General features: G+C 61.9%; 62 protein-coding genes (2 of these 62 only partly in view). 23 read left to right on the top strand and 39 right to left on the bottom strand.

What is annotated here, in order from left to right; translation table 11 throughout:
* Positions 1 to 1173, top strand: the 3' portion of a protein-coding gene (locus tag AC0L7I_RS04055) for an N-acyl-D-amino-acid deacylase family protein (protein WP_473398261.1). It extends 567 nt beyond the left edge of the window; only the last 1173 of its 1740 coding nucleotides appear in the window; its start codon lies off the left edge, out of view; the stop codon is at positions 1171 to 1173.
* 3 nt (positions 1174 to 1176) lie between these two features.
* Here AC0L7I_RS04055 and ftsY read toward each other — a convergent pair whose 3' ends face one another.
* The 8 genes from ftsY to AC0L7I_RS04015 form a co-directional block, all read right to left on the bottom strand.
* The gene (ftsY, locus tag AC0L7I_RS04050) at positions 1177 to 2565 is read right to left on the bottom strand and encodes a signal recognition particle-docking protein FtsY (RefSeq protein ID WP_473398260.1); all 1389 of its coding nucleotides are present in this window, start codon (positions 2563 to 2565) and stop codon (positions 1177 to 1179) included.
* Positions 2562 to 3836 (bottom strand): tRNA (N(6)-L-threonylcarbamoyladenosine(37)-C(2))-methylthiotransferase MtaB, encoded by a 1275-nt coding sequence (gene mtaB / locus AC0L7I_RS04045; RefSeq protein ID WP_473398259.1) that lies wholly within the window; start codon positions 3834 to 3836, stop codon positions 2562 to 2564. The genes ftsY and mtaB overlap by 4 nt, the downstream gene beginning before the upstream one ends.
* A 66-nt stretch (positions 3837 to 3902) precedes the next feature.
* On the bottom strand, positions 3903 to 4712 hold the full coding sequence (gene dapF / locus AC0L7I_RS04040) for a diaminopimelate epimerase (protein ID WP_473398258.1): 810 nt from the start codon (positions 4710 to 4712) through the stop codon (positions 3903 to 3905).
* 52 nt (positions 4713 to 4764) lie between these two features.
* Positions 4765 to 5181: a hypothetical protein gene (locus AC0L7I_RS04035; protein ID WP_473398257.1), complete on the bottom strand. Its 417-nt coding sequence runs from the start codon at positions 5179 to 5181 to the stop codon at positions 4765 to 4767.
* Between the two features lie 46 nt (positions 5182 to 5227).
* Positions 5228 to 6277, bottom strand: a complete 1050-nt coding sequence (locus tag AC0L7I_RS04030; RefSeq protein ID WP_473398256.1) for a MaoC family dehydratase — start codon at positions 6275 to 6277, stop codon at positions 5228 to 5230.
* Positions 6278 to 6321: 44 nt separating this feature from the next.
* Positions 6322 to 6603 (bottom strand): hypothetical protein, encoded by a 282-nt coding sequence (locus AC0L7I_RS04025; protein ID WP_473398255.1) that lies wholly within the window; start codon positions 6601 to 6603, stop codon positions 6322 to 6324.
* 82 nt (positions 6604 to 6685) lie between these two features.
* The gene (locus AC0L7I_RS04020) at positions 6686 to 7033 is read right to left on the bottom strand and encodes an ArsC/Spx/MgsR family protein (RefSeq protein WP_473398254.1); all 348 of its coding nucleotides are present in this window, start codon (positions 7031 to 7033) and stop codon (positions 6686 to 6688) included.
* Positions 7034 to 7046: 13 nt separating this feature from the next.
* The gene (locus tag AC0L7I_RS04015) at positions 7047 to 7934 is read right to left on the bottom strand and encodes an HpcH/HpaI aldolase/citrate lyase family protein (protein WP_473398253.1); all 888 of its coding nucleotides are present in this window, start codon (positions 7932 to 7934) and stop codon (positions 7047 to 7049) included.
* Between the two features lie 66 nt (positions 7935 to 8000).
* Here AC0L7I_RS04015 and AC0L7I_RS04010 point away from each other — a divergent pair, with 66 nt between their 5' ends.
* Both AC0L7I_RS04010 and AC0L7I_RS04005 read left to right on the top strand, forming a co-directional pair.
* Positions 8001 to 9143: a serine hydrolase domain-containing protein gene (locus AC0L7I_RS04010; RefSeq protein WP_473398252.1), complete on the top strand. Its 1143-nt coding sequence runs from the start codon at positions 8001 to 8003 to the stop codon at positions 9141 to 9143.
* A gap of 1 nt (position 9144) precedes the next feature.
* On the top strand, positions 9145 to 9765 hold the full coding sequence (locus AC0L7I_RS04005) for a LysE family translocator (RefSeq protein WP_473398251.1): 621 nt from the start codon (positions 9145 to 9147) through the stop codon (positions 9763 to 9765).
* Between the two features lie 104 nt (positions 9766 to 9869).
* On the opposite strand, the gene rarD is transcribed toward AC0L7I_RS04005, so the two are convergent.
* Both rarD and AC0L7I_RS03995 read right to left on the bottom strand, forming a co-directional pair.
* A complete protein-coding gene (gene rarD / locus AC0L7I_RS04000) occupies positions 9870 to 10784 on the bottom strand; it encodes an EamA family transporter RarD (protein WP_473398250.1) in 915 nt (304 codons plus the stop codon).
* Between the two features lie 102 nt (positions 10785 to 10886).
* Positions 10887 to 11930 (bottom strand): aspartate-semialdehyde dehydrogenase, encoded by a 1044-nt coding sequence (locus tag AC0L7I_RS03995; protein WP_473398249.1) that lies wholly within the window; start codon positions 11928 to 11930, stop codon positions 10887 to 10889.
* Positions 11931 to 12059: 129 nt separating this feature from the next.
* Between AC0L7I_RS03995 and AC0L7I_RS03990 the strand changes: the two genes are divergently transcribed.
* Positions 12060 to 12431, top strand: a complete 372-nt coding sequence (locus AC0L7I_RS03990; protein ID WP_473398248.1) for a nuclear transport factor 2 family protein — start codon at positions 12060 to 12062, stop codon at positions 12429 to 12431.
* Here AC0L7I_RS03990 and AC0L7I_RS03985 read toward each other — a convergent pair.
* The 11 genes from AC0L7I_RS03985 to trmD all read right to left on the bottom strand — a co-directional run bounded on the left by AC0L7I_RS03985 (position 12428) and on the right by trmD (position 21013).
* Positions 12428 to 13618: an amidohydrolase family protein gene (locus AC0L7I_RS03985; RefSeq protein ID WP_473398247.1), complete on the bottom strand. Its 1191-nt coding sequence runs from the start codon at positions 13616 to 13618 to the stop codon at positions 12428 to 12430. The genes AC0L7I_RS03990 and AC0L7I_RS03985 overlap by 4 nt on opposite strands.
* Positions 13619 to 13690: 72 nt before the next feature.
* Positions 13691 to 14749 (bottom strand): 3-isopropylmalate dehydrogenase, encoded by a 1059-nt coding sequence (gene leuB, locus AC0L7I_RS03980; RefSeq protein WP_473398246.1) that lies wholly within the window; start codon positions 14747 to 14749, stop codon positions 13691 to 13693.
* Positions 14750 to 14885: 136 nt separating this feature from the next.
* Positions 14886 to 15239: a hypothetical protein gene (locus tag AC0L7I_RS03975; protein WP_473398245.1), complete on the bottom strand. Its 354-nt coding sequence runs from the start codon at positions 15237 to 15239 to the stop codon at positions 14886 to 14888.
* Between the two features lie 98 nt (positions 15240 to 15337).
* Positions 15338 to 15634, bottom strand: coding sequence for a putative quinol monooxygenase (locus AC0L7I_RS03970; protein ID WP_473398244.1), 297 nt, complete (start codon positions 15632 to 15634; stop codon positions 15338 to 15340).
* Complete coding sequence (locus AC0L7I_RS03965) at positions 15631 to 15810, bottom strand: hypothetical protein (RefSeq protein ID WP_473398243.1); 180 nt, start codon at positions 15808 to 15810, stop codon at positions 15631 to 15633. The genes AC0L7I_RS03970 and AC0L7I_RS03965 overlap by 4 nt, the downstream gene beginning before the upstream one ends.
* Before the next feature lie 28 nt (positions 15811 to 15838).
* Entirely contained in the window at positions 15839 to 16468 is a 630-nt protein-coding gene (gene leuD, locus AC0L7I_RS03960) for a 3-isopropylmalate dehydratase small subunit (RefSeq protein WP_473398242.1), read from the bottom strand.
* Positions 16469 to 16477: 9 nt separating this feature from the next.
* A complete protein-coding gene (locus AC0L7I_RS03955) occupies positions 16478 to 17326 on the bottom strand; it encodes a VOC family protein (protein ID WP_473398241.1) in 849 nt (282 codons plus the stop codon).
* Positions 17323 to 17958, bottom strand: coding sequence for a glutathione S-transferase family protein (locus AC0L7I_RS03950; RefSeq protein ID WP_473398240.1), 636 nt, complete (start codon positions 17956 to 17958; stop codon positions 17323 to 17325). Before AC0L7I_RS03950 ends, AC0L7I_RS03955 begins: the two co-directional genes overlap by 4 nt.
* Before the next feature lie 147 nt (positions 17959 to 18105).
* The gene (gene leuC, locus AC0L7I_RS03945; RefSeq protein WP_473398239.1) at positions 18106 to 19503 is read right to left on the bottom strand and encodes a 3-isopropylmalate dehydratase large subunit; all 1398 of its coding nucleotides are present in this window, start codon (positions 19501 to 19503) and stop codon (positions 18106 to 18108) included.
* 210 nt (positions 19504 to 19713) lie between these two features.
* Positions 19714 to 20301 carry a 50S ribosomal protein L19 gene (gene rplS / locus AC0L7I_RS03940; RefSeq protein ID WP_473398238.1) on the bottom strand — a complete coding sequence of 196 codons (588 nt, stop codon included), beginning with the start codon at positions 20299 to 20301 and terminating at the stop codon, positions 19714 to 19716.
* Positions 20288 to 21013: a tRNA (guanosine(37)-N1)-methyltransferase TrmD gene (gene trmD, locus AC0L7I_RS03935; protein WP_473398237.1), complete on the bottom strand. Its 726-nt coding sequence runs from the start codon at positions 21011 to 21013 to the stop codon at positions 20288 to 20290. The genes rplS and trmD overlap by 14 nt, the downstream gene beginning before the upstream one ends.
* Before the next feature lie 96 nt (positions 21014 to 21109).
* On the opposite strand from trmD, the gene AC0L7I_RS03930 reads away from it, so the two are divergent.
* The gene (locus AC0L7I_RS03930) at positions 21110 to 21604 is read left to right on the top strand and encodes a hypothetical protein (RefSeq protein WP_473398236.1); all 495 of its coding nucleotides are present in this window, start codon (positions 21110 to 21112) and stop codon (positions 21602 to 21604) included.
* On the opposite strand, the gene AC0L7I_RS03925 is transcribed toward AC0L7I_RS03930, so the two are convergent.
* Positions 21601 to 22359, bottom strand: a complete 759-nt coding sequence (locus tag AC0L7I_RS03925) for a GGDEF domain-containing protein (RefSeq protein WP_473398235.1) — start codon at positions 22357 to 22359, stop codon at positions 21601 to 21603. The two genes, AC0L7I_RS03930 and AC0L7I_RS03925, sit on opposite strands and share 4 nt — an antisense overlap.
* A 241-nt stretch (positions 22360 to 22600) precedes the next feature.
* On the opposite strand from AC0L7I_RS03925, the gene AC0L7I_RS03920 reads away from it, so the two are divergent.
* On the top strand, positions 22601 to 24370 hold the full coding sequence (locus AC0L7I_RS03920; RefSeq protein WP_473398234.1) for an N-acyl-D-amino-acid deacylase family protein: 1770 nt from the start codon (positions 22601 to 22603) through the stop codon (positions 24368 to 24370).
* Here AC0L7I_RS03920 and AC0L7I_RS03915 read toward each other — a convergent pair.
* Together AC0L7I_RS03915 and AC0L7I_RS03910 are read right to left on the bottom strand one after the other, a co-directional pair.
* Positions 24294 to 25118: a hypothetical protein gene (locus AC0L7I_RS03915; protein WP_473398233.1), complete on the bottom strand. Its 825-nt coding sequence runs from the start codon at positions 25116 to 25118 to the stop codon at positions 24294 to 24296. The genes AC0L7I_RS03920 and AC0L7I_RS03915 overlap by 77 nt on opposite strands.
* A 72-nt stretch (positions 25119 to 25190) precedes the next feature.
* The gene (locus tag AC0L7I_RS03910; RefSeq protein WP_473398232.1) at positions 25191 to 25805 is read right to left on the bottom strand and encodes a hypothetical protein; all 615 of its coding nucleotides are present in this window, start codon (positions 25803 to 25805) and stop codon (positions 25191 to 25193) included.
* Between the two features lie 214 nt (positions 25806 to 26019).
* Here AC0L7I_RS03910 and AC0L7I_RS03905 point away from each other — a divergent pair, with 214 nt between their 5' ends.
* Entirely contained in the window at positions 26020 to 26781 is a 762-nt protein-coding gene (locus tag AC0L7I_RS03905) for a glycosyltransferase family 2 protein (RefSeq protein ID WP_473398231.1), read from the top strand.
* 10 nt (positions 26782 to 26791) lie between these two features.
* On the opposite strand, the gene AC0L7I_RS03900 is transcribed toward AC0L7I_RS03905, so the two are convergent.
* The 7 genes from AC0L7I_RS03900 to AC0L7I_RS03870 form a co-directional block, all read right to left on the bottom strand.
* A complete protein-coding gene (locus AC0L7I_RS03900) occupies positions 26792 to 28363 on the bottom strand; it encodes a beta/gamma crystallin-related protein (RefSeq protein WP_473398230.1) in 1572 nt (523 codons plus the stop codon).
* A 77-nt stretch (positions 28364 to 28440) separates the two neighbouring features.
* Positions 28441 to 28980, bottom strand: coding sequence for a ribosome maturation factor RimM (gene rimM / locus AC0L7I_RS03895; protein WP_473398229.1), 540 nt, complete (start codon positions 28978 to 28980; stop codon positions 28441 to 28443).
* Between the two features lie 84 nt (positions 28981 to 29064).
* Complete coding sequence (gene rpsP, locus AC0L7I_RS03890) at positions 29065 to 29511, bottom strand: 30S ribosomal protein S16 (RefSeq protein WP_473398228.1); 447 nt, start codon at positions 29509 to 29511, stop codon at positions 29065 to 29067.
* Positions 29512 to 29544: 33 nt separating this feature from the next.
* On the bottom strand, positions 29545 to 29859 hold the full coding sequence (locus AC0L7I_RS03885; RefSeq protein WP_473398227.1) for a chorismate mutase: 315 nt from the start codon (positions 29857 to 29859) through the stop codon (positions 29545 to 29547).
* On the bottom strand, positions 29860 to 31335 hold the full coding sequence (gene ffh, locus AC0L7I_RS03880; RefSeq protein ID WP_473398226.1) for a signal recognition particle protein: 1476 nt from the start codon (positions 31333 to 31335) through the stop codon (positions 29860 to 29862).
* 188 nt (positions 31336 to 31523) lie between these two features.
* Positions 31524 to 32114, bottom strand: coding sequence for a GNAT family N-acetyltransferase (locus AC0L7I_RS03875; RefSeq protein ID WP_473398225.1), 591 nt, complete (start codon positions 32112 to 32114; stop codon positions 31524 to 31526).
* Between the two features lie 103 nt (positions 32115 to 32217).
* Positions 32218 to 34314, bottom strand: a complete 2097-nt coding sequence (locus AC0L7I_RS03870; protein WP_473398224.1) for a prolyl oligopeptidase family serine peptidase — start codon at positions 34312 to 34314, stop codon at positions 32218 to 32220.
* Between the two features lie 181 nt (positions 34315 to 34495).
* Between AC0L7I_RS03870 and AC0L7I_RS03865 the strand changes: the two genes are divergently transcribed.
* Positions 34496 to 36238 (top strand): amidase, encoded by a 1743-nt coding sequence (locus AC0L7I_RS03865; protein ID WP_473398223.1) that lies wholly within the window; start codon positions 34496 to 34498, stop codon positions 36236 to 36238.
* Here the strand turns inward: AC0L7I_RS03865 and AC0L7I_RS03860 are convergent.
* On the bottom strand, positions 36235 to 36840 hold the full coding sequence (locus tag AC0L7I_RS03860; RefSeq protein ID WP_473398222.1) for a hypothetical protein: 606 nt from the start codon (positions 36838 to 36840) through the stop codon (positions 36235 to 36237). The two genes, AC0L7I_RS03865 and AC0L7I_RS03860, sit on opposite strands and share 4 nt — an antisense overlap.
* Positions 36841 to 36971: 131 nt before the next feature.
* On the opposite strand from AC0L7I_RS03860, the gene AC0L7I_RS03855 reads away from it, so the two are divergent.
* The 3 genes from AC0L7I_RS03855 (at position 36972) to AC0L7I_RS03845 (ending at position 39350) form a co-directional block, all read left to right on the top strand.
* Positions 36972 to 38114 (top strand): AGE family epimerase/isomerase, encoded by a 1143-nt coding sequence (locus AC0L7I_RS03855; protein ID WP_473398221.1) that lies wholly within the window; start codon positions 36972 to 36974, stop codon positions 38112 to 38114.
* A 70-nt stretch (positions 38115 to 38184) separates the two neighbouring features.
* Entirely contained in the window at positions 38185 to 38898 is a 714-nt protein-coding gene (gpmA, locus tag AC0L7I_RS03850; protein WP_473398220.1) for a 2,3-diphosphoglycerate-dependent phosphoglycerate mutase, read from the top strand.
* A complete protein-coding gene (locus tag AC0L7I_RS03845) occupies positions 38895 to 39350 on the top strand; it encodes a bifunctional diaminohydroxyphosphoribosylaminopyrimidine deaminase/5-amino-6-(5-phosphoribosylamino)uracil reductase RibD (protein ID WP_473398219.1) in 456 nt (151 codons plus the stop codon). The genes gpmA and AC0L7I_RS03845 overlap by 4 nt, the downstream gene beginning before the upstream one ends.
* A 6-nt stretch (positions 39351 to 39356) precedes the next feature.
* On the opposite strand, the gene AC0L7I_RS03840 is transcribed toward AC0L7I_RS03845, so the two are convergent.
* The gene (locus tag AC0L7I_RS03840) at positions 39357 to 40406 is read right to left on the bottom strand and encodes a glycosyltransferase (protein ID WP_473398218.1); all 1050 of its coding nucleotides are present in this window, start codon (positions 40404 to 40406) and stop codon (positions 39357 to 39359) included.
* Positions 40407 to 40547: 141 nt separating this feature from the next.
* Between AC0L7I_RS03840 and AC0L7I_RS03835 the strand changes: the two genes are divergently transcribed.
* Genes AC0L7I_RS03835 through AC0L7I_RS03825 form a run of 3 tightly spaced genes read left to right on the top strand, consistent with a single transcriptional unit; the run spans position 40548 to position 43333 of the window.
* On the top strand, positions 40548 to 41543 hold the full coding sequence (locus AC0L7I_RS03835; protein ID WP_473398217.1) for a glutathione S-transferase family protein: 996 nt from the start codon (positions 40548 to 40550) through the stop codon (positions 41541 to 41543).
* 24 nt (positions 41544 to 41567) lie between these two features.
* Entirely contained in the window at positions 41568 to 42860 is a 1293-nt protein-coding gene (locus AC0L7I_RS03830; RefSeq protein WP_473398216.1) for an SDR family oxidoreductase, read from the top strand.
* Positions 42860 to 43333, top strand: coding sequence for a DUF2269 family protein (locus AC0L7I_RS03825; protein ID WP_473398215.1), 474 nt, complete (start codon positions 42860 to 42862; stop codon positions 43331 to 43333). The genes AC0L7I_RS03830 and AC0L7I_RS03825 overlap by 1 nt, the downstream gene beginning before the upstream one ends.
* Positions 43334 to 43404: 71 nt before the next feature.
* Here AC0L7I_RS03825 and AC0L7I_RS03820 read toward each other — a convergent pair whose 3' ends face one another.
* Positions 43405 to 43887, bottom strand: coding sequence for an Hsp20 family protein (locus AC0L7I_RS03820; RefSeq protein ID WP_473398214.1), 483 nt, complete (start codon positions 43885 to 43887; stop codon positions 43405 to 43407).
* Positions 43888 to 44084: 197 nt separating this feature from the next.
* On the opposite strand from AC0L7I_RS03820, the gene AC0L7I_RS03815 reads away from it, so the two are divergent.
* The 5 genes from AC0L7I_RS03815 (at position 44085) to AC0L7I_RS03795 (ending at position 47321) form a co-directional block, all read left to right on the top strand.
* Positions 44085 to 44975 carry a class I SAM-dependent methyltransferase gene (locus AC0L7I_RS03815; protein WP_473398213.1) on the top strand — a complete coding sequence of 297 codons (891 nt, stop codon included), beginning with the start codon at positions 44085 to 44087 and terminating at the stop codon, positions 44973 to 44975.
* Positions 44976 to 45070: 95 nt separating this feature from the next.
* The gene (locus AC0L7I_RS03810) at positions 45071 to 45685 is read left to right on the top strand and encodes a TIGR02466 family protein (protein ID WP_473398212.1); all 615 of its coding nucleotides are present in this window, start codon (positions 45071 to 45073) and stop codon (positions 45683 to 45685) included.
* A 29-nt stretch (positions 45686 to 45714) separates the two neighbouring features.
* Positions 45715 to 46020 (top strand): putative quinol monooxygenase, encoded by a 306-nt coding sequence (locus AC0L7I_RS03805; protein ID WP_473398211.1) that lies wholly within the window; start codon positions 45715 to 45717, stop codon positions 46018 to 46020.
* Between the two features lie 124 nt (positions 46021 to 46144).
* Entirely contained in the window at positions 46145 to 46675 is a 531-nt protein-coding gene (gene ppa, locus AC0L7I_RS03800; protein WP_340692154.1) for an inorganic diphosphatase, read from the top strand.
* 22 nt (positions 46676 to 46697) lie between these two features.
* Complete coding sequence (locus AC0L7I_RS03795; RefSeq protein ID WP_473398210.1) at positions 46698 to 47321, top strand: LysE family translocator; 624 nt, start codon at positions 46698 to 46700, stop codon at positions 47319 to 47321.
* Here AC0L7I_RS03795 and AC0L7I_RS03790 read toward each other — a convergent pair.
* Entirely contained in the window at positions 47314 to 47940 is a 627-nt protein-coding gene (locus tag AC0L7I_RS03790; RefSeq protein ID WP_473398209.1) for a carbonic anhydrase, read from the bottom strand. The two genes, AC0L7I_RS03795 and AC0L7I_RS03790, sit on opposite strands and share 8 nt — an antisense overlap.
* 149 nt (positions 47941 to 48089) lie before the next feature.
* On the opposite strand from AC0L7I_RS03790, the gene AC0L7I_RS03785 reads away from it, so the two are divergent.
* Both AC0L7I_RS03785 and AC0L7I_RS03780 read left to right on the top strand, forming a co-directional pair.
* Positions 48090 to 48689 carry a TetR/AcrR family transcriptional regulator gene (locus AC0L7I_RS03785; RefSeq protein ID WP_473398208.1) on the top strand — a complete coding sequence of 200 codons (600 nt, stop codon included), beginning with the start codon at positions 48090 to 48092 and terminating at the stop codon, positions 48687 to 48689.
* A 64-nt stretch (positions 48690 to 48753) separates the two neighbouring features.
* Positions 48754 to 49812: an acyltransferase family protein gene (locus AC0L7I_RS03780; RefSeq protein ID WP_473398207.1), complete on the top strand. Its 1059-nt coding sequence runs from the start codon at positions 48754 to 48756 to the stop codon at positions 49810 to 49812.
* A 6-nt stretch (positions 49813 to 49818) separates the two neighbouring features.
* Here AC0L7I_RS03780 and AC0L7I_RS03775 read toward each other — a convergent pair whose 3' ends face one another.
* Both AC0L7I_RS03775 and AC0L7I_RS03770 read right to left on the bottom strand, forming a co-directional pair.
* On the bottom strand, positions 49819 to 50367 hold the full coding sequence (locus AC0L7I_RS03775; protein ID WP_473398206.1) for a DUF1465 family protein: 549 nt from the start codon (positions 50365 to 50367) through the stop codon (positions 49819 to 49821).
* A 63-nt stretch (positions 50368 to 50430) separates the two neighbouring features.
* Positions 50431 to 50616 carry a DUF1192 domain-containing protein gene (locus tag AC0L7I_RS03770; RefSeq protein ID WP_473398205.1) on the bottom strand — a complete coding sequence of 62 codons (186 nt, stop codon included), beginning with the start codon at positions 50614 to 50616 and terminating at the stop codon, positions 50431 to 50433.
* 94 nt (positions 50617 to 50710) lie between these two features.
* Between AC0L7I_RS03770 and AC0L7I_RS03765 the strand changes: the two genes are divergently transcribed.
* The gene (locus AC0L7I_RS03765; RefSeq protein ID WP_473398203.1) at positions 50711 to 51685 is read left to right on the top strand and encodes an NAD(P)H-quinone oxidoreductase; all 975 of its coding nucleotides are present in this window, start codon (positions 50711 to 50713) and stop codon (positions 51683 to 51685) included.
* A 136-nt stretch (positions 51686 to 51821) separates the two neighbouring features.
* The gene (locus AC0L7I_RS03760; RefSeq protein ID WP_473398202.1) at positions 51822 to 52496 is read left to right on the top strand and encodes a DUF1013 domain-containing protein; all 675 of its coding nucleotides are present in this window, start codon (positions 51822 to 51824) and stop codon (positions 52494 to 52496) included.
* A 12-nt stretch (positions 52497 to 52508) separates the two neighbouring features.
* Here AC0L7I_RS03760 and AC0L7I_RS03755 read toward each other — a convergent pair whose 3' ends face one another.
* Entirely contained in the window at positions 52509 to 53045 is a 537-nt protein-coding gene (locus AC0L7I_RS03755; protein WP_473398201.1) for a Smr/MutS family protein, read from the bottom strand.
* A 9-nt stretch (positions 53046 to 53054) separates the two neighbouring features.
* Positions 53055 to 53080, bottom strand: partial view of a murein transglycosylase A gene (gene mltA / locus AC0L7I_RS03750; RefSeq protein WP_473398200.1) — the final stretch only. The gene runs 1198 nt beyond the window's last position; only the last 26 of its 1224 coding nucleotides appear in the window; the start codon falls outside the window, past its right edge; the stop codon is at positions 53055 to 53057.

Here is a 53080-nt window from a genome sequence, read left to right as displayed (position 1 = left end):
GCTGGCGCGATCGGGTTTTCGACGTCACGCACGCTCAATCATCGCACGTCTGATGGCCAGCCCACTCCGACGCTGACCGCAAGTGAAGCCGAACTGACCGGAATCGCCATGGGCCTTGCAGAGGCCGGACGAGGCGTTCTGCAATTCGTGTCGGATTTCAACGACCCTCAAAAGGAAGCCGCTATGCTGCGCCGGATTGTCGAGGCTTCCGGTCGACCGCTGTCTGTTTCGCTGGCACAGGCAGATGTGGCGCCGGAAGGCTGGCGCATGTTGCTCGGCGCGATCGAGCAGGCCGTGGATGACGGACTGCCGATGGCGGCGCAGGTCGCCCCGCGTCCGGTGGGCGTATTACTGGGTCTTGAACTCACACTCAATATTTTCAGTGCGCATCCTGTATTCAGGCAGATCGCAGACCTGCCGTTTGAAGAAAAGGTGCGCCGCCTGAACGATGCCGATTTCCGGGCCCGGCTGCTGGCCGATGAACCGGTGACCGACAACCCGTTCCTGAAAGTCATGCTGCGCAGCTTCGGCAAGATGTTCCAGCTCACCGACCCTGTCGACTACGAACCCGGCCCCGAGCGCACAATCGAAGCGATCGCGGCCCAGCGCGGCGTCTGCAATGAGGAGGCCGCCCTTGACCTGATGCTGGAGCGTGGCGGCCGCGGCATGCTCTACCTGCCCTTCCTCAACTATTCCCAAGGCAGCCTTGAGCCGATCCGCGCGATGATGGAAAGCCCGGCTTCGCTGCCGGGCCTGTCGGACGGCGGGGCCCATGTCGGCATGATCTGCGATGGCAGTTTCACCACCACCATGCTGACCCATTGGGGCCGCGACCGCTCGCGCGGGCCAAAGCTGCCGCTGGAATACCTGATTCACCGCCAGACGCAGAAAACGGCGCGCTGGATGGGACTTGAGGACCGCGGCCTGATCGCACCGGGCTACCGGGCCGACCTCAATGTCATCGACCTGACCAACCTGAAACTGCACCTGCCTGAAGTGCAGTACGACCTGCCGGCCGGTGGGCGCCGCCTGATGCAGCGCGCCAGCGGCTATACGGCGACGATCCTGGCGGGTCAGGTCACCTTCCGAGATGGCAGCCCGACGGGGGCAAAACCCGGGCGACTACTGCGCGGCGCGCAGGGCGCACCGGTCCGGGCGATGGCCGCGGAATAGGCGCTAGTCGATCGCCCCGACCAGCGCCTGCGAAAAGGCGTGGGCGCTGAACGGGCGCAGGTCGTCGGCGCCTTCGCCGACACCGATGAAATGAATCGGCAGGTCGTGCGCTTCGGCGATGGTGACGAGAACGCCGCCCTTGGCCGTGCCGTCGAGCTTGGTCATCACGATGCCGGTCACGCCTGCCGTATGGCGGAACGCCTCGACCTGGCTCAACGCATTCTGGCCGACTGTGGCATCGAGCACGAGGATCACGTCGTGCGGCGCTTCGGGGTCCAGTTTGCGGGTGACGCGGACCACTTTTTCCAGTTCAGCCATCAATTCAGCCTTGTTCTGGAGGCGCCCGGCCGTGTCGACGAGGACGAGATCCAGGTCTTCGGCTTTCGCGCGCTCGATGGCTTCATAGACGAGACCGGCGGCATCGGCGCCCGTGGGTTTGGACATGACCGGAATGCCGGCCCGGTCTCCCCACACTGTGAGCTGTTCGATCGCCGCGGCGCGGAACGTATCTCCGGCGACCAACAAGGCTTTCGCGCCCTGATCCTTCAGCTTCGAGGCAATCTTGCCGATTGTGGTCGTCTTGCCCGAGCCGTTCACGCCGACGAACAGGACGACGCGGGGGCGGGGGCCGTCTGAAAAGTCGACGATCTGCTCATGCGGCGCCAGAACGGCCTCAATTTCGGTCGCGAGGGCCTGTTTCACCTCATTTTCGGTGATTTCCTTGTCGAAACGCTCTTTCGACAGGTTTTTCGTCACGCGCCGGGCCACAGAGGCGCCGAGATCAGACGTGATCAACAGGTCTTCAAGGTCTTCGAGCGTTTCGTCATCCAGCTTGCGCTTGTTGAAGGCGGCCAGGCCGGAGCCAAGGCGCGACGACGAACGCGCAAGACCCGAGCCAAGCTTCGCAACGAATCCGGGGTCATTCGCCTCAGCTTCGAGCGCCGCACGGGCGGCGGCCTCGCGTTCCTCGCGCAGGCGGGCGGCTTCGCGGCGGTCTTCCAGCAGTTTCAGTTCGGCAGCAGCCTTGGCGCGCGCCGCCTCGCGCTCTTCGCCGGCGATGCGCGCAGCTTCCGCTTCGGCCTCGAGACGTTTTGCTTCGGCTTCGTCAGCCCGGGCAAGGGCGTCGGCGCGCGCGGCTTCAGCCTTTCGCGCCTCGTCTTCGAGGCGAGCGGCTTCGGTCTCGGCTTCGGCGGCTTCACGCGCCTGGCGTTCTTCCCAGGCCCTGTTAGCTTCGGCGACTACACGCTCAATTTCGGCTTTTTCAGCTTCTTTGGCGGCGATTTCGGCGTCGCGAGCGGACATCTCGTCCGCCGACAGTTCGGGTTCGGCCATTGCCGCACCGGCTGCCTTTGCCTCGTCCTGTTTCTGTTTTTTCCCGAACCACAGGATCATGCCAAAGTCCCAATCAGATGCGTACCGTTGTGCCCGGTTATATGGGTACGCGCGAGGCGTCCAGCAGGCGGCAAAGTGCCTTCCAGCTGTATTGGCGTGAAGTCAGGCAACCGGGCGGAGGCATCGCGTTCCACGAGGGCATCGGCTTCATGGCCGACATGGCGGGCCAGATGGGCCACGAGCGCGGTGTCACCGGCTGCGCGCAAGCGGGCAGCGCGGGCCTTGATCGTGGCCTTGTCCAGCTGCGGCATGCGGGCCGCCGGGGTGCCCGGACGCGGGCTGTAGGGGAAAGCGTGAAGGAAACTGATGCCGCACTCTTCGACGAGCCGCAGGGAATTCTCGAAATGCGCTTCAGTTTCGGTCGGGAAACCGGCGATCAGGTCTGCGCCAAAGGCCATGTCCGGGCGGGCATCACGCAGGCGCCGTGTCAGGGCAATCGCCTGATCGCGCGAATGGCGGCGCTTCATGCGTTTGAGGATCAGGTCGTCACCATGTTGCAGTGAGAGGTGCATGTAGGGGGCAAGGCGGGTGTCCGAGAGCGCCTCGACCAGCGCATCATCGATCTCGATGGCGTCGATGGATGAAATGCGCAGCTGGGCGAGCTCCGGCACGAGTTTCAGGATGCGCTGCACCAGATTGCCCAGCTGTGGCGCGCCGGGCAGGTCAGCGCCCCAGCTGGTCAGGTCCACGCCGGTGAGCACGACTTCATGATGCCCGGTTTCGACGAGGCGGCGCACCTGCGACACGACTTCGCCAGCCGGCACGGAGCGGGAATTGCCGCGGCCATAAGGGATGATGCAGAACGTGCAGCGATGGTCGCAACCGTTCTGGACCTGCACATAGGCGCGTGCCCGGCCCTCCATGCCGTCGATCAGGTGGGCGGCGGTTTCCCGCACGGCCATGATGTCGTTAACGCGCACCTTCTCATGGCCGGTGAGCAACGTGCCCGGTTGCCATGTCTCGGCCTGCATCTTCTCATGATTGCCGATGACGCGGGTGACTTCCGGCATGGCGGCGAACATGGACGGGTCGATCTGGGCGGCGCAGCCGGTCACGAGGATCGGAGCACCCGGATTGTCTTTCGCTGCGCGGCGGATCGCCTGACGGGCTGAGCGGACGGCCTCGGACGTCACCGCGCACGTATTGATGATGACAGCGTCGCTCAGGCCCGCCTCGGACGCATGACTGCGCATCACCTCCGATTCATAGGTGTTCAGGCGGCATCCGAGCGTGATCAGCGTCGGGCTGGAAGGGGTTGGCGTGTCAGTCATCGCGGGTTTCACCGGACACATCGCGCTGTCTGGGCCGGGAATCAAGTCGCCGGGGCCAGTCGGGAGTCAGATCACGGTCTCGAATTCCAGCTCGACAGGGCCGGTCATGTAGACATGGTCGTCGCTCTCGCGCCAGTCGATGATCAGTTCCCCGCCATCCAGAATCAGCTTCGCCGTGCGTTCCGTCAGCCCGGCACGGGCGGCGCAAACCAAGGCGGCGCACGCGCCTGTGCCACAGGCCTTGGTCAGCCCGGCGCCGCGTTCCCAGACTCGCAGCCGGATATTGTCGCGGTCGAGGACCTGCGCGAAACCGACATTCGTACCTTCGGGAAATAGCGGGTGCCATTCGACCAGCGGGCCGAGTTTTGGAATGTTGTAGGCGTCGACATCCTTCACAAAGAAGACGGCATGGGGATTGCCCATCGAGACGACCGCCGGGCGCGACAGGATCGGATTGTCAATCGGACCGATTTTCAGGTCGACGCCGCGGACATCCATCTTCTCGGCCAGCGGAATGTCTTCCCAGCCCATCAGGGGCGAGCCCATGTCGACCCTAACAAGACCCCCGATGGCCTTGTATCCTTTCAGCATGTCGGCTTCGGTCTGGATCGTGACCATCGGCTTGCCGGTTTCTTCCAGTATCAGGTAGGCCACCGCACGGGCGCCATTCCCGCAAGCCGCCACTTCGCCGCCATCGGAATTCCAGATGCGCATGAACACGTCCTTGGTGGCATCGCGCTCGAGCGCAATCACCTGGTCGGCCTGCAGGTCAGCCGCGATCTGGCGCACCTGATCGGCGGTCGGCGCGAAGGGCGTCGAGCGGGCATCAAACACGGCAAACGCGTTGCCGGCACCATTCATCTTCCAGACTCTCATCGCGGTTGTGTATTCCGTTTTTTGCCGGCGTCAAACCGGGCGATTCAAATCGCTATTTCGGGAGCCGGCTGGCGACCACCCAGCCGCCGACCTGGACACACAGGACAAACAGCAATGCGCCATACACAAGCGGGTGGGAAACAATCAGCGACAGGATCGCGGTCGCTATGCAGGCATAGTCGACGAGATCGCTCGACATCAGCCAGCCCTGTGGCTGGCGGGCCCGGCGCACGTCATGCAGGGTGACGCTGCGCCAGACCCGGCCCATGTCCGGCGGGCCGAACTCCGCCATCAGGTGTTTCGGGTCGAGAATGCCGGTCATTTCGGCCAGGTCCTCGGCCCGGGCTTCCCCGATCGAGATCGTGCGCCTGCGCGCCGATGTGCCGATCAGGCTGACCAGTGCAGACAGGATTACCGCCAGCGCCATGGCCGCAATCGTGAAACCGTCAAAGGGGCCATATCCGCTCATGCCGGACTATATAGGCATGCCGCGTCTGGACGGAAGCGCAGAGCGGTCAACGCTTTGGGATAGCCGCCCAATAATCGAAGTCGAGCAGGACGCCGCTGGCATATTTTCCGGCAGCGTCCTTGTAGGCGAAGGCGCCGGGATCCTGGTCCTTCACGGCGACAAGGCGAAGGCGAAGCGCGCCGCACGTGTCCGTGAGCTCGGCCTTGTCCAGCACTTCGCTCCAGGCATAGATCGTGTCACCGGCAAACAGCGGGCTGACATGGCTGCCGGCATTGATGGCCAGCATCTGGCCTGCATTGGCGAGGCCGTTGAAGGCGAGCGCGCGGGCGATCGAGATGACCACACCGCCATAGATAAGGCGCTTGCCGAAGCGGCTGTCCTTCTGGCCATGGGCATCGAAATGCACTTTTGCCGTATTCTGGTAGAGGCGGGTGGCGATCTGGTGTTCGGCTTCTTCCACGGTCATGCCGTCGACATGGTTGATCTTTTCGCCCACCGCATAATCATTGAACGTATGGGGGCTGCCTGCCAGATTCATGTCCCAGGTTTTCATGTCGGGATAGCCTGACAATTCGCTGGCGGGCACAGCTGCAGGCAAGTCTGGCAGGACAGGCTCTGGAGAAGGATTGTCCATCTCGAACTTGTTGACCATCACCCAGCGCACGAAGGACATGACTGTCTCGCCGCGCTGGTTGAACCCGGTCGTGCGCACCCAGACAACGCCGGTCTTGCCGTTGGAATTCTCCTTGATGCCGATCACCTTGGATACGGTGTTCAGCGTATCACCCGGCATGACCGGCAGGAAAAAACGCCCGTCGGCATAGCCTAGATTGGCCACGGCATTCAGTGAAATATCCGGCACGGACTTGCCGAACACGACATGGAAGGCGTGCAGCGGATCGATGGAGAGGCCCGGCAGGCCCGCAGCCTTGGCAAACTCGGCCGAGGAATATTGGGCGAAACGATTGCCGGTCATGGCGCGATAGAGGGCGATATCGCCTTCAGTCAGCGTCTGGGGCGTCGCATGGACGATGTCCATGCCGACACGGAAATCCTCGAAATAGTTCCCGGGTTTCGATTTCTGTACGTTCGCCATGTGCCGCCTCGCAAGTAAGAGGCCTCAACAGACGCGTCCAGGTATCAGCCGCGCCCGATGAAGCCGGTCAGGGTTTCGGCGAACACCTGCACGTGGCTGCCGTTCGAAATCAAGCCGGAACCGGAAAAAGGCAGCAGAACGAGCGAAATCGCCGCAGCCACGAGGCAGGCGGCCATGACCTGCTGGTCGGTGCGTTCGATGAACTGGTCGACGGCCCGCGGCCCCATCAGCATGTAAGGCAGGCCAAACATGCAGAAGCCGGAAAAGGCGATCAGAAGGGCGGCGAGGGCGAACAGGATCAGCATCATGTTCGCACTATCGCGCACCAAGGCTGATTTTAAGTCGCCGGAATCGATGAAATTTGATCGAATCGGGCCTGTTGGGAACGTTTTCGCAGCGATTTTCGTATCAGGTCAGGTCGAGCAAGCGTTCGATCGGCCGCCCCAGGACGGCTTTCTTGCCCTTGATGCCTATCGGGCGCTGGATCAGTTTCGGGTTCTCGGCCATGGCCGCGAAGACTTCAGCGTCGCTTGCCGTCTCCGGCAGCCCCGCATCGGCGGCATTCTTCTGGCGCAGGAAGTCGCGGGGCGAGACGCCCCCGAGTTTCGCGGCAAGGTCGACGAGTTCTTCGAGGCTGAGCTGCTCGGACACGGTCATGTATTTGCGCACCCGTGGCTGGATGCCGCTCTCATGCAACAATTCCAGCCCCTTGCGCGAGGTGCTGCATCCAGGATTGTGAAGAAGCGTATAGGTCATGGCGGTCTCCGTTTCAGGCGGCTTCGAACGCTTTGATCGCTTTGTCCATGGCGACGGTGCGGCGAGCTTCATCAAGGTGAAGCAGCTCGGTCATCTTGCCATTGACCTTGAGGACACCCTTGCCGGCATTTTCTGGATCGGCGAACGCCTCGATCACGGCTTTCGCCTGCTCCACATCGTGCGGGCTCGGTGCGAAGATCCGGTTGGCCGAATCGAGCTGGGACGGGTGGATCAGCGTCTTGCCGTCAAAGCCGAGCGTGCGGCCTTGTTCGCATTCGTCCATCAGGCCGTCTTCATCCTTGATATCGTTGAACACGCCGTCGATGGCGACGAGGCCATAGGCCCGGGCCGCCGCCATGCTGAGGCCGAGCGCCGTCTGGAACGCGATCCTGTCCGGCGTTGGACGGGCGCGGTATTCCTTGGCAAGATCATTCGTGCCCATCACGAAGGCTTCGAGGCGGGTGCGATGGGCCGCCTCGGCTATGTCCTGGATATTGAGGATGGCAAGCGGCATCTCGATCATGACCCACAAGCCAAAATCGGCCGGAGCACCCGCAGCCGAGAGCGCGGCATCGAGGCGGTCAATGTCAGCACCCGAGACGACCTTCGGCGCGAGAATGGCGTCTGCGCCGGCTTTGACCGCCATTTTCAGATCTTCAGCGCCCCATTCCGTGTCCAGGCCGTTGATGCGCACGACGATTTCACGCGGATCGTAGCCGCCGACCGCAACGGCGCTCTGGATGGCTGCTCGCGCTTCCGCCTTGGCGTCGGGGGCAACGGCATCTTCGAGATCGAAAATCAGCGTGTCGGCCGACAGGCCTTTTGCCTTTTCGAGCGCCCGGGCATTGGCACCCGGCATGTAGAGGCAGGAGCGGCGCGGGCGATGGGCTTGGGCTGACATGGGGCGGTCCTTGACGGTTGACTTGCGATTGGGGAAGGGGTGGCCTCATTGTTCAAAAAGATCAAGATGACCAAAGGGAACGCCATGCCAGACTTTCCGGTTTCAGGGTCCGTCGCGAAAGGTTTCGAGCCCGTCCGCGATGCGTTCGCGGAGAATTTCGCCGACGATGGCGAACTCGGCGCCGGCTTCGCCGTGTTGCAGGACGGGGAACTCATCGTCGACCTGAAGGGCGGCTGGGCCGACCGGCAGAAGACCAGGGCATGGGATGCGCAGACGCTGGTGCCGGTCTATTCGACAACCAAGGGCATTTCCGCGCTCGTCCTCGCCGCGCTCGTGGCCGACCTCGACGCGGGATACGAAACACGGGTCGCCGAGATCTGGCCGGAATTCGCCGCCAATGGCAAAGAAGCCGTCACCATCGGCGAACTGGTCAGCCATCAGGCCGGCCTGCCCGGATTCGTCAACCAGATTGATCCCGACCTCTGGCTCGATCCGCCAGCCTGCGCGGCAGCCATTGCCGAGCTCTCCCCACTCTGGCCGCCCGGCAGCGCCCATGGCTACCATCCGCTTACATGGGGCTATTTCGTTGGTGAACTCGCCCGCCGCCTCGGCGGCAAGACACTAGGCACATGGTTGCGCGAAACGGTCTGCGGCCCGAACGGAATCGACTTCCATATCGGCCTGCCTGCCAGCGAACATGCACGCTGCGCCGACATTCGCCGGCCTACCGCCTTGCCCGAACTTGGCGAAATGACTGAACCGAAGCGCGCCGCGTTCGGCACCAAATGGTCGTCGCCCAATCGTGGCGGCGCGATATGGCGGGAAATCGAGATTCCTTCGGCCAATGGCCATGGCACGGCGGCGAGTATCGCCACTCTCTACGATGGGTATGCCCATGGCGGTGCCGTCTCCGGCAAGGCGCTGATGCCCGCAGGCACGTTTGAAGACCTCGTACGGCCCCGGGTTGATGGCCCGGACCTCGTGCTCAACATGTCGACCAGTTTCGGCGCCGGTATCATGCGCAACACGCATGGCCTGTTCGGGCCCAACCCCGCCACAGTCGGCCATTGCGGCTGGGGCGGGTCGATGGCGATTGCCGATCCGGACCGGCGCCTGACATGCGCCTATGTCATGAACAAGCAGTCCAATGTGCTGGTGGGCGATCCGCGCGCTGTCCATTTGGTGAGCGCCGTCTACGGGTGCCTCTGAGATGCTAGGTCATGTCGATTGGCTGGCATTCCTCATCGCCATGGCGGCAGTCGAGCTGACCCCCGGCCCCAATATGGGCTGGCTTGCCGCCCTGTCGGCCAAATCTGGGCGGCGGGCGGGCATGATGGCGGTCGCGGGCGTGACGCTCGGCCTGCTGGTCCAGCTGGTTGCGGCGGCAACGGGCCTGTCGGCCTTGCTGTCTGAATCCCCCGTTCTCTATGAATCGCTGCGCTGGGCAGGCGTCGCCTTCATGCTCTACCTCGCCTGGGAGGCATTTGCCGACACAGGCTCAGCCTCAGCCTTGCGAGGTGACGGGCACGAAGGCTTCCGCCGGGGCCTGGTGGCAAACCTCCTGAACCCGAAAGCGCTCGTATTCTATCTCGTCATTGTGGGACAGTTTGCCGATCCTGCGTCCGGCGCACTCTGGGTCCAGATTGTCATTCTGGGCCTCATTCACCTCGCCGTGGCCATTCTGGTGCATGTATCCATCGTGCTCATGGGCGCTCATCTTGGTGCTGTTTTTGAACGCTGGCGCACATCCCTGCCGGCCAGAATAGTATTCGCGCTTGTACTGGTCGCTATCGCGGTCTGGATCGGCATGTCGACGGGCCGGTCTGGCTGACCGGTTTCTGGCACGGGCATTGCACCAGCCAGTTCGGACCCATTGGTCCCTCAACATGCAATCCTGCCCTGTCGCGCCCCCTGGCCGGCAGGGCTTTTTTGCCTTCAGGCCGGACGGGCCGTCCGAGCGAGGCGCCGCGCCTTGGCTTCACCCAGCACACTATCCGTCGTGTAGATAGCCAGCGCGGCCCAGATGCAGCCGAACGCAATCGCGTGCGTCCAGCCGAAGGCTTCGTGAAAAACCAGTGTCGCAATCAGGAACTGCAGGGTCGGCCCGATATATTGCATCATGCCGACGGTGGAGAGTTTCAGGCGCTTGGCCGCCAGCCCGAACAGGATGAGCGGCGTGGCGGTGATCGGACCGGCGATCATGAGCAGGGGAATGTCCCAGCCGCCGGTTCCCATCAGGCGGCCGTCCGGCTGCTGCAGGAACCAGTTGAACCAGGCCAGCGCCAACGGGGTCAACACCACCACTTCGACCAGGAATCCGGCCCGGCTATCGATGGCGACTTTCTTGCGGATCACCGAATAGAACGCGAACGAAAAGCACAATCCAAGCGCCACCCAAGGCACGTGCCCGAACGCGACTGTCATCACCCCGACACCGATTGCCGCAACTGCCACGGCCACCCATTGGGCCGGGCGCAAGCGTTCGGAAAAGATCAGCATGCCGAACAGGACATTGACCAGAGGATTGATGTAGTAGCCGAGCGAGGCCTCCATCGTACGCCCCTGGTTCACCGCCCAGATATAGATCAGCCAGTTACCCCCGATGAGCAGGCCCGACAGGGCCAGCCATTTCAGGTTATGCCACCTGAACGCGGAACGGATATCGCGCCAGTTCGCAGCCAGCGCGATCAGCAGGATCGCCGTCGGCACCGACCACAGGATACGGTGTGCGAGAAACTCGACCGCACCGATATGCTTCATCGCCCGGATGTAGAGCGGCAGCGAGCCCCAGATGACATAGGCGCCAAGGGCGGCGGGAAATCCGAGGCGAAGGGCGGACGGGGCGTTCATATGCCGCGATGTAAGCGCAGCCGAACGTTCCCGCCACCCATATCTTGCTCAAGCATGGGTTAGGTTTCCTGCAGACGGGCCGCGCGGTGACGCGGCACCGCCTCAGCCTGTCGTGACGGCCTGCTTTTCCGGCTTGATCACGCCGCGGTTCAGCAGCTCCTCGGCGATCTGAACGGCATTGAGGGCCGCGCCCTTGCGCAAATTGTCCGAGACGCACCAGAAGGCGAGGCCGTTCTCGACGGTCGGGTCCTTGCGCACGCGGCTGATGAAGGTCGCCCAGTCGCCGACACATTCCTTCGGCGTGATGTAGAGCTCTTCCTTCGGATCGTCGACCAGCATGATGCCGGGGCTCTCACGCAGGAGCTTCTTGGCTTCCGCAGCGCTCATCGGGCCAGCCATTTCAATATGGACGGCTTCGGAATGGCCGACAAAAACCGGCACGCGCACGCAGGTAGCGACCAGTTCAATTGCGGGATCGAGGATTTTCTTCGTCTCCTCGCGCATCTTCCATTCTTCCTTTGTGAAGCCGTCGTCCATGAACACGTCGATCTGCGGGATCACGTTGAAGGCGATTTCCTTCTGGAAAACCTGCGGCGTCGGCTCGTCATTGACGAAGATGCCCTTGGTCTGGTTCCACAGCTCGTCCATGCCGTCCTTGCCCGCGCCGGACACGGACTGGTAGGTCGCAACGACGACCCGCGTGATGCCCACGGCGTCATGGATCGGTTTGAGGGCCACAACGAGCTGCGCCGTTGAGCAGTTCGGATTGGCGATGATGTTCTTCTTGGAATAGCCCATCACGGCATCGGCATTCACTTCCGGCACGATCAGCGGCACGTCCTTGTCCATGCGCCAGGCCGAGGAATTGTCGATCACGATCGCACCGGCAGCCGCAATCTTGGGTGCCCATTGCTTCGACACCGTGCCGCCCGCCGACATCAGGACCAGGTCCACGCGTGAAAAATCAAAGCTCTCCAGGTCGTGGCATTTCAGCGTCTTGTCGCCATAGCTCACTTCCTTGCCGATCGAACGCCGGGACGCGACCGCAAAGACTTCGTCTGCGGGAAACAGGCGCTCGTCGAGAATGTTGAACAATTCTCGTCCGACATTTCCTGTTGCACCGACAACTGCAATCCGCGTGGCCATGATATGTAAAGCTCCGTGCTGTAAACCGCAGGCTTATGACGCATTCTTGCGCCATGTGCAAAGCCTGTTGCCATCGTGTTATGTGTGGGGCACCACCAAAGCCTGTCCTGAGCCCTGGGAGACCTGTCCGTGCTTGATGAAGTGATTGCCCGCTACATCGCCAGCTATAATGCCCGCGACATTGACGGCATGATCGATTGCGTGACCGACGACGTCGTGTTCGAGAATATTTCGAACTCCGGCCAGTCAATGCGCCTCGACGGCAAGGACATGATGCGCCAGGTGGCAGAACTCTCGGGAAACGCCTTCTCCTATCGCCGCCAGCGGCTGGTCAATGTCGTGACCGGCGCTGGCAAGGCAGCCGCCGAAATCGAATTCGAGGGCAAGGCCGCTGTCGACCTGCCGAACGGTATCCGGGCCGGCGAGACCGTGAAAATCCGCGGTGCCAGCTTCTTCGAATTTCGCGGAAACCTGCTCTGCCGGATTGCGGATTACAGCTAACCGGCTTGCTGGAAGCTCTCGCGGCGCAGGTCCGGGGCCAGGCCTTCCCCCATCAAATCGATGAAATTGCCGGAATAGAACGCTTCGACGGCCCGCGTGGACGCGCCTTTCAGGCTCTCGTCAAACCGCTTCAGCGGATTTCGTCCGCCTTCGACATGCGGGTAATCCGACGAGAACATGCAGATCTCCTCGCCCGCATTGGCGATGATCCAGCCGGCATCTTCATGGGGATAGGGCGCGGCGCGGAATTGACGCCGCACGATCTCTGACGGGCGAGCCGATAGCGCTTGCAGCCGCGTCTCGTTACGCATGAAGGCATGGGCTGCCGAATCCATCGACCGCATCCATCCCGGCACCCACGAAGCGCCAAGCTCGATGGCGCCGAATTTCAACGAAGGGAAACGATCGAGCACGCCGTCGAAAATCATCGTTGCCAGAGTCTGCATCGCCGCATTCGGGATTGGCATGTAGCTGACGGAAGTGAAATTGTCGTCTCCGCCGTGGAAATCCGGCACGGGCGGCAGGCCATTCTCCTTGTAGACGGGGTTCAGCTTGTCCTCGCCGCCGACATGGAACAGGATCGGCAGGCCCGCTTCCTCGGCCATGGCCCAGACCGGGTCGAGGCCGATATGGCTCGGCGCATGCTTTTGCGGACACGTGGACGGAACCATCAGCGCCTTGGCGCCCATCTTGATGGCGTTGCGCGCCGTGGCAATGGACCGGTCGACATCTTCCATCGGCACATAGGCCGTGGCCAGAAGGCGCCTGTCGATAGAACAGAAGTCCACCATCATCCGGTTGTGGGCCTCGGCTGCAGCATAGCACAGCTCCATATCGTCGCCCTGGTCGAGCCCGAAATTGCCGAGGCAGAACGTCGTGAACACAAGCTGGCTGGCAAAGCCTAGCAGGTCGAGCACTTCAGGCCGGTCAGCAGCCCGGAAGGCACCATGCGCCTCGTAATTCTTGCGAAGGAGGATGTTCTCGGCCACGCCCGCGCGGAAGGCCGGATCGTCATGCGCACCGAGCTTGCCGTTCACGAAATCGTCGAAGGACTTCTTCGACTTGTAGACCGGAAGATCATGATAGCGTGCGAGCAGTTTTTTCTCGAAATAAGGATCGAGACAATCGCTCGACTCCATCAGGTGGCTGTCGGCATCGTGCACAAAGCGGCTGCCTGCATATGTCATTTCGTTTCCTCCGTTTATTTTTTGGAGGAAGATGTCACAGGCACAAGGGCGCGACAATCGCGCGAGGAAAACTCAGAGCGCGGCGATGATCAGGTCGGCCATGCCTGACGTGCTGAGATCGCCGCCAAGGTCTTTCGTCCGCGCACCCTTGTCGAGCGCCTTGCCGACGGCAGCAAACAGCGCGTCAGCGGCTTTTTCCCGGTCCAGCGACCAGCGCAGGGCCATTTCCAGCGACAGGATCATTGCACACGGATTGGCAATGCCCTGGCCGGCAATATCCGGCGCCGATCCATGAACGGGCTCATAAAGGCCGGGCACACCGGGTCCGCCGAGCGAAGCCGACGGCAGCATGCCGATCGAGCCCGTCAGCATTGACGCTTCATCCGACAGGATATCGCCAAACAGGTTGCCTGCTAGGATAACGTCGAATTGCTTCGGCGCGCGCACCAGTTCCATGGCGCATGCATCCGCATACATGTGGATCAGGTCGATACCACCGCCGAACTCGGCATGGGCGAGCGTCACTTCCTGGCGCCAGAACAGGCCGGATTCCATGACGTTCGATTTTTCGACCGAGCACACGCGCCCCTTGCGTCCGCGCGCAATATCGAACGCAACGCGGGTGACACGCTCGATCTCCGGATGCGTGTAGACCGCGGTGTCATAACCCCGGCGATAGCCTTCATCGTCAATGTCGATGCCGCGCGGCTGGCCGAAATAGACGTCACCAGTCAGCTCCCGCACGATCATCAGGTCAAGGCCCTCGATGATCTCGCGCTTCAGGCTGGAGGCATCGACCAATGCCGGAAAGCAATAGGCCGGGCGCAGGTTTGCAAACACGTCGAGCCCCTTGCGCAGCGCGAGAAGGCCGGCTTCCGGACGCTTGTCCCGCGCAACGTCTGTCCATTTCGGCCCGCCGACCGCACCCAACAGCACCGCATCGGCGTGACGCGCCTTCTCTAGCGTATCTTCGGTGAGAGGCGTCCCATGCAGGTCGAACGACGCGCCGCCCACGAGGCCTGTCTCGAATTTTAGATCGGGTACGAGAACTTCCGCCACACGGCGCGCCTGCGCCATCACTTCGGGGCCAATGCCGTCGCCAGGCAGCAGCAGGACAGTTTGCGATGTCATGTTCTTTTCTTTCTCATTCGGCCAATGCACGGCTTCCGGATGGCTCTAACGTCCGGAGGCACAGCGTGCAATTGACAGAATGCCCCGGCCTGGCCGGTTCTCAAGGCCGGGGCAGAACAGCCATCTGCAATTGCCCTCAGTTAGCGTTGACCGCACTGCCTGTACCGACGCGTTGAATCTTGTCCGTTGATTCTCTCGCGTTCTGGCTTGTGTATGCATCGAACTGCTTCCAGGCGGCCGCCGTCTTGCATTCGCGCTTGGCGAACCGTGTGCCGGTAACTTTAAGCGAGCGGCAAATCACGTCAGCATCCGTCGATGCGACTTCAACGCTTTCCGTTGATTCCGGAGCAGCGTCAGCGACCTCGGTCTCAGCGACGGCTGGCGCAGGGACTGTCAATGTTGCCGCTTCCGTCGACGCGGGCGCGCTTTGACACGCCGCCACGGCGGCCACAAGAAGGGGCGCAAATGCGAGAATAATTCGGCGTTTCATTTTCTGGTTCCTTCAATTTCCTTGCGAGTTTCATACGAGCGCCTCGAATAACAGGCAACCTGTCCCTGAAGAATCCTGCCCCGACGCAGGCTGATTGCTCAGATTGGCTCGGGCTCTGCCTCATAGAGGCGCAGCGACCGGTCCGAAATGCCAAGGTGCGGAAAAAAGGATCGCCATGTCGCCATGTGCGCCGTCTTGAAATGCGCTGCCAGCGCATCGCGGTCCTGCCAGCGCTCCGACACCCGGATCAGGCCCGGGTCCAGCACGTCCACACTATAGGCATAGTCGAGACATCCCGCTTCGGCGCGGCTGGCCCGGATCATCTGTTCCATGACGGGTCGCGCCTCTTCCAGCCTGTCAGGCGGAATGCGCACGGTGCCTTCGATCACGATCATTGCGCGGGCGCCTCGGCGTCATCGACCGGTTCTGCCTCCCGCGCCGGTTCTGCTTCGGGCGCCTTTTTCGGCACGGTCGCGTTCGTTTCAGGTTTTGTGCTGAAGATATCCCCGTGACAGGCACCCAACAGGGGCAAAGCCACCATCGCAGCGAGCGCGAACTTCCATCGTGACATGCCGTGTCCCTCCTGTCGGGCGATCGGTTCAGTTTGCCGGCTCCAGCCACGGCGTCATCAGGCGCCGTTTGGTTTCGAATTCACTGATCTCGTTTGCCGATGTGAGCGAGGCACCGATCTCGTCGAGGCCTTCCAGCAGGTTCGACTTGCGGCCCGGATCGACATCGAAATGGTGCTGGGCGCCATCCGGCGTCGTGACCGTTTGGGATTCCAGGTCGACGGTGAATACATGGTTTGCACCGCCAGCCTGCTCCGCGAGCTGCACACACACATCCACCGGCAGGCGGACGGGAAGAATGCCGTTCTTGTAGCAATTATTGTGGAAGATATCGGCAAAGCTCGGCGCGATGACACAAGTGATGCCCTGGTCGAGCAATGCCCACGGCGCGTGCTCACGCGACGAGCCGCATCCGAAATTTTCGCCGACGATCAGGATGCTCGCCTTGGCATATTGCGGCTTGTTGAGCACGAAATCGGGGTTTTCCGAGCCATCGGCCCTGGTTTTCAACTCGTGGAACAGGCCCTTTGAAAGGCCGGTGCGGGTTGTCGTCTTCAGGAACTGTTTCGGGATGATCATGTCGGTGTCGACATTCGACATCGGCTTGCCCTTCTCCATGAGGGGCGCGGCGGTTCCTGTGAGGGTGCGGAAAGCTTTCATGGGGTCATTCTAAATCGGGTCATGGGAAATGAACAGGGTCGGCACATTCAATGTGCCATCGCGGACGGTGAAGACACGGCTGCCAGGTTTGCGGCCCTTGCGCGTCTCCGACACGTTGAACCCGGCTTCCAGCAGGCGCTCATGCGCCGCCTCAAGGTCGTGGACCGCCCAGGTCAGGCCAAAAATTGAGTCGTTGCCGCCCGCATCATGGTCTTCGCCGAGGCGGTTGATCACTTCAAAGGTCAGCCCCCCCGTCCGGAAGAACAGGAAGCGCGTCTTCCATTCCGGCGCCGTCCGGTCGAGCGCGAGATCGAGGCCGAGCCGCGCGCCATACAGCGCTGCCGCCCTGTCGGGGTTCGGCGTATTGATGACGATATGATCAAGACCGGCGACCGCACCGTCCGGCGCATCCGCCAGCGCCAATGCCCCGGTCACATGCTCGATGACGAATGTCCTGATACCGCCGGTTTCGTCGTCGGCACACCGGAACCGGCGCCAGGTACGCGAGTTGCCGCTGATTTCGCTCCGGCTCTCGCCGGGCATGATCTCGTGCGGCTTCAGTCCGCGCCGGGTCAACCGGTGGTGTGCATGTTCGATATCGCCCGTTGCGAAGGCAAGGCTTTTGAGGCCTGGACCGTCGTCGGTGATGATTTCTCCCAGCCGCTCGGCAAGCGGGCCATCGCCGTGCGGAGCCATCAGCTCCAGGGCGGTATTGTTAACCCTGAAGATGGCCGTCGCCGCGCCCTCTTCCGAAACCGACTGCCAGTCGGGCCCCCTCCCGAGCAGCGCCGAATAGACCGCCGTTCCGGAAGCAATCTCCGGGCAGACGAGCACGATATGGTCGAGTCCTGAAATCACGCCTTGACGCTTTCCTTCGGCAGAGCGGTATCGACGTTCCGAAAACCAGGCAGGGCCTCCACTTTCGCCATCCAGCGGCGCAGATGGGCATAATTGCCAAGATCCACCTGGGCTTGCGGCGCGTAGGCTGCGATGCCGTAAATATCGAGATCGGCAATCGTTGCCCCGGCGCCGACCAGCCAGTCGCGCCCCTCGAGCAGGCCGTTGAGCTCCTTCAGCGCGCCATTGGCTGCGTTGAAATGCGCCTCCGCAACCTGTTCCGGAAACTCGAAGAATCCAAGCTTCAGTGCCCGCGTGCGATAGATGCCCGTCGTCAGCTGCCCGGCGCCCCAGAGTTGCCATTCACGTGCGCGCAGGCGCTCGGCGCGGTCCTTGCCGCCAAACCGGCCCGTTTCGTCGGCCAGGTAGTCGAGAATGACGGATGACTGGCAAAGGCAAATGTCTTTCTCATGGTCGTCCAGGACCGGCACCTGTCCATAACGGTTCTTGGCCAGGAAGGCGTCCGCCTTGTGTGCGCCCGAACGCAGGTCGACATGCTCATAGTCAAAAGCCGTGCCTGTCAGGTGCAGCATCAGGCCCACCTTGTAGGTCGGACCGGAGGCAAAAATACCGTGCAGTGTGTAGCGTGTCATGTCGCGTTTCCTCGCTTGATTGACCTCTATATGCGCGAGACACGACCGCTTTGAAATCGGGAAATCGGGATTTGATCGATTGCCGTCCGGTCAAGCGGTCGGGATGCGGCCCGAGTTGACAAAAATGGCCACCTACCGGCGCCGAACTTACCCAATCACGCCAGTGATCGCCGCGCGGGCAGCGAGCGCCGGGCTCATCAGGTGGGTCCGTCCGCCGCGGCCCTGCCGGCCTTCGAAATTCCGGTTCGAGGTCGACGCGCAGCGCTCGCCCGGCGCCAGGATGTCCGGGTTCATGCCGAGGCACATGGAACAGCCCGGCTCGCGCCACTCAAAGCCCGCTTCCATCAGGACGATATCAAGGCCCTCCTCTTCGGCCTGCGCCCGCACCAGTCCCGATCCCGGCACAACCATCGCCCGCACCCCGTCGGCCACGTGCTTGCCCTTGGCAATCGCCGCGGCGGCGCGCAGGTCTTCGATCCGGCTGTTTGTGCACGAGCCGATGAACACGCGCTGGACAGGCGTCCCTGCAATCGGCACACCGGGTTCTAGGCCCATGTAGTCCAGCGCCCTCTCGGCCGCAGCGCGCTTCACCGGGTCGGCAATCTCGTCCGGCACAGGTGTCTTGCCGGACAGCGGGATCGCCTGTTCCGGGCTGGTGCCCCAGGTGATCGTCGGTTCGACTGCGCCGCCATCGATGCGGATGATCCGATCCCAGGCCGCATCATCGTCTGATAACAATGTCTTCCAATAGGTCTCGGCGACCTCCCATGCGCCAGCCTTCGGGCTGGCCGGGCGGCCTTTCATATAGGCCAGCGTCTTTTCATCCGGCGCGATCAGGCCCGCCCGTGCGCCGCCTTCGATCGCCAGGTTGCACAGGGTCATGCGACCTTCCATCGACAGGGCCTGAACGGCCTCGCCGCGATATTCTATGACATGGCCGGTGCCCCCGGCTGTGCCGATCAGGCCAATGATGTGCAGCGCGAGGTCCTTGGCGGTCACGCCTTCCTGCAAGCGACCGGAAACTTCCACTGCCATATTGTCCATCTTGCGTGCACGCAAAGTCTGCGTGGCCAACACGTGCTCGACCTCCGACGTGCCAATACCGTGCGCCAGCGCCCCGAAGGCGCCATGGGTCGAGGTATGACTGTCGCCGCAGACGATGGTCATGCCGGGCTGGGTGCGGCCCTGTTCGGGGCCCACAACATGGACGATGCCATTTCGGATATCGCCCATTGGGAAGTATTCGATCCCGTACTCGGCGACATTGCGGGTCAGCGTTTCCAGCTGGTTACGCGCTTCCGGGTCGGTCACGCCCGCCATGCCGGCCGCCTGGTTCTCCGTCGGCGTATTGTGATCGGCCACGGCCAGCGTCAGGCCGGGGCGGCGCACCTTGCGGCCAGCTGCCTTCAACCCGTCAAAAGCCTGCGGGGTCGTCACTTCATGGATCAGGTGCAGGTCGATATAGAGCAGGCTCTCGCCAGAGGCTGCATCGGTGTGGACGACATGCGCATCCCAGATCTTGTCATAAAGTGTCTTGCCGGCCATTCGAACTGCTCTTCCTCGCTGTTGCGGCGCACATTAGCGACAGATGCGGGCGATGGAAGCCCGCACAGGCGCGTCTGCATCACGCTGCCGCAGACTCGGCGCTGAACTGGTGATCCGCGAGGCCCGACTCAAGCCGGTCAATCATGGCTGAACGAAAAACGCCCCTGCCGGGAGGCAAGGGCGTCTTTGATCTGGTTGGGCTGAAAGCGCCTATTCTTCAGGCGCAGCCTCTGGTGCTTCGGCAGCAGCGGCAGCTTCAGCAGCGGCCTTGGCTTCGGCTTCAGCGGCCTTGGCAGCGGCCTTTTCGGCCTCAAGCTTGGCCTTCGCGGCGGCTTCGCGGTCAGCGGCTGCCGCTTCCTTGCGGGCCAGCTTTTCGGCGTCCTTCTGGCGGCGGCGCTCGGTCTTCGAGACAGCGATCTCAACAGCCTCGATACCGTGGCCGGTCGTGCGCTCGGCGATACGGGCCGATTTACCGCGACGATCACGCAGGTAGTAGAGTTTCGCGCGGCGCACGCGGCCCTTGCGCTTCACTTCGATCGACTCGATCAGCGGAGAGACCAGCGGGAACACCCGCTCGACGCCTTCACCGAAGGAAATCTTGCGAACCGTGAAGCTCTCGCTCAGGCTGCCGCCCGAACGGGCGATGCAGACGCCTTCGAAACGCTGGACGCGCTCGCGGTCGCCTTCTTTGATCTTCACGTTCACGGCCAGCGTATCGCCGGGCGAGAATGCAGGAATTTTCTTGTCGCCGAGGACACGGACGCGTTCTTCCGCCTCAAGCTGTTCAATCATGTTCATCGCCAGTCTCCGGCGGTTGGAATTCGGGGGTCTTGGAGTAAGCGGCGTATAAATCGGGGCGGCGCTGCTTTGTCAACGTCTTTGCGCTGTTCTTGCGCCATTCTTCTATCCGCTTGTGATCGCCAGACAGGAGAACCTCCGGCGTGGGGCGGCCCTCCCACTCTCTGGGCATTGTATATTGGGCGTGTTCCAGCAGGCCATGTTCGAAGGATTCGTCCGCCAGCGAGGCTTCGTTTCCCGCCACGCCGGGCAGAAGGCGTACCACGGCCTCGATGAAAGCCATCGCCGCCACTTCCCCGCCTGCCAGTACGAAGTCACCCAGCGAGACTTCTTCCATGGCGCGCCCCTCGATGACGCGCTCATCCAGCCCCTCGAAGCGGCCGCAGAAGAAGACGAGGCCCGGCCCCGCCGCCCAATCGCGCGCCTTTTGCTGATTGAAGGGCTTGCCGCGCGGCGACAGGTAAACGAGGGGGCGCCCGTCACGCGGCACGCTGTCGATAGCAGCCGCCGCCACATCCGGCCGGATCACCATGCCGGCGCCGCCGCCAGCCGGCGTATCGTCGACATTGCGATGCTTGCCGACACCAAAGGTGCGAAGATCCACGGTTTCAAGGCTCCACAGGCCCTTCTCGCGCGCCCGCTCCAGGATGGACACGCCGAGCGGCCCGGGAAAGGCTTCGGGAACAAGCGTTATGAGAGTCGTACTGAACATGCAGCGCATCTAACCCAGACGCGGGACGCCGTCACCCGCGCCGTTGACGTCCGCTTCGGCCCGGCGCTTGATGGTCGGAAAGACCGGGGGACCCGCATGACACTGGATACGATTGCCACCATTGCCAATATCATGGCCTCGTGCGCCGTGGTGCTGACCCTGGTTTTTATCGGCCTGCAACTGCGCCAGAATGCGCATCTCACACGCATGGCGGCGGCGCAAACGTCCGCCCAGCTCTTGTCGTCCAATCTCGGGCGCATCGCCGAGAGCGCGGACCTGGCCGAGCTGATCACACGAGAGAAGGGCCGGGAAAGCTGGACCACGGCCGAATTCCTGCGTGTCTCGAATTTTCTCAGCATATCCTTCCGGCACTTCGAAGTGCTGCACACGCATCGCCGTTTCGGCGTGTTCGAAGACGAACTCTGGGAAGGCTCTGAAGCACGGCTCCGGGAATCGCTCAGCAATCCCGGCATTCGTGAATGGTGGGCCGAGAGCCGGACACTTTATGCGCGCAGCTTTGCGCGATATGTCGACAAGCTGTCTGCCGAACTCGATGTGGCCCAGGCCATGGCGGCAATGGGCCAGGACTAGGCGACGAGTTCCAGGGCGCGGCGCGACGATACCTTGTTGCGCCCTGAATTCTTGGATTCGAAGAGGGCAGCGTCCGCAGTTTCGAGCGCAATGTCGGCATTGGAGCCGTGCGCGAGCAGGCATGTGCCGAAACTCGCCGTGACGGAAATCTCGAATCCCCTGTGCTCAACGGTGAGGCGCTCGATCCGCGCACGAATGCGCTCACATACGGATTCGGCCTGTTCCAGCGTGACATCGCTCAGCAAGATGACGAATTCCTCGCCGCCCCAGCGTCCGAGCCTGTCGAATGGGCCGCGCAGTTCCGCAAATGCGCTTTCGGCCACTTCCTGAAGAACGATGTCGCCGGTTTTGTGACCAAAGCGGTCATTGACCCGCTTGAAATGATCCAGGTCGAAAATGACAAGACCGGCTGTCTGGCGCGTCCGGCGCATCCGGCTGAGTTCCTCGTCCATCGCATTCTTGAAGAAGCGCCGATTGTAGAGACCCGTCAGCGGGTCGGTCGCTGCCAGGGCTTCAAGACGCCGCTTGTAGGTTCGTAACCGGTATTCGTGTTGCGACGCAATTACGGCTGTCGGGATCGCCACGCAGGCCGAGACCACCAAATTCGTCAGGACGAATATCTTGGGGTTCGCCGGCAGGCCAAGTTGGTAGACCACCATCGAGAACGTGAATGACAGGCAAAGTGCTGTGATCGCGACGAATGAAAAGAACGTCAGTGATTCAAAAATATCACGCGATTTATTTGAGATCGGCATCCTGCCCCCCTACTGAGCTGCCCTTCTTTAACGCAATTGGACAAAGATCAGCCAAACTGCGGGGCACCATTTGGCCGATGCCTGTTTACCAATTGGAAATCTTGTCGCCCCGGTCCCGGTTTCCGCTCGGAACGCCCCGTGTTCCGGGGCGTCCATCCCCGCCCTGCCCCCAAGGCAAGGCTACTGGCCAGCCGTGCCGTGTGCTAATATTGCCAAAACAAAAAACCCGAGGAAACGCATTATGGTCGAGCTGGTCATCCGAAATGGCACCATTCTGGACGGTACGGGATCTCCCGCCTTTATGGGCGACATCGCCATCGACAAGGGCCATATCACCGCCATTGGGACTGTCACCGAGACCGGCGACCGCGAGATCGACGCGACCGGCCGCCTCGTGACCCCCGGCTTTGTCGATATCCACACCCATTATGACGGCCAGGCAACCTGGGACGAGGAACTCGCGCCGTCCACACCGCATGGTGTCACCACGCTGGTCATGGGAAATTGCGGTGTCGGCTTCGCGCCCGCCCACAAGGACCAGCACCAGATGCTGATCGAACTCATGGAGGGTGTCGAGGATATTCCCGGTGCCGCGCTCAGCGAAGGCATTACTTGGGACTGGGAAAGCTTCCCCGATTATCTCGACGCGCTCGCAAAGCGCCGCTTCACCGCCGATGTTGGCGCCATGATCGCACACGCGCCCTTGCGCACCTATGTCATGGGAACGCGTGGCGCGAAAAACGAACCGGCCAGCGCAGGCGACATCGCCCAGATGGCAGAGCTTGTCGGGGAAGCCATTGAAGCAGGCGCTTTCGGTTTTTCCACCAGCCGCACGATTGCCCACCGCGCGATGGACGGCGAGCCGGTACCCGGCACTTTCGCGGCTGAAGAGGAGCTTTTCGCCATCGGCCTCGCCATGGGCGAAACGGGCCGCGGCATTTTCGAGGTCGCGCCGGCTGGCCTTGCCGGTGAAGACCTTGTCGCCCCGGACAAGGAAATGGACTGGATCTGCCGACTCTCGGCCGAGATCAACCGGCCCGTGACCTGGCTGATGCTGCAGAACGATGTCCAGCCGGACGACTGGAAGCGCCTGATGCAGCTTTGCGTCGAGGCGCAGGCGCGCGGCGACCGGGTCGTGCCGCAGGTTGCCGGGCGTCCCTTCGGCGTGCTGCTCGGTCTCTCGGGCACGCATCGCTTCAAGGAATGCCCGAGCTTCGCGTCACTTGTCGGCCAGCCAGTCGAGACGATTGCGAGGGCAATGCGCGATGCGGCCCTGCGCGCGGCATTGATCGCCGAAAGCAACACGATGCTGGAAACCCTCCGCATCGAAGAACCCCTCGCGGCCCATCTGCATGACAATCTCGACCGAACCTTCCTTTTGGGAGACCCGGTCGACTATGAGCCCGGCCCGGAAAAATCGATCGGCGGCATCGCAAAGGCCTCCGGCAGGGATCCGGTCGATGTCTACTACGACGCCCTTCTGGAACGTGACGGCCATGCCCTGTTGATGCAGCCATTCCTCGGTTATGCCCACGGCAATGGCGACGCGCTGCATGAAATGCTGACACACCCGGCAGCCGTGCTCGGTCTCGCCGATGGCGGCGCGCACTGCAATCTCATCTGCGATGCGTCGACGCCCACCTGGATGCTCACGCATTGGACCCGCGACCGCACGCGCGGCCCGCATCTCGACCTGCCGAATGTGGTCAGGAAGCTGACCGCCGACCCGGCCGAACTGTTCGGCTTCCCGGACCGGGGCCAGCTGAAAGTGGGCCTGCGCGCCGATATCAACGTGATCGACTACGAGAACCTGAAGTTGCGCGAACCACGACTGGTGGCTGACCTGCCCGCAGGCGGAACCCGCTTCCTTCAGTCGGCGGAAGGCTATGACTATACCATCGTCGCCGGTGTCGTGACCCGTGAGAAAGACGAATTCACCGGCGCCCGCCCGGGACGGCTCGTGCGTTCAAATTCATTTGCGGATACGGACGAACTGGTCGCTGCGGAATAAGCCGACTTCTGACTATTTCACATCTCATAAAAAAATTCAACGGAGTTTTTATGTGCTCGAGGCTGATTTCGAGTTTTAGGGGCTCGTTGTTCAAGAATTTTTCTGGGAAGTTGTCCTGATAAAACAACAGCATGAAGGCCCAACAAACGTTGGTTATTTTCTTGGTTTGCGTGATAATTTCATCTGAGATTGCATAGTAAGCTATCACGGGGTCTTCTACGCCCATTATGTGGCAAAGCGCCGTGAGCTGAGCGGCTTCCGCCGTACCGAAGATCACATTTCCAACTTTCTCAAAATGAAAATCTAGAAGCATGGTATCGTCGCTGAACGTACTCAACGACTCGAACATCGCGTCTGTGTCGGAGTGAAACGCCCATTTGTTTCGAATCTTTTCGATAACATTGCTTCTCGAAAAATATCTCTTGAACTCTTTCCAGTCAGTTTGTTCCTCCGAGCTCATTCTGGACGTATAGGAAAACTCTTTGTCGACTCGATTCAAAGTCTTGATCACAACCTTTGAGGCTTCGTACAAACGCCCGCTCGCCAAACGTATAAACAGTAGCGACAACATCATTCGCGAAATGGAAACAACCTCGTCGTCGTTCGCGTTTGGCGTTGCCCGAACCACCATTTTGAACAACGCGTTCAGGTCATTAACCGTTTGACCTATAGTCAAGTATGATTTTTGAAGTTCAACGGGCAGCGCGCGAATTTCGCCCAAGCTAATTTTCACTTCCGTGTAATGCATTACGCTTCCTCGTCTGACAGATCGCAAAATGGGTCGAAAATCACATCGTCACCATACCGCACCCTGCGTGTCTCAATCGTCGTCAGCCGGGTCGGCAGGATCCTCTGCTGCCCGGACCTCGGCCTGCAGGACTTTCAGCCTGTCGTGGTAATGCTCGCCGTCACCGTATTCCTCGAAGCCGGCATAGCGGGCGTGCGCTTCGATGACACGCCGGGCCTGCTTGATGGGGCACCAGTATTGCTCCGTGCGGGAACCGACCTCTCGCGCATAGGCGATCACGCCGTTCACATATGAACAGTAGGCGCAGTTCAGCTTCTCCATCGCGTTCAGATAGGCCAGCCCACTGCGGTCAAACACCATGTAGCGATGTCGCTTCACCTGCGGGATCCGGTAAACACGGAAGCAAACCGCCTGGTAGATCGACACCCAGAGATCGACCACGACGAACGGAATGATCATCGAGTAGATAACGGGCGAAGTGAGCCAAACGAGCGGACGGGCGCTGAAAACGTATCGCGCGAGATGTGTGCGCAATTGTCGGTGGCGACGTTTGACCTCCTCTTCGAACCTGACCCGGCCCCGCTCAAGGCCAAATCGCAGGCCGGCGCGTTGCTTGGCTATTTCAGCATCCATCTCGAGTTCGAGCGCATGGATTTTTTCGCGGATTTTTTCGATTGAGGCTAACATCCATCTTGGATGCCCCCTTCCCCGGAAGCTGGCAAGTTTTCCCCGATGTCGCCGGGCTGGGCCTCGCGACATCCTGAGCCGGCCGACTGTCGCTATTCGGTTCGGGCATTCGGGAAACCCCACCGGGGTTTTTGCGTGCTTCTTACGGGCTTTTATCCGTGCTTTCTGAGCACGGAAATTGCGCTGGGCAAACATGTTCTATACGGGAAGATGCATGGTGAAGTCTCCAGCGCTTTCTGTCCTGATTCCGTTTTTCAACGAGGAAGGAAACGTGCACCCTGTGATCGACGAGGTGCACTCGGCCCTGTCCGGCATCGCTTTCGAGATTATCTGCGTCAATGACTGTTCAGCCGATGCGACCAGCGCTGAGCTGGCTGAGGCGCAGGCCAGGCACCCGCACACGGTTGTCGTTCTCAATCATGTCGCCCGGCGCGGCAAGTCAGCCGCCCTGTTCACCGGCCTCAAATCTGCACGCGGACAATGGATTCAGCTGCTCGACGGCGACGGTCAAAATGATCCGCACGATACCGCGCGCCTGTGGGCAGACATCATCGCACCCGGCGCCCCGCCCCGGCTCGGCATCATCGCCGGAAAGCGCAACAGCCGCAATGATTCCGGCTTCAAATGGCTGCAGTCCCGGGTCGCCAACGGCGTGCGCCGTTTCGTGCTGCAGGACAACGCGACCGACACTGGCTGCGGCTGGAAACTGATCCGGACCTCGGCTTTCCGCGACCTGCCTTTTTTTGCTTCCATGCACCGCTTCCTGCCGGCCCTGGTCAAACGGGCGGGCTGGGATGTGCGCGAGGAGCTGGTCAATGATCGCGAGCGCATGGCCGGCGTCTCGAAATATGGATTCCTTGGCCGCCTCGGTGCTGGCATATTCGACCTGATCGGCATGTTCTGGCTAACCCGGCGCGGCGGCTACGGCATCGCGGCAGAATGGAACGACCCGCGCGCCGGTCGCGGCGCGCGGTAGTTCACCCTACCTAGTCCTGATTGTTGCCGACGCGGCCATTCTGGCGGGTGCGCATGCCGTCCCGCGAACGCGGATTCGGGCGCGGCTGAACCCTCGGTTGCGGCGCCGGGGCAGGCGCAGCCCGCGCAGGTGCGGGTGCAGGTGTCGCGCGGACAGGAGCTGCAGGGCGAGCCTGAGGCGCGGCTTGGACCTGTGCCCGCGCAGGAACCTGCGAGCGCATGGCGGGTGTCTGAGGCAGCGCGCGCGGCGCTTGCTGGCGCAAAGGCCGCTCGGTTCGCTGGCGCTGCGGCTGTGAACGGACCCGAGGCGCTTCAACACGTGGCACCTGGTTCATGTCAACGCGCGTCCGCTCCGTGCGCACCTGTGAACGGCGCAACGGTTCACCAGCCGGACGTTCTGGCGGCGCTTCCATGCGCGGCGCGCGGCGTACGTCACGTCGCGACTCCTGGCCGCGTTCGGTATCACGGCGCATGCGGGGGTCACGCGCAATCGTGCTGGCGGGTGGCGTTGGCGCATAAGACGGCGTGGCACGCGGTACGCTATTTGGCAGGGCGGCAACCGTGCCGGGTCCGCCGGCAAGCGTATCCTGGTTTCGTTGCCCCCTCGGGTCGCGATCGCGCTGTCCATCGTCGCTACGGGGGCGGTCCCGGCGCCCGTCATGGTTGCGATGGTCGCGGTCTCTGTCTCGGGACCGGTCGCCATCCACCGGACGGATCGACGAAATATTGTCGTTCAGGCGAAGGCCGTTTAGCTTGCCCGTCGAGGCATCGATGATCTCGCAGCGGCCCCGGAAATTGGCGTGCTCGCACAATTCCCACTTGCCCGACCTGATATTCAGGGACGAGACATTGTCGTTAAAACGGTAGCGGCTGAGGTCCCTGACACCGTGATTGATACCAAGCGACGCACCGCGACCGTTGGAATCGACGTACAGGGTCGCATCCGCGTTTCGCGCGCCATAATGGCCCCGCAGCGGCGGGCGCTCCCTGTGGTAAGCCCGGTAAGTATTGTAGCCGCCGCGTGAATAGCCGAACCCATAAGGGCCATAGCCTGCCAGCGGGTCGTAGTAGCCATAGGACCGGTATGCCGGCGAATAGCCGTAGTGATAGACCTCGACCCGCGACGTCCGGGCATACCCGTAGTCGTAATCGTCATAACCGTACCGCGCAGCATCGGCATACCGGATATAGCCGCTCTCATCGCGTACGAACATCAGGCCGTGCTGGGCATCGGTATACTCGTAGATCGGCCGAACCGACGATATTTCGCCCCTGAGACCAAAGTATCGCAGGTCTGGTACGTCCTCGCGCAGGAACACGCAGCGGCCAGTAAAATCGCTGTGCTCGCAGATCTCCCAGGCGCCGGACAAGACGGCCACCGACCGGGCCCGGTCATTGAACCTGATGTCGGGCAGGGCATGGATCGGGTCGAAAATATTGACTGCCTCGCCCGTGTAATTCTCGCCGCTGAACAGGATGAGTGCCGCTTCGTCCTGCGGCGCGTCATATTGGGCAACCGCTGCGCCGGCGGCGACAAAGGGGGCTGCGATTAGGGCGCCAAGGCGCAGGAGCGTGGCAATCATGGCCTATTCCTCTCAGTTACTGACCGTAACATGGAACATGGCGCCTGAATGCGGCACAACATCAGGCAGAATGCCTGCTATTTCTCGTCGTCGACGGCGGTCCATTGGGCCAGGTCGGGAATCCTGACACGCCCCGCATGGAGGTCGATCTCGGGCACATCGGCTTTCGTAAACGGCACGAATACCGTTCCCCCGCCAGTAATCAGGTGGATTTCCAGCAGATCGTCCGCGCCGAAATTCTGCACCGATTTTATCCGTCCTTCGGCAACCTCCCCGACAGAACAGACCTCGAGGCCGACAAGGTCCTCGATATAGAATTCGCCTTCTTCGGCACTCGGCAATTGCCCGCGCTCCACGTGGAGCAGGGTGCCCTTGAGCGCGTCCCACTCTTCCTTCTGTTTCTGTTCCTTGGCCTTCACGATGAAATGGTCATTGCCGGGCCTGGCTGAAACGGGGGTCAGCAATATCCGGCCCGCTTCATCCTTCAGGGGGCCATAGCTGAACACGTCCTCCGGGTCGGCCGTGAAGCTCTTCACGCGGACTTCGCCGCGCACGCCATGGGCCCCCTTCAGGGCGCCCACAACGATCAGCTTGTCAGTCGGGTTCGCATTCTTCATGTCGCCTCTCTACTGGCCATCGCGCAAAAGAAAAGGCCAGCGCATTTTTGCACTGGCCTCTTCAAATCAAGCTGTATCCCCGTCCTATTCGGACGCGGCTTCTTCAGCGGGTGCTTCTTCTGCAGGTGCAGGTGCAGGTGCCTTGGCGGCTTCCGCAGCAGCCTCTGCAGCGGCAGATGCCTTGTCGGCGCGCTCTTTCGCGCGTTCCTGGGCTTTCTTGCCCGGCTCACCCTTTTTCAGGTTGCTGCCGGCTGTCCAGGCGAAGACCGGAGCGGACTCGCCCTCGATCGTGATCTGCGAGAGGAAGCGCGCAACGCGGTCGGTCGGCTGGGCGCCTTTCTTGATCCATTCAGCAGCCTTGACCGCATCGATCTTCACGCGCTCGCCGGAATCCTTGGCAAGGCGTGGGTCATAGGTGCCGATCTTCTCGATGAAGCGGCCATCGCGCGGCGCGCGCGCGTCAGCGATGACGACGGAATAGAAAGGGCGTTTCTTGGACCCGCCACGGGCGAGTCGGATCTTGAGGGACATTGGGGTTACTCCTGTAAAGTGTCGTCTCTTGAATTAAAGTTCAGCTTCATCGCTGCGGATCTGCTCATGGTGGCGGATGACTTCCGCCACGATGAAAGTGAGGAATTTCTCGGCAAACGCCGGGTCGAGGCCTGCGTCATTGGCCAGGCGCCGGAGGCGCTCAATCTGTTGGGCTTCGCGTGACTTGTCCGCAGGCGGCATATTATGGAGCGCCTTCAGCTTGCCGACTTCCTTGGTCGCCTTGAACCGCTCGGCCAGCGTGTGGACAAGGATCGCATCCATGTTGTCGATACTGGCGCGCAGCTGGTTCAGCTGGAACTGGGCGAGTGTATTGTCTGCAGTCATCATCTATTTCTTCTTTCCCCCAAGGCCCGGAAGGCCGCCGCCAAGGCCGGGCAGGCCGCCCGATCCCATGCCGGGCAGTCCGCCCGGCATCTGCTGGCCACCCATTTTCGCAAGATCGGCCGGTGACATGCCGGCCTGTGCCGCCGCACCCATCATGGCCTTCATGCCGCCCTTGGTGCGCATCTTCTTCATCATCGTGGCCATCTGCTGGTACATTTTCAGCAGCTTGTTCACTTCCTGCACTGTCGTGCCGGAGCCTGCCGCGATGCGCTTGCGGCGCGAGGCGTTGAGCAGTGCGGGCTTGCGGCGCTCCTTGCGGGTCATCGACAGGATGATCGCTTCCTGGCGCTTCAGGACATTATCGTCGAGATTGGCGTTCGCCATGGCTTCCTTGGCTTTGCGCGCGCCGGGCATCATGCCCATGATGCCGCCAAGGCCGCCCATGCGCTGCATCTGGCGCAGCTGGTCGGCCATGTCCTCGAGGTCGAATTCGCCCTTCTTGAGCTTCGCGGCCATGCGCTCGGCTTTTTCGGCGTCCATCTGCTCGGAGGCTTTTTCGACCAGGCTGACAATATCGCCCTGGCCGAGGATACGTCCTGCCACGCGGCTTGCATCGAAGGCGTCGAGCCCGTCGAGCTTTTCGCCGGTGCCCAGGAACTTGATCGGCAGGCCCGTCACGGCGCGCATGGACAGCGCGGCACCGCCGCGCCCGTCGCCGTCCATCCGGGTGAGGACGAGACCCGTCAGCGGCAGGCGGTCATGGAAACGCCTGGCGGTTTCGACAGCATCCTGACCCGTCAGCGCGTCGGCAACCAGAAGCGTCTCGGAGGGCTTGGCAATGTCGGCAATCTCGGCCGCCTCGGACATCATCTGTTCGTCGATCGTGGTGCGGCCGGCGGTATCGAGGATCAGGACGTCATAGCCGCCGATCTTGGCGGCCTGCACAGCGCGGCGCGCGATATCGGCGGGCAGCTGGCCCTCGATGATCGGCAGCGAGGAAACATTGCCGCCACACTGGTCGGCGAGGATGGCGAGCTGCTGCATGGCAGCCGGACGGCGGACGTCGAGTGAAGCAAGAAGGACCTTCTTGCGCTGCTTCTCGGCAAGGCGTTTGGCAATCTTGGCCGTTGTCGTCGTCTTGCCTGAGCCCTGCAGGCCCGCCATCATCATCACGGCAGGTGGTGTGTCGATGCGCAATACGGTCTCGGCATCGGCGCCGCCAAGCATCTCGACGATACCGTCATAGACGATCTTGACCACTTGCTGGCCCGGTTTCACCGAGCGAACGACTTCCTCGCCGACGGCGCGCGTGCGCACGCTTTCGATGAAGTCCTTGACCACGGGCAGGGCGACATCGGCTTCGAGCAGGGCGACGCGGATTTCGCGCAGCGCAGCGTTCACATCCTTTTCAGACAGCGCGCCGCGACCGGTCAGGCCGTCGAAAATGCCGCCAAGGCGTTCGCTTAACGCGTCGAACATGTGCCTACTCCTTTACCGTTTGCCTGCAGAACAGACTTGGGCGCTCCAAACAGACGCACAATGCATGAAGCCCCGCTGAGCGAACCTTCGCCGGGCGGGGGGCCTCGCTGGCCTCGTGTGCCAGTCAAAGCGCGCTTCTGTACTTTGCGCGGATATAGCGGCGCCTAAAGCATGTGAGGTTCGTCAGGTCAAGCCAGCTGCATCTCGGCGACGCGGTCCTTGAGCAATTCGATAGCCGCGCGGATTTCGGAATCGACCAGCGAAAGAACGACAATATCGGCCCAGGAACCGTCTGCCAGACGAATGTAATGGCGCATCACGCCCTCTTTTTTTGCCCCGAGGCGCTCGATCGAGCGGATCGCCCGCTCGTTTTCGTCCGCGACTAGAAATTCGATGCGCCGCATGCGGGCCGCGAATGCCCGGCCAATCATGGCCATCTGGGTGGCCTTTGGAACTGCTGTGCCTCGCATCTCTTCGGGATGCCAGACATATCCGATACTGACCCGCCGGTGTGTCCGGTTGATATTAATATAGCCCACCACGCCGGCAAAAGCCCCGTCCGACTGGCGGGTAATCGCAAAGGGAATGATGTCCCCTTGCCGTTTCATGGCCAGGATATAGTCGAAATAGGAATTGTAGCTCGTGCCTGTCGGGAGGACCGGCATCCAGTCCCACATGGCTTCGATCGCGCCTGATGTTCCTAGGCGTTCGCGGTCGGACTCTTCCAACAGGTCGAGTCTGACGACGTCATTGTGCAAACCTTTTTCGTCAAGCCGCATAAGCTAGCGTCTCACGGATCGGGGCGGAAACAAGGGGCCACAGAAAAAGAAATTTAGCATTCCCATTAGGAACTCTCTTTCGATACCAGTTCCTTTTTCAGACTTAATTTTCGTCAGCCGCGGGAAATAGTCGCTCGGACAGGTAAGTGAATTCCAAAGCGGTACGCTTAGCGCGCTCCGTCTGGTTCGCAGCTGCCGAATGCCCGCCATCCACATTCTCGTAGTAGAGGAAAGGCAGGCTGGCATCCTCGAACAATTTCGCCATTTTGCGCGCATGGCCGGGATGCACGCGGTCATCCTTGGTCGAAGTGACGAAGAAGGGCTCGGGATAAGGCCGCGATGCATCGAAATTCTGGTAAGGCGAGAATGTCTCAAGGAACGCCCGCTCTTCCGGCTCATCCGGCGAACCATATTCGTCCACCCATGACGCGCCCGCCAGCAAGAGATGGTAGCGCAGCATGTCGAGCAGTGGCACCTGCACCACGACCGCATTCCAGAGGTCAGGCCGCTGGTTCAGCATGACTCCCATCAGCAGGCCGCCATTCGAGCCGCCCATGATGCCCAGATGCTGAGGACTCGTGATCTTGCGTGTCACCAGGTCTTCGCCGACGGCGATGAAATCGTCATAGACGCGCTGGCGATTCAGCTTGAGGCCCGCCTGATGCCAGGCCGGGCCGAACTCGCCGCCACCCCTTATATTTGCCAGCACGTAAGCGCCGCCCTGTTCCAGCCACAACCGCCCTGTCACAGGGCTGTAGGACGGGTTCATCGAGACCTGGAACCCACCATAGCCGTAGAGCAGCGTCGGCGTACTGCCGTCGAGAGGCATGTCGGCCTTGTGTACGATGAAATAGGGAACCTTTGTCCCGTCCTTCGACGTCGCAAAGAACTGTTCGACCTTGAGGCCTGACGCATCGAACTTGCCGGGCAGGCTTTTCAGGGGTGCAACGTCGCCAGTCCCGATGTCGTACGTCAACAGCGAATCCGGGGTCAGGAAGTCCTCGTAATTGAGGAACACCGCCTCCTCATGCTCATCGGCAAAAGCTATTCCGGCCTGTCCCGTTCCCGGCAGGTCGATCGGCGATTGAATCCATCCCTCCGCGCCCGGTTCCAGACGCACCACACGGCCGACCACATTGTCATTGATCGACAGCAGCGCCGCGCCCTTGGCAATTGCCACACCATTCACGGCCTGCGTTGCATCTGGGTGAAACACGAGGCTGACTTTCGGCAATTCCCGCGTCTCAAGGAACGCGGCTACATCAAAGGCAACCAGGTCACCCGACTTGAAGGTTTCCGTCTGGCCATCCGGCGCCCAGTCTTCCTCGAGCGACAACAGCAACTGGCCCTTGTAGATGCCGTTCGGCGACGATTTCAGCGGGATCGGCCAGCGCACCGGTTCAGCTTCACCTTCGGGCAGCCACCAATAGGAATGGGTGAAGAAGGTTTCCGACTTCACCGCGCCCTGCAGCACGCGACCGTCATCGAGTTCCATGACGACCGGCCAGACGCCAACTTGCGTGCTCGTGCCGCGGATCACCTCCTCGGCCGCATCAAGCGGCGTGCCGCGGTTCCAGCGTTTCACGATGAAAGGATAGCCCGACTCGGTCACCGTATCCTCGCCCCAGTCGGACGCGATCAGCAATGTGTCGGTATCGACCCAGGCAACGCCCTGCTTGGCTTCGGTCGTAACGAACCCGTCCTCGACAAATTGCTTCGTCACAAGGTCAAACTCGCGATTCACAACCGCATCCTTGCCGCCATCCGACAAGGAAACGAGGCAATGGCGTGCAGGCTTGCCTGCCTGGCGCAGGCAATTGGCGCCCTTGTAGACCCAGTTCTTGCCTTCATCTGCGGCGAGCCTGTCGAAATCCACGACCGTCTCCCAAACGGAGTCGACCGTCGCATAGCTCTCAAGGCTGGCCCGGCGCCACAGGCCGCGCACGTTCACGTCATCCTGCCAGAAATTGTACACCATGCCGTCGCGCACCGCCCCGTACGGAATGCGCTCCTTGGAATTCAGGACATCGAGCGCCGCTGCTTCGAACCCGGCATAGCGGGAATCGGACTGCAGCTCAGCCAGGCTGCGAGCATTCTGTGCACGTACCCATGCCAGCGCCTCGTCGCCTTCGACTTCCTCCAGCCAGAGGTTCGGGTCTTCGGCTTGCGCTTCTGTGGGCTGGGCGGGCGTATCGGGCACAAATGTCTCCGTTTCTGGTGCACTTGTGCACGTTGCAAGCATGAGGGCGGTCAGCGGAATGATGCATCTGCGCATGAGGTCTCCGGCGTTCTGGAACTGGCGCTCCAACCAAGAATTTAACTCGTCCCCCAACACGAAAGACGATTTAGTCCGAGACAGGTCTGATGGCAAACGGGGGAAGATGATGACCGAGATGAAAGCACCGCGCGACACTTCGCGCAGGGATATTCTGAAGGGCGCCGGGGTCAGCGTTGCCGGGCTCACGATCGCGGCCTGCACCGGTGAACAGTCGCGGCCCGCAGCGGAAGGCGGCATTTCCACCCGGACCATTCACGACGCCGAGGAGCTTGCGGGAATCAGTTATACCGACGCCGAGCGGGCGCAAATGGTGTCTGACCTGGAAGCACGACTCGACATTCTCAAACAATTGCGATCCGTGGAAAAACCGAACTCCCTCGCTCCGGCCACCGTATTCGAACCGCGCCTGCCGGGCGTCAATTACGGCATCTCCCCCAATTCGAAAGTGACGGTCTCGCCTCAGGCCAGCGTCGCGAGGCCCGCCGCTGACGACATCGCCTTCGCGACATTGGCCCAGCTGGGCGCATGGCTCGGCGCAGGCACCCTGACCAGCCGCGAGCTGACGGACATCTATCTCAAGCGGATCGACGCGATCGCGCCCGGCCTCGAATGTTTCGTCACGGTCATGGCCGACCGGGCCCGCCGCGAAGCCGATGCGATGGACGCCGAACGGGCCGCCGGAAAGGTCCGCGGGCCCCTGCATGGCATACCCTACGCCCTGAAAGACCTGTTCGACGCGGACGGCTCGCCAACGACCTGGGGTGCGGCGCCCTACAAGACACAGGCGTCGCATGGCGACAGCACCATCGTGCGCAAGCTGGGCGAGGCAGGTGCCATCCTGCTCGGAAAAACCACCTGCGGCGCCCTCGCCTATGGCGATGTCTGGTTCGGCGGCGTCACGCGCAATCCCTTCGACCCGCGCGAAGGCTCGTCAGGCTCGAGCGCCGGATCGGCCAGCGCCACCGCAGCTGGCCTCTGCGCATTTTCCATCGGCACCGAAACCCTCGGCTCGCTGGTGTCACCTTCGATGCGGTGCGGCACGACCGCCCTGCGACCCACGTTCGGTCGGGTCAGCCGCGCCGGTGGCATGGCGCTTTGCTGGTCGCTCGACAAGGCCGGTCCGATCGCCCGCAGCGTCGAGGATTGCGCCCTCGTGCTCGAAGCCATGAACGGATACGACCCCGCCGACGCCGGCTCCATCGCCGCCGGGTTCACCTACGATTATCGCACGCCGATCAGCGGGCTGAGACTTGGGATCGATCCGGCCTGGCTGGAAGAGGCCACCGATATCGAACGCGCTGCGATCGAGACCGCGAAAGGCCTTGGCGCAACCCTGGTGGAGTTCAAACGGCCAGACCTGGTGTCCGGCCCACTCTCGTTGCAACTGACAGCCGAGGCTGCCGCCGCCTTCGAAGACCTCACCCTGTCCGGCCGCGACGACGAACTGACATGGCAGGATCCCGAAGCCTGGCCGAACTCGTTCCGCGGCGCCCGCTTCATCAGCGCGGTTGATCTCATTCAGGTCGACCGGTTGCGCCGCATGTGGATGCTGGCCATGCATGACGCCTTCGATGGCGTGGATGTGGTGATCGGACCGAGCTATTCCAGCGGCATGCTCACGCCGACAAACTTCACCGGGCATCCTTGCCTGGTCATGCGCTGCGGCTTCGACGAAACGACGCCCCGCACCCTGTTCGACACGGAGGCAAATCCCGATGCCCCGACAGCGCGAACGCCAGTCGCGATTTCGCTCTGGGCGCCACTGTTTCGCGAAGGACCGATGCTGGCCTTTGGCCGTGCCCTCGAAACAGCGCTCAACGTGGCAGGTGAGCGCCCCGCGCTCTAGGCGGGATCATCCGTTTTCCAGGGCCCGATCCGGTCGAGCGTAATGCGCTCGACCAGAACGGCACGGCTCTTGTTCGGCACGACAGGTCGTATGCCGAAATAATCGACGCCCTGATCGCCTTCGACGTGCGGCACGTCATAGTCGAAACTGAAGTCGGAAAACTCGGGGCTAAGATCGAAAATCTTCCAGCCAGACTCGCCCACCCGTCCCGCCGAATAGTTCATCGCGATCTGCATGGCGCCGCGGTCAACCGCCGGGCGCGCGCGCACAGTGACCCGCACTGTCATGCCGGAGAATTGCGTCTCTATGTCGGCAGCCAGTCGGAAATGCGGGCCAAGCTCCGGCGCGTCCCGAAGCGCACCGGATTCGGCCTCGATAAACAGCAGGGTCTCCTTGTCCGGCCCGTCGACGAGTTCGGTCTTGGCATTGCCGCCGGCGAACACCTTGTGCAGGTAATCGCCCTCGATGGTGATCCTGTTATAGTTCGCGCCGTCACCGGCCACCGGACCGGTCGGCAAAGCGCCGATCCCGGGCTGGATCGCGAGGAAAACCATCATGGCCACAAGTGCCAGCGCGGCAGGGAAGAAAAACCAGTCCCGCATCTGCCTCTTCCTTCTGTCGCGTTGCCGCGCGCAAGGGCGCTGGCCAATCATTGCATCTGCTGATAGCAGGAGCGCGAACGGTTTGGCGAGCCATATGCTCGGCTTCAAATGCTTTTTGGGGATCAATCGCGATGTCGAAATCGGCCTTGAAGCGTAGGGCGAACGAGGCGCGTCTTTGGCTGACCGATGCCTGTTTTCCGCTTTGGGCCGAGCGCGGCATGAATTCTGCCGGGCTTTTCCGCGAAGTGCTTGATCTCGACCACAACGCAGCCGACCGCGAATTCGCGCGCGTGAGGGTTCAGGCCCGCCAGACTTACGTTTTCGCAGAAGCCTTGCGCCTTGGTTGGCGCCCGGACGTCTCGACGGACCGGATCGAACATGGCCTTGGCATCCTGACCGGGCTCGCCCGCAGGCCCGACGGTCTGGTCGGGCGCTTGCTGAACACCGATAGCAGTGGCTTTCTCGATGACACGCCGGACCTGTACGATATTGCCTTCACCTTGTTCGCGCTCGGGGAGGCGGATGATGCGCTTGGCGGCACGGGAGAAACGCGCGCCAGCGCCGCCGCACTGCTGGATGCAGTCGATCGACAGATGCGGGACCAGGTGAACGGAGGCTATGTCGAGGCGCTGCCGCCTCCACACATTCGCCAGCAAAACCCGCACATGCACCTGCTCGAAGCCTGTCTGTCACTGCACAAGGTGGATCCGGAGGGCGGGCATCTCGCCCGGGCCGGAGAAATCGTGACCCTGTTCGAGACCCGTTTCACGGCCGGGCCGGGCGGGCTGCTCGGTGAACGCTTTGAAACGGACTGGAGTAGTCCGCAGGGACGCGACGCCGGGATTGTCGAGCCGGGACACCAGTTCGAATGGGTCTGGTTGCTCCACGCCTATGCTGCCGCATCCGGAACGCCGCTGCCGGAAGCCGCCGGCACACTCTACACCTTCGCCTGCGCCACGCTCGATTCCGACGGCCGCGCCTGCCAGGAAGTGACCCGCGACGGTGAGCCTGTCGACGCGTCGCGCCGCACCTGGCCCCAGACCGAGGCGCTCAAGGCCCATGTCACCATGTTTGAACGCACAGGCGACGAGCGGTTTGCCGATGCCGCCTGCAGCAGCTTTGACGTGCTCATGGATGAATTCCTGACCGTGGATGGCGGCTGGATCGACCATTATGGTGCGGGCGGGGAGGTCATCGCCACGGACATGCCCGCCTCGACCGGCTACCACGTCGTCCTTGCCTTCTCTGACCTGATAAGGGTCATGAAGGCTTGAACCGTCGCTGAATTAACGTGAAAAGGGCGCCAAGCGCCCAATTTGATGCCCGTTTGAAGAAAGCCTGACCATGACCAAACTCGCCCTCGTCCGCCACGGACAGTCTGCCTGGAACCTGGAAAACCGTTTTACGGGCTGGTGGGACGCCGATCTCACGGAAAAGGGCGAAGCCGAAGCCCGCCATTCCGGCATCCTGCTCAAGGACGTGGACGCCGACTTCCGGTCCGCTTTTACCAGTGTTCAGACACGCGCGATCCGCACGCTCTGGATGGCGCTCACCGAAATGGACCGGGTCTGGATGCCCGTCGAGAAGCATTGGCGGCTGAATGAACGCCACTATGGCGGGCTGACCGGCCTCGACAAGGCCGAGACAGCGGCCAAGCATGGCGACGAGCAGGTCCACATCTGGCGACGCTCCTATGATGTCCCGCCGCCACCGATTGACCCTGAAAGCCCGTTCAATCCGGCCCGGGACCCTCGGTATCGTGGCATCGATGTGCCAGCGGCCGAGAGCCTCAAGATGACACTTGAGCGCGTATTGCCCTATTGGACAGGCGAAATCGCGCCTGTCCTGAATTCAGGAACGGACACGCTGATCGCGGCTCACGGCAACTCGCTTCGGGCCCTGGTCAAACACCTGTTCAATGTGCCCGATGAGTCCATTACCGGGATTGAGATTCCAACCGGCAACCCGCTCCTCATCGAATTGGATGCCAAACTGAAACCTGTTTCCGTACAATATCTGGACCCTGACCGCAGCACACCGCTTCCAGACCTGCCATGAGTCGGCGCCATGACCGCCGCATGATGGGACGCGCCCTCGCGCTGGCAAAACTGAACCAGGGCCTGACGGCGGAAAACCCGTCAGTGGGATGCGTGATCGTTGATTCCGACGGCCACATCATTGGCGACGGCGTCACCGGCCTTGGCGGGCGCCCGCATGCCGAAGAGGTCGCGCTCGACGAAGCCGGCGCTGCCGCGCGCGGTGGTACGGCTTATGTCACGCTTGAGCCTTGCCTGGAACGCTCGGCAGGCGGGGCCTCATGCTCGACGAAACTGAAAGAGGCAGGCATCCGACGCGTCGTCTGCGCCATTCTCGACCCCCACCCGCTGGCCAATGGCGGGATCCTCTCCCTCCGCAAGGCAAGCATCCGCGTCGATGTCGGCATCGGCCGCCACACGGCCGCGCGCCTCTACGAAGGCTTTTTCAGGTCTGTTCCCACGCACAAGACCTGACCCGGATCAGCCTTCGAACGGGCCTGCATACGCAACGATCTTCTCATAGAGCGCCAGCGAATCCCGCTGGAACGCAGCTTTGGTGAATTGGGCTTCATAAGATGCCCGGCCACCTGCAACGAGGCGTTCAGCCAGCGCCTTGTCGGTCACCACTCTACGCAAGGCATCGGCGAGGGCATCGACATCATTCTTCGGAATGAGCAATCCGTTGACGCCGTCTTTGACATAGGCTGCCGGTCCGGCTGCGTCTGCGGCAACCAAAGGCCGGGACGCGGCCCAGGCATCCACCGTCACCGTTCCGAACGGTTCATACCGCGACGGGAAGGCCACAACATCACACGCCGCCAGAAGCGCGCCGCGATCGTTGCGCCATCCGAGGAAGCGCACGCGGTCGTCGAGGCCGAGCCGCGTACAATGCGCCTTGAGTTCAGCCTCCAGCGGGCCGTCGCCCGCGATCCAGACATAGAGACCGTCAACCTTCGCGGTCGCATCGAGCAGGGTGTCGAGCCCCTTCTTTTCGTGCAGGCGTGCCAATGCCAGTGCCACAGGCGCATCGTCCGGCGTGTTCAGGGCCTTGCGGCTTGCCGGGTCCGCCCCGGCAAAGTCGGCATAGGTGTGCACGATGGCCGACCGGTCGTCGCTGACGCCCTGTTCGCGGATATGCCGCAGGAGGTCGATCGTGAGACCGACATGCCATTCGCAATGGGTGAAGCGCGCCAGCTTGTAATAGCCGCCATACCAGCCAATCGACCGGGCACGGTATTGTTTCGGCGCAAACTGTCCGGCCCGGCCCATCCAGTATTCGATCACGTCCGGCTTGAATTGCGTGATCGCATCTCCGATCACACGCCGCGTGGGGAAAGGCCAGCTATTGTTGAAAGCGGCCACGTCGACGCCGATCCCGGCCTCGCGAAACTTCTGGATGCGGAAGTCATTGTCCGGTCGCGTGACCACGTGTTGTTCGATATCTGTTTCGGCGAGCGCCAGAACCGATTCCAGCATGATGTTCTCCGCGCCGCCTTCAGCCGCGCCCGCCATGACATGCATTACCCGCATTCCACCTGTCCTTCATTATTGCCGCCCAGCCGAGCCCGTCGTCACTGCAGCGCATAGCGATTATCGGCCGCAGCGGCAAACGCTGCTTGGCAGTTGGGGGCGAAGTCCCTAGAGAAAGGCTTGACCAGCAAGGATAGCGCAATGACCAATTACCGTCTGTTCGGAGCAGACACGTCTCCCTATTCGCTCAAGGTGCGGGCATTCCTGCGCTACAAGGGATTGACGTTCGACTGGATTTCGCGATCACGCGCCAACGAGGCCGACTTCCAGGCAAATGCCCAGAAGGTTGCGACGGTGCCTTTGCTCATTTCGCCCAGCCGGCCTGTCAGCCAGGATTCGACCGCAATGCTCGCTGCGCTGGAGGCCGACCATCCAGAGCCGTCTGCCATTCCCGATGATCCGGCCTGCGCCGTGATCGCGCTCGTGCTCGAAGACTATGGAGACGAGTGGCTGAACAAATGCATGTTCCAGCAACGCTGGGGCCAGTCGCCGGACTGCGAGGCTGCCGCGCTCCGCGTCCTTGTCCAGCTTTATGACGGCAAACGTCCGCGCGCCTACAAGGCCCCGCAAGCGCAGATCGCCGAACGCATGGCCGCGCGTTTGCCACTGGTCGGGGCAGAAGCCGCGAACCGGGAGACCCTCGACAATTCGTGGCGCCGGTTTGCACTTCGGCTGAACGATCATCTGCAGCAGCATCTCTTCATTTTCGGAGGCAGGCCGTCGGTCGCCGACTTCGCTATCGCCGCCCAGTTCCAGCAGATGCTGCTCGACCCGACTCCTGCCGCCTGGCTCCAGGATCGCGCGCCTTTCGTTGTGGCCTGGTGCGAGCATATGGAAGACCCGAAAGCCGGCGGTCCCTTCGAGGAGCTCAGCGCCCTCGCAGACACGCTTGCGCCGCTCTTCGACGGAGAACTCAGCGTGACTTACCTGCCCTGGGCCAGTGCGAATGCTGCGAGCGCCTCGCGGGACAAGAAGCGGTTTTCCGCGACCCTCGGCGACGGCGCGTTCGAACAATCGACCCAGCGCTACGCCGCCCGCGCCTTTCGGGCCGTCAGGTCAGCCGTCGCCAAATCGTCTGACGATACCGCCCTGCTGGGCTTTCTTGAGACGACGGGCGCGCGCAAGTATCTAAGCTGACGGGCACACAACGGGGACAGGGTCGTGAGAGTACTGATACTCGGCGCATACGGGCTGATCGGTACCGCAACGACGCGTGGCCTGATGGCGCATGGACACGACGTGACCGGCCTCGGTCGTTCTGCGGCAAAGGGCAAAAAAGCCTCTCCCGACGCCGATTGGATCGCAGCTGACATATCAGCTCTTACGACACCCGAAAGCTGGCTGCCCCTCCTCAAGGGCGTTGATGCTGTCGTAAACCCGGCTGGCCTGCTCCAGAACGGCTTGAATGACAACGTCGCGGGCGTCCAACGCGATGCCATCAAGGCACTGGTCCACGCCTGTGAGCACTCGGATGTCACAGCATTCGTCCAGATTTCCGCGCCTGGCGCAGCGACCACATCAGACACGGAATTTTTCCGGACAAAGGCCGAAGCAGATCGGGCCCTGAAGGCCAGCAGTCTCGACTGGACAATCCTCCGGCCCGGTCTTGTCCTGTCGCCACACGCCTATGGAGGCACAAGCCTGATCCGACGGCTGGCGGCAATGCCTGCCATCCAATTGGTATTGCTGGGCCAGGCTAGAATCCAGACTGTGCACGTGCAGGACGTCGCCAATGCCGTCGTCTACGCTCTCGAGCACAAACTCTCTGGGGTCGATGCTGCGCTCGTCGAGGAAACACCACATACCCTCAAAGCCCTTGTTTTGCGTATCAGGGAATGGCTTGGGTTTGGAGCGCCAGCTGCGACACTGTCTGTTCCGCTCACGCTGGGCCGAGGCCTTGCTTTTGCGGCAGACCTTGCTGGCTATCTCGGCTGGCGTTCGTCCCTTCGGACCACTTCGCTGCGGGTGCTTGCCGCCGATGTGCTCGGCGACGCGAAAGCCTGGCCCGCCATGACCGGGCAAAAGCTCTGCACGCTGGAAGAGACATTGCGCGATCTGCCGTCCACCCTGCAGGAACGCGTTCACGCCCGGGCGATGTTCTGGTTTCCCTTTTTGCTGTTGACCCTGTCGTTGTTCTGGGTCGCATCTGGCATCATCGGCCTCTGGCGTCAGGACGAAGCGCTCGCCCTTCTTCAGGGGGCACTGCCCGCCCCGTTCGGGAGGAGCGCCGTCCTCGCCGGGAGTGTATTGGATATCCTGATCGGGCTCGGCCTCCTGTTCCGGCCGATGGTACGACTTGCTTGCCTGGCCGCGATCCTGCTCAGTCTGGCCTACCTTGCCGGGGCGGCCGTGTTTGTGCCCCACCTCTGGTCTGACCCGCTAGGCCCGGTCGTGAAGGTCTTTCCGGCAATCGCACTTGCGGTCATCGTAAGCGCTCTTGCCGAGGAACGCTGATGGAATGGATGTACCTCCTGCGTTGGGCTCACATCCTTGGGGCGACGGTCCTGTTGGGCACCGGGGCAGGCATCGCCTTTTTCATGGTCATGGCTCACAGGACACGCGACCCGCAGCTCATCGCCCACACCGCTTCAATTGTGGTGATTGCGGACTGGATCTTCACGGCATCGGCCGTGATTGCCCAACCTGTTACGGGGGTCCTGTTGGCCCGCGCGATAGGGTGGCCACTGACTGAGGCATGGCTGGTCGCGTCCGTTGGGCTCTACGTATTCACGGGGCTGTTTTGGTTGCCCGTTATTTGGCTACAGCATCAGTTGCGTGACATTGCCCGGCAGTCCGTGCGCTCTGGCACGTCGCTACCTGATAGGTACTACGCGCTCTACCGGCTTTGGTTTGCCTGCGGGTTCCCGGCCTTTTTTGCCGTTCTGGCCATTGTCTGGCTGATGGTGAGCCGACCCGTTATGGGTTGAACAATCGCGGCCAGAATGAAAAGCGGCGCGCCCGTCAGGACGCGCCGCTCGAAGTCAGTCTGCCGGATGCCTCAGGCGGCGTTGTCGGCGGCTTTCTTGCCGATGAGTTTCGGTTCGGATTTTTCGGTTTCCGACCCGATTTCGATCTTGCGGGGCTTTTTCTCTTCCGGCAGCTCGCGCACGAGATCGATGCGCAACACGCCATGATCGAGGCGCGCGCCGGTCACGATGACGTGATCGGCCAGCTGGAACCGGCGAATGAAACTGCGCTGGGCGATGCCGCGATGCAGGTATTCGCGTCCGTCACCGTCCTCGTTCTCGCCTTTCTTGCCGGCCACCGTGAGCTGGCCTTCCTTGGTTTCGATGTCGAGGTCGGCGTCGGTAAAGCCGGCGACGGCGATCTCGATGGCGAAGGCATTTTCGCCGGAACGCTCGATATTATAGGGCGGATAGCCCTGCGTACCGTCAAGGCGCGACGCCGTGTCGATCATGCTGGCCATGCGGTCAAAGCCAACCATTGTGCGGTAAAGGGGGGTCAAATCGATATTGCTCATGGAAACAGTCCTCTCGTTTGAAGCAACTGTGAGAGACCTGAAGCAAACAGGTCCTCTGGTATTTTCGGGAGACATGAATTCCCAGCCCGTCATCGGCGCTGGCACATCGCCCGGTCCCGGCCCGCAAAGCGGCACCGTGACAAATAGTATTTGGGTAGCGTAAAGGGGTGTTCAAGATGTCGACCGAGGAGAACGCCATGAAGAATTTCCTGCTCGCCGGGGCTGCCCTCAGCCTTATCGCCGCCTGTAACCAGCCCGAGGCACCCGCCCTGCCCGAAACGCCAGCTGTCGAAACGGTTGAATCGGCGCCCGCGCTCAGCCCGCTGCAGGTCGCGGTGAACGATTCCGCGCGGTCCGATGAAGAGAAGGCCCGCGATGCCTGGCGCCACCCTGTCGAGACCCTGGAATTCTTCGGCGTCGAGCCGGACGATACCGTAATCGAGATCTGGCCCGGCGGCGGGTGGTACACCAACATTCTCGCGCCCTACCTGGCCGCTGGTGGCGGCAAGCTGATTGCGGCCGGCTTCGATCCTGCTGCCGCACCGGATGAAGAGCGCCGCCAGCGCACCGAATCGCGCCTCGCCGAATTCAAGGCCAACTATGCCGACCCGCATTTCGGCACGATCGAATACAGCGTGTTTTCAGGCATCAGCGGCCCGCTCGCCGAGCCCGGCAGCGCCGACGCCGTGCTGACGTTCCGGAACGTGCACAACTGGATGTCGGGCGGCTACACGGAAAAATTCTTCACCGACGCTTTCGCGGCGCTGAAGCCCGGCGGCGTGCTCGGCGTTGTTGAACACCGCCTGCCATCGACCGCCACGCAAGACCCGACCGGGGCGACCGGCTATGTCCACGAAGACTTCGTGAAGGCCCGCGCCATCGCCGCCGGATTCGAATTCGCCGGCGCCAGCGAGATCAACGCCAATCCGGCCGATACCGCAGACCATCCGTTCGGCGTCTGGACCCTGCCGCCGAACAGCAAGACGACCGACTCGGACGGCAACACGCCGGACGGCTTCGATCCGACGCGCTATGCAGACATCGGCGAGAGTGACCGGATGACGCTGAAATTCGTCAAGCCGGAATAGATTATGGCTCGGCCTCAGGGCTGAAAACCTTCGGCAAAACCGGGGGCGGCACGGACGTGCCACCCCCTTGCCGCCCCCAAGGCAACCCCCTCCCTATGACCCTGCAAACCCTCTTCCCCACCCTTCTGCGCCACGCCGAAATCGGTGATGAGCCCCTGCGCACATCATTGGAAAAAGTGTGCTGGTTGCTTGAGGACGAGGACGAGGCGGGCAATGACTGGTGCGACACTGAAGGCTATGACGGCTACACCTCCTACGCTTCGCTCGACGACCTGCCCGAGCGGTTTCCCGAGGTCGCAGAATTGCAGTCCTTTCTCGATGCCGAAGCGGCGAATTTCGCTCGCGACCTGCATTGGGACATGCAGGATCTGGCCCTCGAGCTTAACGGGCTCTGGGTCAACATCCTCGGGGAAAGCGGCAGCCATTCCGGCCATATCCACCCCGGGAGCGTGATCTCCGGCACCTATTATGTGAGCCTCCCGGAAGGTGCCGGGCAATTGAAGTTCGAGGACCCGCGCCTCGGATTCATGATGGCCGCGCCCCAACCGCTGGACGATGCGCCGGAGCCGGCCCGCCGTTTTGTCTACGTCACCCCGAAACAGGGCCATGCCGTTTTTTGGGAAAGCTGGTTGCGTCACGAAGTGATGCCAAACCGGTCCCAGACGCCGCGCCTGTCCATCAGTTTCAATTATGCGCTCAGGCGGTCCTGATTGCGAACCGGCCTGTGCGCCCGGGAGATATGCCATTGATCATCGTTATCGGAAGCGTAGTCACCACGCCGGATACGCACCGCGCTATCCTCGATCTCAGCCTTGAACACGTCGCCCGGTCGCGCGCCGAGCCTGGCTGTATTGCCCACAATGTCCATGTCGACTGCGAAGACCCCTCGCGCCTCGTCTTTGTCGAATACTGGGCCGACATGCCCGCCCTGCTTGCGCATTTCGACGTGCCCGCCAGCCGGGACTTCGTGAAGCGCCTGCGGAAAATGTCGCCGGCGCCCACTGACATTAAAATATTCAACGCCGAACGTCAGCAGATCGCCTGAATTCTGGCCTCCGACTACTGTTGGGCCTTGCGACGGCATGCCGGGCTTGACCTGAACGTCGCGACAGGCCATCCGCCTCGCCAGCACGATCAACCTCCCAGACCCATCAAGCGAGCCTTGTCCCATGGACCTTTCCAAGATTGCCACCGGCAACAATCCACCCGACGACATCAACGTCCTGATCGAAGTCCCGCTGGGCGGCGATCCGATCAAGTATGAAATCGACAAGGCGTCCGGCGCGATGTTCGTCGACCGCTATCTCTACACCGAGATGCGTTATCCCTGTAATTACGGGTTCGTGCCACACACGCTCAGCCTGGACGGCGACCCGATCGACGTCATGGTCGTCGGCAATCGCCCGCTGGTACCCGGAAGCGTCGTCCGCTCGCGCCCCGTCGGCGTCCTGATGATGACCGACGACAAGGGCCCGGACGAAAAGATCCTCGCCGTGCCGCACGGCGCCCTGACCAGCTATTATGACAAGATCGCCACCTATCACGACCTGCCGCAGACACTGATCGACAAGACGGCGCACTTCTTCGAGCACTACAAGGATCTCGAAAAAGGCAAATGGACACGTATCGAAGGCTGGTACGGTATCGAGAAGGCCCGCGAACTGATTTCGCTCGCTGTCGAACGTGGCAAGAAGGCCTGAGGTGCGCCAGGGCGCCTGACCCATGGACATTAGCGTCTGGATCGCCCTGCTCGCACTGTTCTTTGCCGGGGGCCTGACGCCCGGCCCCGCCGTGATGCTGGTGATGAGCACGTCACTGCGATACGGCGCCCCAACGGCCCTGATCGCAGCGATTGGCGTGTCCACGGCAAATTTGGTCTGGATCACGCTCGCGGCAACCGGGATCGCCACATTTGCCGCTGGCGCCCCCGGCTTGCTGCCGGCGCTCAAGATCGCGGGACTGTTGTTCATTGGCTGGCTCGCCTGGACGATGGCAACAGGAGACCCGGCCCGGCCCCGCGCCAGCGCTGCACAGGCGCCGCCCAAGGCCAGCCTGTTTGGACGCGGCATTGGACTTCAACTCCTGAACCCCAATGCGCTGGTGTTTTTCGGGCTGCTCATGCCGGGCTATTTTGACGCTGGCCGGCCCGTCGCACTGCAGGCTGGCATCATCATGGCAACCGTGACGGTCACGGAAATGCTGGGCCTGGCCGTTTACGCCTGGGCCGCCGACGCCATGAACCACCGCTTCCAGAATCCGGGCTTCGCCGTCTGGTTCAATCGGGCTGCTGCGATGGCCATGCTGTCTTCGGCAATTTTCGCTGCGGTTCTGACAACTGCTAAGTAGTCGAAACGACCTCGAACCGGCCCGTTTTCGCGTTGCGCCAGTGCAGTTCACCATGAACGATCGCAAACCAGGCGCCATGAAGCGAAAGCCGGCCTTCTTCAACCGCCTGCAATACGAATGGAAACGTGAGCAGATTGCCGATCGAAACCTCGATCCCTTCCAGTTCCAATGCGAACTGGGGGTTGATCGAACCGCTCGCCACGACACGTTCCCGGGCGGTCTCAAGCAAGCTGACCCAGGGCGTGACGAACTCACCGATTGCCGGATTGCCTTCGCTGCTCAGCGAAGCGGCAACGCCGCCGCATCCACCATGGCCCATCACGACAATATGTTCGACCTTCAACACGTTGACTGCATATTCCAGCGCTGCGCTCACCCCGTGAAGACCACCATCCGGCTGGTAGGGCGGAACAAGGTTGGCGACGTTTCGGACAACGAAAAGCTGTCCGGGCGCCGCATTGAAAATATCGGACGGTTCGGCGCGGCTGTCGGCGCAGGCGATCAGCATAATGTTCGGTTCCTGGCCTTCGCCAAGCTGGCGATACAGGTTGGCCTGCTCTGCATAGGCACCTGCGCGAAACCGCCGGTAGCCTGAAATCAAGTCATCAATCGTTTCCATTTGCCACTTCTCTGACTGTTCGTGGCTTGAGTAGTGCAAATTGAGCGATCAGCAAGCCAAATCGGGACATTTTGTTAGCGATATGCTTATATTGGAAACGAGGGTGTCAAGTCGACGCCGCGCTCCCATCGCCTTTTCAGGAGAGATCAATGGCGACAACGACGGAAAGCACCAAGGCCTCCCGAAAAGGCCCGACGCGAAGCGAGGCATCGAAGGCAGCGATCCTCGACGCGACGCGGGTCGAAATGGCGGAAATGGGTTGGCGAGGCTTTAGTGTCGATAGCGTTGCAAAGCGGGCGAGCGCTTCGAAACAGACAATTTATCGCTGGTGGCCGTCTATCGGTGCGATGTGCGTCGACGCGGCTCTCGCGTTGATTCCTGACAGGCCCGATGGTGGCCGCGATCCGCAGGAGCGCGTTACCGCCCTGATCGTCCCGCTCGAAGCGACAGCTCGCACGGGACAGGGGCACGCCGTTCTGCGCGTCGCCTTGCTGGCTGCTGCTGATGACAAGGAAGCCGGAGAGGCCTGGCGGGCATGGATCAACCGCGACATTCGCCAACCTTTACGCATGCTGTTGGCGGAACTGGCCGGAAAACGCGTGATTCGGCGAGATTTCGACCTCGATGAGGTCGTTGAGCTCCTGTTGGGGCCACTTTGGCATCGCCTCATGATCATGCGGGCCCCGGTTCGCGAGGGTTTCTGCGCCGAACAGGCCGGTAATTTCCTGCGCGTTTACGCTACTTTCTAACGCCTCGCCCAAGACAGCATGATTCTTGCACCGCTCCCGGTAACCAAAGCCGGGGTACCAAGTCATGCAACAAGGGCGCATCAATTGGGTCGATCATGCAAAGGGCGTTTGCATCGTTCTGATCGTCGCGATGTACACGACGTCAAGCTATGGAGACCTGATCCAGCACGATAGCTGGATGACGCCCGTTGTCGCCTGGTCTTCGCCATTCCTGATTCCGGCCTTTTTCGTCCTCGCAGCCTTGTTTCTGAACCTCTCCCTGTTTGGCCCGACAAAGCGCTTTTTCGACCGGAAGATCCTTCATTTTGCGTATTTCTATATTGTTTGGCTGTTGATCCAGAAAGCCACGCTGGATGCCAGCCTGCTTGTGAATGCTCCGACAGCGTTCCTGATTGATGTCCTGAAGGCGCTTGTCGAGCCAACAGACAGCCTTGTGCTTGTCTACATGCTGGTCGTGTTCCACGCCGTGACGCGGCTCGTCCGATTCTTTCCCGCCCGAAAAGTCTTCATTGCGGCGGCTCTCACCCAAATCGCGTTTGCCACAGGCTGGATCGATACAGGCTGGAACGTCGCGAACATGTTTGGCGCCTGGTATGTGTTCTTCTTTGCGGGCTTCGTTGCCGCGCCGCAGGTATTCGAACTGGCTGAGCGCGTGAGCGAGCACACAAAACCCCTGTGGAACGTGTTGCTCGGTTGGGCAGTGGCTAATGCTGCCTTCGTGGTACTCAACGTCGCCGGACTGCCACTCATCAGCCTTGCCCTCGGCTTCTCCGGCACCGCAGCCATCATCGTCCTCGGCATACAGCTCAACCGGATAGCCTGGCTGGCCATGATCGGTCATACAGGCCGGCACTGCCTGATCGTCTACCTGACGTTCTTGATTCCGATGACGGTCTTGCAGCATGGGTTCGCTGCGAACGGAGGAGTTGGGAATGCGGGTCTTGCCTGTCTCACGATCACGTTGGGCGCGATCGTATTGCCGCTGGTCTTCTATCGGCTTGTCCGCGAGACACCGCTCAACGTGCTCTATCGGCGACCCCGCCGACTGCGCTTGATGAACACCCGGAATTCCGGTTCGGCTAGCCTGCTGCCCCCGCCACCAACTACAGCGCGCAATGCCTGACAGGACCTATTTCGCGCGGTGCCAGACCATCAGGGGGTCAAACGCACCCGTTTCGGCCGCCTTTTGCAGCTGGGCAATCTGGTCGGATACGGCATTCTTGGCTTGCCCTGGCACCGGCGCGCTGTAGAGCGCCTGGTCGAGGCGGCAGATCTGTTCGAACAGGGCTTCTGAACGTGCCACCAGCTCAAGGAAGCGGAGAGGCAGGCCCCTGTCGCGCTGGGCTTCGGCATCAAGCGGCGGATCATCCCGGCGAATGCGGTATTTGCGGGCAGAAGCCTCCTCGCGGCGCATCTCGCCATCTCGCACGGCTTTCTGCATGACCAGCCAGCTCGCGGCCTGCATCAGGCGCGTCGTCAGTTCCATGCTCCAGGCGGAATAGGTGAGGCCCGCTTCGCGTGACAGGGAGCGTGCGTGCTCGCGCCCCGGGCCATCAAGGTAAGACGCCGTTTCCTCGACCAGCGCCATGCCCCTGCCGAAGACGGTGTCGAAAAGCTTTCCCCCTGTAAAGCTGTTGAGGCTTCCGGAACCGTTTTCGGGTGACCCGTTTGCTGCCATTTTCAAAACCCTAGAACACGAACGCCAATATGAATACTTAGCTTACAACCCGTTTCCGGGGCCTTAACTCTTTCCGCCAAACAAGGCATCTGCCGCCGATTTTTGGGCCTCTTTCTTGGCGATTTCGAGCTCGCAATCCTCGATCTTGCTGCGCAGGACGCGAATTTGCTCGTGCAGCTCCTCGATCGACATCTGGTCAAGCGTCTGGGCGCGGTTTGTCAGGATCGGCTCTTCTTCGAACACGGTCATGCCTCCTCTGTATTTGATGGCAGTCTTTCATAAGACCAGAAAGGCAGGTTAGAAGCGACTCCCCGGACCCGATTTTCCTGAAGGAACAAGCTGAATGACTGAAATGATGAAAGCCGTGATTGTGGACGAGGGGGCGCCCTTGCGCTGGGGCGACGTCAAGGCACCGGTTGCGGGGCAGGGCGAAGTGCTGATCGAGGTCGCGGCGGCAGGTCTCAACCGGGCGGATTTGGTCCAGCGCGCGGGGGCGTATCCACCTCCTCCCGGGGCTTCGCCGATCCTTGGCCTTGAGATATCGGGACATGTCAGGGCGCTGGGCGACGGGGTCACCCTCTGGAAAGTGGGAGACGCGGTGTGTGGCCTGCTGGCTGGCGGTGGCTATGCCGAGTATGCCAGCGTTGACCAGGGGTCGCTCCTGCCTGTGCCAGCGGGCATGGACATGGTAAACGCGGCCTGCTTTCCGGAAGCCCTGTTTACCGTCTGGGCGAATGTGTTTGATCGCGTCGGCCTGAAGACAGGTGAAGATTTCCTCTGCCATGGCGGCACAAGCGGCATCGGTGTGATGGCCATCCAGATGGCACGGGTCGCGGGAGCGGGGAAAATCTTCGCGACGGCCGGCAGCGCCGAAAAGTGCGCCCTGGCTACCGACCTTGGCGCTGACAGGGCGATCAATTATCGCGAGGAGGATTTCGAGGCCATCGTCCGCGCAGAGGGCGGCGCAGATGTCATTCTCGACATGGTGGGCGGCGACTACGTACAGAAAAACATCGGAGCGGCCAAGATTGACGGCCGAATTGTCAATATCGCCTACCAGAACGGCTTCCAGACGAATGTGAATTTCGCGCCCGTGCTGATGAAGCGCCTGACCCTGGCGGCGACGACCTTGCGGGCGCGCCCTGTGCCCGAGAAACAGCGGATACGGGATGCTGTCGAGAAGGACTTCTGGCCGCATGTTATATCTGGCCGGATCAGACCCGTTCTCGACAGTACATTTGCCTTTGAAGACGCCGACGCCGCGCACGCGCACATGAGCGAAGGCAAGCATTCCGGCAAGATCATCCTCGCCCGGTGAAGTGAATGTCTTTCCATTCCGGGTCGCATGACCTATAAGTGAGGCAGGTTCCAAGCTTGCCTGAAACCTTGACCGCCCGGCACGAAGTGTCGGGCGGCTGCATTTCAGGCCCCCAACGCGCTCCAAGGAGACATCCATGTCCGAGATTCTTATGCCCAAGGCGACCGCCGTCTGGCTGCTGGACAACACGACACTGACCTTCACCCAGATTTCCGCTTTTTGCGGCCTTCACCATCTTGAGGTCAAAGGCATCGCTGACGGAGACGTCGCCGAGAACATGCGCGGCGTCGACCCGATCGCTGGCGGTGTCCTGTCGCGCGAGGAGATTGCTCGCGGCGAAGAGAACCCTGATTATGTTCTGAAAATCGCCGCATCCAAGATTGCGCACATCCCTCAGCCGCCGCGCAAGGGCAGCCGCTACACGCCTGTTGTCCGCCGCGCCGACAAGCCGGATGCCGTGGCCTGGTTCATTCGCAACCACCCGGAAGTATCGGATGCGCAGATTTCCAAGACGATCGGGACAACGAAATCGACGATCAACAATGTGCGCGACAAGACGCACTGGAATTCGCAGAACATCCGCCCGGTCGACCCGGTGACGCTGGGCCTGTGCACGCAGATCGAGCTGGACGAAGTGATTGCCAAGTCAGCGGACAAGCGCCGTCGCCTTGAAGCGGAAAAAGGTCTGAACGCCGAAGGCCCAGGCCTGGTGCCGACGCAGGACGATGCCGCCGGATACGAAGCCGAGCCGGAGAAGGAAGAGCGCCAGAAAGACGTGTCCGCCGCCGACGTCTTCCGCGACTTCAGCTAGCGCATCCTGTAGTTAGAGCTGCAGTTTTCGAAGAAACACATAGAATGCACCCGCGCCCCCGTGGCGCTGGTGCGCTTCTGCGTAGCCTGAAACCATGTCTCGTGCGTCCGGTGTTTCGAGCCAGGCGAGGAAATTGCGTTTCAGCACGCCCTCGCCGAGACGGCCTTTTCCTGTAATCACCAAAACACAGCGCGCGCCGTCTGCCCGCGCGCCAGACAGGAAGCGGGGCAGCGCCCGCGCGGCGCTGGCCTGCGTGTGGCCGTGCAGGTCGAATGTGGCAGAGACGGCTAGTTTTCCCCGTTTTACGCGCTTCTCTTTCCCCCGGTTTGCGGGTGTGGCCGGGGGTGTCTGGGGGGGCGGCGCGGGGGTGGCAGGTCCAGAAACCGGGCGCCTTGAGGGCGTCGCCGGGGGGAGGTTCGCCGGCTCTCCGGCTTCGACCGCCGAAATGAGCGTTCCAAAGTCTGACGGCTCCGGACCGATCCGCTTGATCGACTTGGCAACGCGCGACCAGGCCTCGGCTTCTTCAGGGGTCAGGCGGCGCTTCGACATAGGCTCCGTCTAGGGCGCGAATGGCGGATCGCCAA

Source organism: Hyphomonas sp. J20-32 (assembly GCF_055808555.1).
Note: the sequence above shows the minus strand (reverse complement) of the source record. Positions and strands in the feature narration are given on the sequence as shown.

Coding starts and splice junctions, on each gene's coding strand:
- AC0L7I_RS03910 (WP_473398232.1), bottom strand. CDS start 25,805: ATGTTAGCCTCAATCGAAAAAATCCGCGAAAAAATCCATGCGCTCGAA.
- AC0L7I_RS03855 (WP_473398221.1), top strand. CDS start 36,972: ATGTCGAAATCGGCCTTGAAGCGTAGGGCGAACGAGGCGCGTCTTTGG.
- AC0L7I_RS04035 (WP_473398257.1), bottom strand. CDS start 5,181: ATGAGCGGATATGGCCCCTTTGACGGTTTCACGATTGCGGCCATGGCG.
- AC0L7I_RS03875 (WP_473398225.1), bottom strand. CDS start 32,114: ATGCGGCTTGACGAAAAAGGTTTGCACAATGACGTCGTCAGACTCGAC.
- AC0L7I_RS03985 (WP_473398247.1), bottom strand. CDS start 13,618: ATGACATATGCAGGCAGCCGCTTTGTGCACGATGCCGACAGCCACCTG.
- AC0L7I_RS03840 (WP_473398218.1), bottom strand. CDS start 40,406: ATGCGGGTAATGCATGTCATGGCGGGCGCGGCTGAAGGCGGCGCGGAG.
- AC0L7I_RS03755 (WP_473398201.1), bottom strand. CDS start 53,045: ATGTCGAAGCGCCGCCTGACCCCTGAAGAAGCCGAGGCCTGGTCGCGC.
- rimM (WP_473398229.1), bottom strand. CDS start 28,980: ATGAAGAATGCGAACCCGACTGACAAGCTGATCGTTGTGGGCGCCCTG.
- AC0L7I_RS03965 (WP_473398243.1), bottom strand. CDS start 15,810: ATGTCACGATGGAAGTTCGCGCTCGCTGCGATGGTGGCTTTGCCCCTG.
- rarD (WP_473398250.1), bottom strand. CDS start 10,784: ATGAACGCCCCGTCCGCCCTTCGCCTCGGATTTCCCGCCGCCCTTGGC.
- AC0L7I_RS03865 (WP_473398223.1), top strand. CDS start 34,496: ATGATGACCGAGATGAAAGCACCGCGCGACACTTCGCGCAGGGATATT.
- leuB (WP_473398246.1), bottom strand. CDS start 14,749: ATGACATCGCAAACTGTCCTGCTGCTGCCTGGCGACGGCATTGGCCCC.
- AC0L7I_RS04010 (WP_473398252.1), top strand. CDS start 8,001: ATGACCAAAGGGAACGCCATGCCAGACTTTCCGGTTTCAGGGTCCGTC.
- leuC (WP_473398239.1), bottom strand. CDS start 19,503: ATGGCCGGCAAGACACTTTATGACAAGATCTGGGATGCGCATGTCGTC.
- AC0L7I_RS03970 (WP_473398244.1), bottom strand. CDS start 15,634: ATGATCGTGATCGAAGGCACCGTGCGCATTCCGCCTGACAGGCTGGAA.
- AC0L7I_RS03820 (WP_473398214.1), bottom strand. CDS start 43,887: ATGAGCAATATCGATTTGACCCCCCTTTACCGCACAATGGTTGGCTTT.
- AC0L7I_RS04030 (WP_473398256.1), bottom strand. CDS start 6,277: ATGGCGAACGTACAGAAATCGAAACCCGGGAACTATTTCGAGGATTTC.
- AC0L7I_RS03900 (WP_473398230.1), bottom strand. CDS start 28,363: ATGATTGCCACGCTCCTGCGCCTTGGCGCCCTAATCGCAGCCCCCTTT.
- leuD (WP_473398242.1), bottom strand. CDS start 16,468: ATGAAAGCTTTCCGCACCCTCACAGGAACCGCCGCGCCCCTCATGGAG.
- AC0L7I_RS03885 (WP_473398227.1), bottom strand. CDS start 29,859: ATGATGACTGCAGACAATACACTCGCCCAGTTCCAGCTGAACCAGCTG.
- AC0L7I_RS03920 (WP_473398234.1), top strand. CDS start 22,601: ATGGTCGAGCTGGTCATCCGAAATGGCACCATTCTGGACGGTACGGGA.
- dapF (WP_473398258.1), bottom strand. CDS start 4,712: ATGAGAGTCTGGAAGATGAATGGTGCCGGCAACGCGTTTGCCGTGTTT.
- AC0L7I_RS03765 (WP_473398203.1), top strand. CDS start 50,711: ATGACTGAAATGATGAAAGCCGTGATTGTGGACGAGGGGGCGCCCTTG.
- AC0L7I_RS03835 (WP_473398217.1), top strand. CDS start 40,548: ATGACCAATTACCGTCTGTTCGGAGCAGACACGTCTCCCTATTCGCTC.
- rpsP (WP_473398228.1), bottom strand. CDS start 29,511: ATGTCCCTCAAGATCCGACTCGCCCGTGGCGGGTCCAAGAAACGCCCT.
- AC0L7I_RS03760 (WP_473398202.1), top strand. CDS start 51,822: ATGTCCGAGATTCTTATGCCCAAGGCGACCGCCGTCTGGCTGCTGGAC.
- ffh (WP_473398226.1), bottom strand. CDS start 31,335: ATGTTCGACGCGTTAAGCGAACGCCTTGGCGGCATTTTCGACGGCCTG.
- AC0L7I_RS03770 (WP_473398205.1), bottom strand. CDS start 50,616: ATGACCGTGTTCGAAGAAGAGCCGATCCTGACAAACCGCGCCCAGACG.
- AC0L7I_RS03905 (WP_473398231.1), top strand. CDS start 26,020: ATGGTGAAGTCTCCAGCGCTTTCTGTCCTGATTCCGTTTTTCAACGAG.
- AC0L7I_RS03975 (WP_473398245.1), bottom strand. CDS start 15,239: ATGAAACGCCGAATTATTCTCGCATTTGCGCCCCTTCTTGTGGCCGCC.
- AC0L7I_RS03805 (WP_473398211.1), top strand. CDS start 45,715: ATGCCATTGATCATCGTTATCGGAAGCGTAGTCACCACGCCGGATACG.
- AC0L7I_RS03785 (WP_473398208.1), top strand. CDS start 48,090: ATGGCGACAACGACGGAAAGCACCAAGGCCTCCCGAAAAGGCCCGACG.
- AC0L7I_RS03860 (WP_473398222.1), bottom strand. CDS start 36,840: ATGCGGGACTGGTTTTTCTTCCCTGCCGCGCTGGCACTTGTGGCCATG.
- AC0L7I_RS03795 (WP_473398210.1), top strand. CDS start 46,698: ATGGACATTAGCGTCTGGATCGCCCTGCTCGCACTGTTCTTTGCCGGG.
- AC0L7I_RS03845 (WP_473398219.1), top strand. CDS start 38,895: ATGAGTCGGCGCCATGACCGCCGCATGATGGGACGCGCCCTCGCGCTG.
- AC0L7I_RS03950 (WP_473398240.1), bottom strand. CDS start 17,958: ATGACACGCTACACACTGCACGGTATTTTTGCCTCCGGTCCGACCTAC.
- AC0L7I_RS04015 (WP_473398253.1), bottom strand. CDS start 7,934: ATGTCAGCCCAAGCCCATCGCCCGCGCCGCTCCTGCCTCTACATGCCG.
- trmD (WP_473398237.1), bottom strand. CDS start 21,013: ATGTTCAGTACGACTCTCATAACGCTTGTTCCCGAAGCCTTTCCCGGG.
- AC0L7I_RS03825 (WP_473398215.1), top strand. CDS start 42,860: ATGGAATGGATGTACCTCCTGCGTTGGGCTCACATCCTTGGGGCGACG.
- ppa (WP_340692154.1), top strand. CDS start 46,145: ATGGACCTTTCCAAGATTGCCACCGGCAACAATCCACCCGACGACATC.
- AC0L7I_RS03995 (WP_473398249.1), bottom strand. CDS start 11,930: ATGGCCACGCGGATTGCAGTTGTCGGTGCAACAGGAAATGTCGGACGA.
- AC0L7I_RS04005 (WP_473398251.1), top strand. CDS start 9,145: ATGCTAGGTCATGTCGATTGGCTGGCATTCCTCATCGCCATGGCGGCA.
- AC0L7I_RS03930 (WP_473398236.1), top strand. CDS start 21,110: ATGACACTGGATACGATTGCCACCATTGCCAATATCATGGCCTCGTGC.
- AC0L7I_RS03815 (WP_473398213.1), top strand. CDS start 44,085: ATGAAGAATTTCCTGCTCGCCGGGGCTGCCCTCAGCCTTATCGCCGCC.
- AC0L7I_RS03925 (WP_473398235.1), bottom strand. CDS start 22,359: ATGCCGATCTCAAATAAATCGCGTGATATTTTTGAATCACTGACGTTC.
- ftsY (WP_473398260.1), bottom strand. CDS start 2,565: ATGATCCTGTGGTTCGGGAAAAAACAGAAACAGGACGAGGCAAAGGCA.
- AC0L7I_RS03790 (WP_473398209.1), bottom strand. CDS start 47,940: ATGGAAACGATTGATGACTTGATTTCAGGCTACCGGCGGTTTCGCGCA.
- AC0L7I_RS03775 (WP_473398206.1), bottom strand. CDS start 50,367: ATGGCAGCAAACGGGTCACCCGAAAACGGTTCCGGAAGCCTCAACAGC.
- gpmA (WP_473398220.1), top strand. CDS start 38,185: ATGACCAAACTCGCCCTCGTCCGCCACGGACAGTCTGCCTGGAACCTG.
- mtaB (WP_473398259.1), bottom strand. CDS start 3,836: ATGACTGACACGCCAACCCCTTCCAGCCCGACGCTGATCACGCTCGGA.
- rplS (WP_473398238.1), bottom strand. CDS start 20,301: ATGAACATGATTGAACAGCTTGAGGCGGAAGAACGCGTCCGTGTCCTC.
- AC0L7I_RS03810 (WP_473398212.1), top strand. CDS start 45,071: ATGACCCTGCAAACCCTCTTCCCCACCCTTCTGCGCCACGCCGAAATC.
- AC0L7I_RS03915 (WP_473398233.1), bottom strand. CDS start 25,118: ATGCATTACACGGAAGTGAAAATTAGCTTGGGCGAAATTCGCGCGCTG.
- AC0L7I_RS03780 (WP_473398207.1), top strand. CDS start 48,754: ATGCAACAAGGGCGCATCAATTGGGTCGATCATGCAAAGGGCGTTTGC.
- AC0L7I_RS04020 (WP_473398254.1), bottom strand. CDS start 7,033: ATGACCTATACGCTTCTTCACAATCCTGGATGCAGCACCTCGCGCAAG.